Genomic DNA, 55087 nt, shown 5'->3' with positions numbered 1-55087 from the left:
GACGGTCGCGGCGAGGGCTACGGCGACGACGAACGAGGCGGTCTGGCGGGACATGGCGGACTCCTGGGGGGTCGGCGCGGGGTGGTTCGCGGGGTGGATCTCCGTGTGCACCAGCCTAGATCGTCACACGGACAGCCCAGGGGGTGACGGTCCGCCGCGATGCCGTCCTGGTGCTGCGGCGCCGCGGTGCGCCATACGGCCCCTCCCTCCCCCGCCCCCTCCGCTCCCCTACCCCCGATCGTGGTCCGTTTGTGCTCTCAGGCGACCAAAAGGGTCCACGATCGCGGGGAGCGGGGAGGGGGGTGGGGAGGGCGATAGCTCAGGCTGCGGCGGCCCGGTCGAGCGCGGCCTGCACGTCCGCGACCAGGTCCTCGGTGGCCTCGATGCCGATCGACAGGCGCAGCAGGTTGTCCTTGATGCCGGCCACGACCCGCGCCTCGGGGGTCATCGACGCGTGCGTCATGGTCGGCGGGTGGACGACGAGCGACTCGACCCCGCCGAGGGACTCCGCCAGCGAGAAGCACTGCAGGCCGTCCAGGAAGGCCCGCACCGCCGGCTCACCGCCCGCGAGCTCCAGCGACACGATCGCCCCGAACCCGTCCTGCTGCGAGGCCGCGAGCTCGTGCCCCGGGTGGTCCGGCAGGCCCGGGTAGTAGGTGGCGGACGCGGCCGGGTGGGCGGCGATCAGCTCGGCCACGGCGCGGGCGTTGTCCTCGTGGGCCTTCATGCGGGTGTGCAGGGTCCGCAGCCCCCGCAGCGTCTGGTAGCTGTCGAACGGGCTCCCGGTCAGGCCGAGCACGTTGGCCCACCAGGCGAGCTGCTCGTGCAGCTCCTCGGTCCCGCCGATCACGGCTCCGCCGACGACGTCGGAGTGGCCGTTGACGTACTTCGTGGTGGAGTGCACGACGACGTCGCAGCCCAGCTCCAGCGGCCGGCACAGCAGCGGCGACAGGAAGGTGTTGTCGGCGACCACGACCGCCCCCACCTCGTGCGCCCGCCGGGCGACGGCGCGGACGTCGGTGATGCGCAGCAGCGGGTTGGACGGCGTCTCGATCCACACCACCGTCGGCGCCTGGTCGGCGCCCAGCGCGGCCTCGACCTGCGCCGCGTCGGTGTAGTCGACCGTCACCAGCTCGAAGGCGCCCTTGCGCGACAGGGTGTCGAAGAGCCGCCACGACCCGCCGTAGCAGTCGTGGGGGATGACGATCCGCTGCCCCGGCGACAGCAGCGCCGACACGACGACGGTGATCGCACCCATGCCGGTCGCGGTGATGACGCCGCCAGCGCCGCCCTCGAGGGTGGCCAGCGCGTCGCCGAGCTGGTCGCGCGTCGGGTTGCCGGACCGGGTGTAGTCGTAGCGGCGCGGCGTGCCGAAGCTCTCGAAGGTGTAGTTGCTCGACAGGTAGATCGGAGGGACCACGGCACCGTGCGCCGGGTCGGACTCCAGCCCGGCACGGATGGCCCGGGTCAGCCGGGAGAGCTCGGTCATGGTGTCGCCTTTCGCAGTCGTCTCGAGCGGACCAGACCTGCGGTGGACGATTCATCGAGCGTATGGCGAGCGCGCCGGCGTCTCGACCCATCTTCCGGTGGGCCGCGAGGCCCCCGCAGGACGTGGCACCATCCCCACGGGTTGCCCCGCGGGAGGTTGCCCCGGCGTCGTCGGGCCTGTCCCTCAGCCGGTCGTGATGGATGAGTGCACCCTAGGGCGGGCCGAGGGCTAGACCTCTAGTCGTCCACATGGCGGGCAGGCCCCGTCTCGGCGAGCGATCAGGGGCCTGCGTCCGACTTCGACGGCTCGCTCGTCAGGAGACGAGGGTCTCCACGGCGGTGCCCAGGCGCGGGAGCGCGGCCACGACGTGCTGCTTGGCCTTGGGCCGGACCCCGTTGTAGATCCGGGCGACCGCGGCGTGGCGGGGGTTGGCGGCGCGGGCGTCCGCGACGGCGAGGAGGGCGTCGGCGGCCTGGTCGTCGTGGGCAGCGAGGTGCGCGCCGAAGCTCGTGGTGCCCCGCCCGTCCCAGAGCGGCTGCAGCGAGTGCGCCATGTCGGGGAGCATGCCGTTGACCGCCCGCCGGACAATGCCGTCGTTGACCTTCTTGACGGCCGAGTAGGCGGTCTTGATCACAGTCCCACCGATCCCCTTCTTGCCGGCGACCTCGGCGTCGATGACCCCGACGAGGGTGTCGACGGCCAGGTCGCGGCGGGACGGATCGACGAGGGACTCGGTCAGGGTGGTGGACATGGCAGACCTTTCGACGGCAGAGGGGGTGAGCGCCACCAATCTAGGCACTGGCGCCGGGCGCTGCGACCCGCGCGGCCCACCGCAGCAGCGGCCCGCACGACGGCCACGCCGACAACGGCCCGGAGGGCAGCACCACCCCGTCGACGACGCGTCCCTCGGCGTCCGTGCGGGCGTGGAGCAGGGCGACCGGCCGGACCCCTCGCGGCAGCCGCAGCTCGACCAGCAGCCCACCCGGCGACTGCTCGGAGACCGTGGCGAGGGTGTCCAGCCGGGCGAGCCAGTCCGGCAGCGGGTCGAGGCGCACGCGCAGCTCGCGGCGCACCCGCGCCCGCAGCACGTCGTCCTCGACCAGGGCCGCGAGCACGGCGAGGCACTGCGTCGTCGCCGCGGTCTCCTGGTCGACCAGCACCTGCACCAGCCATCGCACGTCCAGCTCTCCCGGGCCGTGCGCCACCTCGTCGAGCAGCGCCGACAGCTCGAGCAGCAGGTCGAGCGGCCCCCCGGTCGCGACGACGTCCTCCAGCCGCCCCAGCACCGGCGGCGGCACCTGGCCCGGCAGCTCCCGCCCGACCGGGTGACCCCGGCGGGAGCGCTCCACGGCACGACGGTGGGCGCGTCGGCGGCGCTCGGCGTCGTCGGTGGGGACCATGGTGCGACGGTATCGACCGGCGCCGCCGCTCGCCTGTCGAGACGGCTGCCCACCGACCTGCGGGGCCGGAGCGAGCCTGCCGTCAGCGGTCGGGCCGGGAGCGCCAGTCGGGCAGCGCGTCCCGACGCAGCGGCGGCAACCGGCGCGACGGGGCCGTGGCGTGCCAGCGCTCCCGCTCGCGGCGGCGCACCCCGACCGCCAGCAGGGCCAGGATCTGCTCCACCCCGGCGAGGATGCTGCCCCGCAGCATCCAGCGGCCGGTCTGGGTGGCGGGGTCGACCATCATCAGCTCGGTCAGCACCGCCCGGGTCTCTCCGAGCGCCTCGAGCGCCTGCTCGAGCGTCTCCTCCATCTCGGCCACCTCGCCGCGCGCCTCGGCGGCCACCAGGTCCCCGAACGCCCGCACGCTCGTCGCCACGTCGGACATGACGACGCTGAAGACGATCCGCACCTCCTCGCCGTAGCCGTCGTCCGGCGTCGGGCTGGACGGCGCGCTCTCCGCCATGAGCAGCAGGAGGCTGCGCAGCGCCAGCTGGCACTGCTCGAGGCGGTCCAGACCGGTCCGCAGCGGCGGCTCGATGGTGCGGCTCGTCAACGCGCGGGGGTTGAGCTTGCGGGCGTCCTTGACCGACTGGACCAGCGAGGACGCCCGAGCCACGCGGCCGCTCACCGCCCGGACCGAGTCCAGCCACTCCTCGACGTCGCCCCTCACGAGCGGCGCCAGCGCGAGGCTCTCCGCGACCCGGTCCAGGCACTCTCCCAGCTCGAGCGCCACCCACCGCACCGACGAGATCGCGGCGCGCGTCGGGATCGTCGGCGGGAAGGCCAGGTTGATCCCGATCCCCACCGCCGCCCCGATGAGGGTCGTGACGAGGCGCGTCTCGACGGCGATCTCCTGGCCACCCGCGGACAGGATGAGCATCGCCGAGATCGGCGTCTCCAGCGCCTGGTCCCCCAGCCGGAAGACCTTGGCCAGCAGCAGCGAGGTGCCGATGGCGATGCCGAGCGACCACCAGTTGAGGCCGACCCAGCTGGACACCGTCACCGCGACGATCACACCGGTGAGCACCGCCCCCACCCGGACCAGGCCCATGCGCACCGATGACAGCGCCGACGCCTGGCACACCAGCAGCGCGGTGAGGGCCCCCGTGAGGTCGACCGGGCCGTCGGTCAGGACCAGCGTCAGGAGGTAGGCGAGCACCCCCGCGACCGTGAGGCGCCCGGTGTGCATGACCGTGGGGCGCAGCCGGCGCGGGACGTCGCGCCACCGGGTGGGCGCGCCGGGCCACGCCCACCGCGACCACCGGGCGGTCCACCGGGACAGCCGGGACGCGAGGCGTCCGTCAGGCGGGGCGGAGGACGGCATACGGCCAGGTTGTCACGCCCGGCCGGCTCGTGGGGGGAGACCCGGCTCCCCCGCGGTCACAGGGCGCTGATCTCGCTGACGATCGTGTCCAGGCGGTCCTGGGGGATCTTGCCGGAGGCCATCTTCATCGCCTTCTCGGCCTTCATGCCCTTGGCCATCCCGATCATCGGGTGGGAGGTCAGGCCCGGGGCGTACTTGTCGAGGATGGCCACCGCCTCCGGATCCTTGAGCAGCTGGCCGATCGTGGTGGTCGAGATGTCGTACCTGCCCATGAGAGCTCTCCCTACTGGTAAGTAACCGTGTGGGTCACAGTGTGCCCGAGGTGCCCGCGCTGTCCAGCGCCGTCCGCACCATCGTGAGCCATGACGCACCCGCCGCGCAGCCCGAACGCCGCAGCTGCACCCACGGATGTGCGGGCCGCGTCGGGGGAGGTGGCCGGCACGGCACAATGGGATCCCGCCCGCCCCACCTCGGAGGAACCATGGTCAACGACCTGCTCACCAGCTATGTCGAGTCGCGCACCGTCGACGCGACGCTGTCCCTGCACCAGGGCGAGGCCACCCTGACGATGGTGCACGACCTGCCCGTCGACCGCGCCCGCGCCTGGGATCTGATCTGCGACCCCGAGCTCAGCGCCGGCTGGTCCCCGATCGTGGCCGACCGCCGCCTGGACCAGGTCGGTCCGGCCACCTCCCGCGAGACGCCCGACGCCGAGCCCGTCGACGCCGAGGTGCTCCTCGCCGAGCCCCCGCGCGAGCTGATGCACCGGTGGGGCCAGGACGTCCTGTCGTGGAGCCTCACCGGCACCGCCGACGGCACCCGGGTCACGCTGCGGCAGGTGCTCTCCGACGCCACCGAGGCCAGCTCGCTGGCGGCGGGCTGGCACCTGTGCCTGGCCGGGCTCGAGGCCCGCGCCGCCGGCCACGACGTGCACCGGCCGGTGGGCAGCGAGGCGGGTCGCTACGGCTGGGAGCAGCTGCGCGACGGCTACGACGTCCTCTTCGCCCAGCAGCAGCACTGACGCCAGGCGGCGTATGGCGGGCCGCCGCTGCCTCGGCCCTGGCTCAGAGCTGGACCTCGCGCTCGATCACCGCGAGCCGGGACCGCGCGGCGTCCAGGTCGGCCTCGGTCTTGTCGAGCACGAGGTAGAGGAAGAGCCCCCGCCCCTCGCGGCTCGAGATGGGCCGGATCATGTGGTACTGCCGGCCCAGGGTGATCAGGATGTCCTCGATCTCGTCGTCCAGGCCCAGGTCCGTCATGGTGCGGAGCTTGGCCTGGACGACGGCGGAGTTGCCCGCCGCCGCCACGTCGAGGTTGACCGTGGCCGGCTCCCCCGCCGTCTCCAGGGCCATGCCGCTGTGCACGTCCACCAGCGCGGCTCCCAGGGCACCCTCGATCTCGAGGCACTCCCGCACGGCCCGGGCGAGGTCGGTCATGCTCACAGCCTAGCCAGATCCACCCAAACCGCCCGCCCGTGGCGCGACCCGCCCAGGGTCTTGTCGCCGGTTGCTCCCCCAACCGGGAACCTTCGGCCCTACGCTGTTCGCTCGTGACTGCGACCCGGGCTCGATCAGCCTTCCGGCGATGGTTCCTCGACGCCGAGAAGGCTGACCCGGGGGGCTTCTACGAGCGCGAGAACGACGCCATCCGCCAGGACGACGTCCACCCCTGGTGGAAGGTCATGTGCCTCACCGGCGTGGACTACTTCTCGACGCTCGGCTACCAGCCGGGCATCGCGGCGCTCGCCGCGGGCGCCATCGCCCCGGTCGCCACCCTGGTGCTGGTCCTCATCACGCTCTTCGGCGCCCTGCCGATGTATCGCAAGGTGGCCGAGGAGAGTCCGCACGGCGACGGCTCCCTGTCCATGCTGCAGAAGCTGCTGGCCTACTGGCCGAGCAAGCTGCTCGTGCTCACCCTGCTCGGCTTCGTGGCGACCGGCTTCATCATCACGATCACGCTGTCCGCCGCCGACGCCAGCGCCCACCTCATCGAGAACCCCTTCCTGCACCAGACGCTGAAGGGGCACGAGGTCGCCGTCACGCTGCTGCTGCTGCTCTTCCTCGGCGCGGTGTTCCTCAAGGGGTTCTCGGAGGCCATCGGCGTCGCGGTCGGTCTGGTCGGCGTCTACCTCGCGCTGAGCGCCGTGGTCATCGTCGACGGCCTCCGCGCGATCATCGCCAACCCGCAGCTCGTCAGCGACTGGGGCGCCGCCATGACGTCCACCCACGCGGCGCCGTTCGGCATCCTCGGGGCTGCGCTGCTGGTCTTCCCGGCGCTGGCGCTCGGCCTGTCCGGCTTCGAGACCGGCGTGGTGGTGATGCCGCTGATCCAGGGCGAGCCGGGTGACACCCGCGCCAAGCCGCGCGGCCGCATCCGCAACGCCAAGAAGCTCCTGACCGTCGCCGCGAGCATCATGAGCGTGGCGCTGCTCGGCTCCTCCTTCGTCACCACCGTGCTCATCCCCGCGACCGAGTTCAAACCCGGCGGCGCCGCCAACGGGCGCGCCCTCGCCTACCTGGCCCACCAGCGCCTCGGGGACGGTTTCGGCACGGCCTACGACGCCATCACCGTCGGCATCCTGTGGTTCGCCGGCGCCTCGGCCATGGCCGGGCTGCTCAACATCGTGCCCCGCTACCTGCCGCGCTACGGCATGGCGCCGGACTGGGCCCGGTCCACGCGGCCCCTGGTCTGCGTCTTCACGGCCGTCGCGGCCCTGGTGACGGTGCTCTTCGAGGCCGACGTGGACGGCCAGGCCGGCGCCTACGCCACCGGTGTCCTCGCGCTGATGACCTCCGCCGCGGTGGCGGTCTTCCTGACCGAGCTGCGCCGCCGGCACACGGGGCTCGCGGCGTTCTTCGCGGTGATCAGCGCGATCTTCGTCTACACCTTCGCGGTCACCATCACCAAGCACCTGGGCGGACTCATCATCGCGCTGGTCTTCGTCGCCATGGTGATGATCGTCAGCCTGGTCTCGCGGATCTGGCGCAGCACGGAGCTGCGGGTGGCGGGCGTGGAGATCGACGACGCGGCCGACGTCGTGCTGGCCCGCGCCGCCATCGGCCGCCAGCCGATCCGCTTCATCGCCAACAAGATGCAGGCCGGCGACGTCGAGGAGTATGACGAGAAGGAGCGCATCGTCCGGGACCGCAACCACATCGCCCCCGACGAGCAGGTGGTCTTCCTCGAGGTGCGGATCAGCGACGCCAGCGACTTCGCGTCGCCCGTGCAGGTTACCGCGGGCCGGGCCGGCGACCACCAGATCCTGCGCTGCTCCGGCACGTCGGTCTCCAACGTGCTGGCCGCCTTCCTGCTCTACGTGCGCGACCTGATGCCCGAGCCGCCCCACGCCTACTTCGAGTGGAGCGAGCGGGACCCCATGGACAACGTCATGAGGTTCCTGTCGGGCGGCGAGGGAGACATCCCGCCGCTGACCCACGAGATCCTGCGGCTCGCCGAGCCCGACCCGGACCGGCGTCCCCGCATCCACGTCGGAGGCTGAGCCACCCGATCGTGGGGTCGGCCCTGCTCAGGCCGGGTCGAGCCACCACCCGTCGACCAGGCCCGGAGGCCGCCCCGGCTCGAGGTACCACTCCTGCCCGAAGCCGGCCGCGAAGACCTCGACCGGCATCGCCAGGAACATCTCGATGTCGGTCGCCTGGGAGCGGTGGCACGCGAGCGCGGCGCGCTTGGTCTCGACCAGGTCCGAGACGTCCACCCGCCAGTGGATCTCGGCCTCGGGCGTCCCGAAGGGGTTGCCGTCGTCCATCGGCTGGTCGGGGTCCCAGTCCATCGGCATGCCCGCCTCCCGCGCGGCGGCGAACTGCCGACGCATGTGGTCACGGTTCATCGTGGACTCGAGCAGCCGGGGCCGGCGCGCGGCGAGCTCCGCCGCACGGTGCGCCACGTGGTGGACCTTGACGTGGTCGGGGTGGCCGTAGCCACCGTGCCAGTCGTAGCCGACGAGCACGGCGGCGTCCTCCTCGTCGAGGATCGCCGCGAGCCGCCCGGCCGCCTCGTCGAGGTCGGCGAGCGCGAACGCGTCGGCCGCGGAGTTCTGCTCCCACCCGCTCATGCCGGAGTCGGCATAGCCGAGCCACGCGACCCGCGCGGTCCCCGTGACCTGCGCGGACGCCTCCGCCTCACGCCGCCGGTAGGTCACGACCGTGTCCCCCGGCGCAAGGTCCGCCGGCACCTCCCCGTGGTCGCCGTTGGTGCCGTAGACGACCACCACCCGGTGCCCCTCGCGCGAGGCCCGCGCCATCGATCCGGACGTCTGGGATGCCTCGTCGTCGGGGTGGGCATGCAGGTACACGACGGTTGCCATGGGATCCAGTGTGACGGACGGCACGGCAGCCGGTGACGACGTAGCGACCGAGGAGCGAGGCATGAGCACACCGACCACACCGACGACACCCACCGCACCGACCTGCACGCTCAACGACGGGACCGAGCTGCCCCTGATCGGCTTCGGCACCTACCCGCTGCGGGGGGTGGAGGGGGTCGAGGCCGTCACCAGCGCCCTCCAGGTGGGCTACCGGATCGTGGACTCGGCGGTCAACTACGACAACGAGACCGAGGTCGGCGAGGCGGTCCGGCGGGCGGGGGTGCCCCGGGACGAGATCGTGGTCACGACCAAGGTGCCGGGGAGGTTCCACGAGCACGACCTGTGCGTGCGGTCCGTCGAGGACTCCCTGCACCGCCTCGGCCTGGACCACCTCGACCTGGTCCTGATCCATTGGCCCAACCCCTCGGTCGACAGGTTTGTCGACGCCTGGCAGGCGCTCGTCGAGGTGCAGGAGCGCGGGCTGACGCGCTCGATCGGGGTCTCCAACTTCACCGAGGCCCACCTGCAACGGGTCATCGAGCTGACGGGCATCACGCCCGCCGTCAACCAGATCGAGCTGCACCCGGCCTTCCCCCAGACCGAGATGCTGGCGGTGCACGAGCGGCTGGGCATCCGCACCGAGTCCTGGAGCCCGCTCGGCCGGGCCGACGCCGACGGCCCCATCGGGTCGCCCGCGGTCACCGGCGCCGCCGAGGCCCACGGCGTCACCCCGGCGCAGGTGATCCTGCGCTGGCACGTGCAGCTCGGGGCGGTGCCGCTGCCCAAGTCGGCGGCCCCGGAGCGGCAGCGCAGCAACCTCGACATCTTCGGCTTCGAGCTGAGCGAGCAGGAGATGGCGGCGATCACGGCTCTCGGCCGCCCCGACGGCCGCCTCTTCGGCGCCGACCCGGACAGCCACGAGGAGATGTGACCTGACCTCGGCCCGTCCCGCGCCAGAGTGGTCGCGCCCACGACGCCTGGATGCCGCTGGCGCGGGATGTGTGACCACTCTGCGGCCACGCCGGGCGCCGGGACGCGACGCCGCGAGGCGCCGACCCGTCACCGGGGAGGCGCCTCGCGGCATACGTGCTGGGACGGCGGTCAGGCCTGCTTGATCGCGGAGACCTCGAGCTCGAGCTGGATCTTGTCCGAGACCAGCACTCCGCCGGTCTCCAGGGCGGCGTTGAAGGTGATGCCGAAGTCCTGGCGGTTGATCGTGGTCGCGCCCTCGAAGCCGATGCGCTCGTTGCCGAAGGGGTCCTTGGCGGCGCCCTGGTACTCGAAGTCGATGGTGACCGGCTTGGTGACGCCCTTGATGGTCAGGTCGCCGGTGACGCGCAGCGAGTCCTCGTCCGCGGCCTCGACGGAGGTGGAGCGGAAGGTCAGGGTCGGGTGCTCCTCGACGGCGAAGAAGTCGCCGGTCTTGAGGTGGCCGTCGCGGTCGGCGTTGCGGGTGTCGATGCTGGCCATCTGGGCCGTGAGCTCGATCTGCGCGTCGTCGAGGCCGGGGCGCGTGGAGGCCTGGCCCTGCCACTCGGTGAAGGAGCCGCGAACCTTGGTGACCATGGCGTGGCGGGCGACGAAGCCGAGCTGGCTGTGGACGGGGTCGATGACGTAGGTGCCGTCGAGCTGGGTGAGCGTGGTCATGGCGACTCTCCTGGATCGTGTTGGTTGAATGTTCAACTACAACGATACTCCGATCATTCCCGTTGTCAACCAGCACCTCGCCCGCCGGGGCGCGGCGGAGCGCTCAGCCGTGCTTGACGACGCGGTGCGCCAGCAGCGGCACCAGCCCCCACAGGAGCGCGAGGACGACCATTGCGAGGCCACCGCCGACCATGCCGCCCACCGACCCCGTCACCACCCACGCGATGAGCACCCCCGTGCCCACCAGCGTCAGCCCCAGCGCCACGAAACCCGCCGCCGTCAGCCGCGACCCCAGCTGGACCACCGTGTCCTTCACCCCGTGCCGGAAGAGCGCCCGGTGCACCACGACCGGGGTCAGCAGCAGCACCACCGCGAGCAGCGCGAGCGACACCACCACCAGGTAGAGGTGCCGCTGGGCGTCCTCGAGCGTCGCGAACCGCTGCTGGAAGGGCAGCGTGATCAAGAAGCCCGCCAGCACCTGGATGCCCGTCTGGATCACCCGCAGCTCCTGCAGCAGCTCGTTCCAGTTGCGATCCATCCGCTCGGCGGCCGTCTCGTCGCGCTTCCTGTCCATGCCTTCCCCTCTCCCGTCGACCCACCTGTCGGTCGACCCGACCAGCACATACCGTGAACCCATGGTCGCCACACCCTGGATCACCACGACGGACCGCACCGGGCTCGCGGTGCACACCTGGGCGGGCGACGCCCCGCCGGGCTCGTCTCGCCTGCTGCTCCTGCACGGCCTCACCGACAGCGGCCCCTCCTGGGAGGACGCCGCGCGCCGGTGGGGGTCGCGCCACGTCGTGATCGCGCCCGACCAGCTGGGGCACGGCCGGTCCCGTCGCTTCACCGCGGCCGAGCTCGCCTCCCCCGATCCCATGGAGTGCGCGTATGACGCGCTGCGCGGCCTGCTGTCCCACCTCGTCGACGTCGACGGCACCCCGCTGCTGCTCGCTGGCCACTCCATGGGCGGTGGCATGGCGGCCGCTCTCGCGGCGCGGATGCCGGACGCGGTGCGGGGGGTGGTGCTGGAGGACCCGGTGTGGTTCGACGGAGGCCCCGACCAGGACACCCCGCGAGCCCGCAAGGCCGCCCAGGGGCGGATCGTCGAGACCCGCCGGGCCCGCGAGGACCTCGCCGGGCTCGTCGCCGAGGGGCGCACCCGCAACCCGACGTGGCCGGAGTGCGAGCTCGTGCCGTGGGCGCAGGCCAAGGCCGACTGCGACGTCGACTACCTCGCGACCACGCGGGCCGTCCTCACCGAGCCGTGGCAGCGCATCGCCGCGTCGCTCCAGGTGCCCACCCTCGTCGTGACCGGCACCCGCGACGTCATCATCGACGCCGCCGTGCAGGCCGAGATCGCGAGCCTCGGCAACCGCCACCTGCAGGTCGCCGTCGTCGACGACGCCGACCACTGCGTGCGGCGGACGCGGGGCGAGGCCTTCCACGCCCTGGTCGATCCCTGGCTCGCCGCCCACTGACCACGGCGGTCGGGGCGCCCCGACGTGGCGATCGTCACAGCCGCCGGGCGCGGCATACGGCCGCTGCGCGCAGCGCACCTGCGCACCACTGCAGCCATCCGCCAACGCTCGTAGAGTGATCGTGGATAGCGCAGTCACCGCGAAGAAGGGGTCCCGCATGAGCCACACCGCCCGCCTGGAGCTCGACGGCAAGTCCTACGACCTGCCCGTCGTGGAGGGCACCGAGCACGAGCTCGGCATCGACATCAGCAAGCTCCGCTCTGACACGGGCTTCATCACGCTGGACGACGGCTACGGCAACACCGGTTCGTGCAGGTCCGCCATCACCTACATCGACGGGGAGCAGGGGATCCTGCGCTACCGCGGCATCCCGATCGAGGAGCTCGCGGAGAAGTCCAGCTTCATCGAGGCCGCGTGGCTGGTGATCTTCGGCAAGCTGCCGACGACCGCCGACCGCGACCGGTTCGCCGGGATGCTCACCGAGCACTCGATGCTCGACGAGAACATGAAGAAGCACTTCGACGGCTACCCCACCAACGCCCACCCTATGGCGATCCTGTCCGCCATGATCAACACCCTGTCGGCGCACGACCCGGAGGTTTGGGAGGCCGACGACGACGAGTCCATCGAGAAGGCCGCCGCCGTCCTCATGTCCAAGGTCCGCACCATCGCGGCCGCCGCCTACAAGTCCAGCGTCGGCGAGCCCATCGTCTACCCCCGCTACGACCTGCGGTACGCCGAGAACTTCCTCCACATGATGTTCTCCAAGCCCTACAAGGACTACGAGCCGACGCCGGCGGTGTCGCGGGCGCTCAACCTCTTCCTGCTGCTGCACGCCGACCACGAGCAGAACTGCTCCACCTCGACGGTCCGCATGGTCGCGTCGTCCGAGGCCAACATGTTCGCCTCCTGCTCGGCCGGCGTCTGCGCGCTGTGGGGCCCGCTGCACGGCGGCGCCAACGTCGCGGTCATCGACATGCTGCAGCAGATCAAGGACCAGCAGATCCCGGTCTCGGAGTACGTCAAGAAGGTCAAGAACAAGGAAGACGGCGTGAAGCTCATGGGCTTCGGGCACCGCGTCTACCGCAACTTCGACCCGCGCTCCAAGATCCTGCGCGCCGCCGCCGAAGACATGCTCAAGGAGCTGCAGATCGAGGACCCGCTGCTCGACATCGCGGGCGAGCTGGCCGAGGCGGCACTGTCCGACGACTACTTCGTGGAGCGCAAGCTCTACCCCAACGTCGACTTCTACAGCGGCATCATCCTGCGTGCGATGGGCCTGCCGACCAACATGTTCACGGTGATGTTCGCGATCGGTCGCATGCCCGGCTGGATCGCCAACTGGAAGGAGATCCACGACGACCCCAAGGGTCGGATCTACCGGCCGCGGCAGATCTACGTCGGCCCGACCGACCAGCACTGGGTGCCGCGCGACCAGCGCAGCTGACGCCCCTTCCTCCTTCCCCCGCTTCTCCCGCGATCGTGGTCCCTTTTGGTCGCCTGAGCGCCAAAAGGGACCACGATCGCGGGGGCGTCAGGTCGGCGGGGGCGGCACCGTCGTGTCGGGGCTGGTCCACGGGGTGTCGGCGGGGCGGGTGGCACGCGCCGTCAGGTTGCGCACGACCATGATCGCGAGCACCGCGGCGAGGCCGGTGAGCAGGGCGGCCCCCAGGTCGAGCGCGAGGGAGGACCGCAGCAGCGAGACGGCGTCCTCGGCGTGACCGCCCTCGGCGAGGCCGTCGGCGCGGTTGCTCAGGACGTTGGAGACCCAGCCCAGGACGGAGCCACCGATCCACGCGAGCCACCACGGCAGCAGCGGCGGCCGCTGCTCCCGCGAGGAGAACGCCCCCAGCCCGCGGTGCAGGTCGGCGACGTTCTGGTAGGGCAACCACAGGCTCACGACGGGGATGAACCACGAGCCCACGTGCCAGCCGGGAGAGCGCCGCAGCTCGCGCCGGTCGACACGGGAGCTGCTCGCCAGGCGGTGCTGCCACACCAGCCACACGATGCCGGCCGCGAGGAGGAGGAGCATCGACAGCAGCAGCAGCGGCGTGGCCAGGCGGTCGGCGGTGGCGAGGTCGTCCTCGAGCCCGGCCCGCCCCGACCCCACCTCGCCGAGCAGGGCGAAGCTGCGCATCCCCGCGGCAGCGGTCGCGAGCTCGGCCAGCGCGCTCACGGCGATCAGTGCGGACAGGGCCTTGGCCAGCGTGGCGAAGCCCTGGGGCAGCGGCGGCCCCTGCGGGGGCGCGGCGAACCATCCCTGAGGACTGGATCGCAGCGGCTGGTCGGGGGACGATGGCGACGTCGACATGCACACAGTGTGATCGGTGGACGCCCCTGCGGTGCCCATTTGACGAGACCCGCGAGGACGGCGTGGCGTGGACCCTCACCCTGACCTCGAGCCCGGCACCCATACCAGGCCGTAGGCCGCGACCCCGGCCCCCGCGGACCATGCCGAGGCACGTCCACGCCACGCCGACCGGGCGGAGGCGGAGCGCATCGCCGAGGCCGTCCGGGCCCTGGCGCACCCCGACCGGGCTGCCGGCAAGGCGGTGTTCTTCCAGGCGGTGCCGGGCGGCTACGCGGAGGGCGACCGGTTCCTCGGGGTGAGCGTCCCGGAGGCGCGCCAGGTGGTGCGCCGGCACCGCGACGCGACGCTCGGCACGGTCGAGGCGCTGCTCGACGACCCGTGGCACGAGGTTCGCCTGGTGGCGGCCCTGCTGCTGGTCGAGCGCTACCGGCGGGCCCGCAGCGACGACGAACGCCGGACGGCCGTCGACCTGCTCGTCCGTAGCGGCCCGCGGCTGGACAACTGGGACCTCGTCGACTCCGTGGCGCCATACGTGCTGGGGGCGTGGCTGGTGGACCACCCGCAGGACCGTCCGGTGCTGCAGCGGCTCGCCGCGTCGGCGGTGGTGTGGGAGAGGCGGCTGGCGGTCGTCGGCAGCTTTGGCCTGATCCGCGCCGGGGTCGTGACGGACACGCTGCAGCTGTGCGCCCTGCTGGCCGACGACCCGCACGAGCTGGTCCACAAGGCCTGTGGCTGGATGATGCGGGAGGTCGGCGGACGCGACCGGGCGCGGCTCGACGCCTTCCTCGAGGAGCACGCCCACCGGCTGCCGCGCGTCACCCTGCGCACGGCCGTCGAGAAGCACGATCCCGAGCAGCGCCGCCGCTGGCTCGCAGTCCCCTCCTCGCACAGTCCCCGCCCCCGTCCCCGGTAGACGAGCGGGCCGCGTCGCCCGAGGGTGGGCTCAGCCCAGGAGACCCCGGATGTCGTCCGCGGTCACGGCGCCCGACAACGCCTCGCCGTCGTCGACGACCTGCGCGAAGAGCTCACGCTTGCGCTGCTGCAGCGCCACGACCTTGTCCTCGATCGTGTCCTGCGACACCAGCCGGTAGACGTTGACCGGCTGGTCCTGCCCGATGCGGTGGGTGCGGTCGATGGCCTGGGCCTCGGCGGCGGGGTTCCACCACGGGTCGAGGACGTAGACGTAGTCGGCCTCGGTCAGCGTCAGCCCGAACCCGCCGGCCTTGAGCGAGATCAGGAAGGCGGTCTGCTCCCCTGCCCGGAACTCCTCGATCCGCCGGGTCCGGTCACGGGTGCGGCCGTCGAGGTAGCTGTGCTCGATCCCCTCGCGCGCCAACCGCTCCCGGACCAGCCGCAGGAACCCCGTGAACTGGCTGAACACCAGCGCCCGGTGTCCCTCCGAGGCGAGCTCGCGCAGGTGCTCGACCAGCAGGTCCACCTTGGCGCTCTCGGCGGTGCCGGCGTGCTCGGGGTCGACCAGGGCGGGGTGCAGCGCCAGCTGGCGCAGCGCCGTGAGGGCGCGCAGGATCGCGATGCGGTGCCGGGTGAAGTCCTCGTCGAGCAGCCCGAGCAGCCGCTGCCGCTCGCGCTGCAGGTGCCGGTCGTAGATGGCCCGGTGGCGCGGGTGCAGCGGCACGGCCACGACCTGCTCCTGCTTGGGGGGCAGCTCGCGGGCGACCTGCTCCTTGGTGCGCCGCATCATCAGCGGGCGGATCCGGCGGCGCAGCGTCGCGAGCAGCTCGGCGCCCTCGCCCGCCTCGATGGGCTTGACGTAGTCGTCGCGGAAGTCCTTGGGCCGCGGGTAGAGACCGGGCGCCGTCACGGACAGCAGCGACCACAGGTCCATCAGGGAGTTCTCGAGCGGGGTGCCGGTGATCGCGAGCTTCGTCCCCGCGTCGAGCCGCCGCACCACCTGGTAGGTCTTGGCCTGGTGGTTCTTGACGAACTGCGCCTCGTCCAGCACCACCCCGCCCCAGCGGCGCCCCAGGTAGGCCGCCTCGTCGAGCCGGGCCAGGGCGTATGACGTCACGACCACGTCGGCGTCCCCCACCACCGCCTCGAGCGTGTCGCCGCTGCGCCGCAAGGTGCTGCCGACGGTGACGACCCGCAGGTCGGGGGTGAAGCGTGCGGCCTCGGCGGCCCAGGTGCCGACGACGCTGGTGGGCGCCACGATCAGCAGCGGGTCGCTCAGGTCCCCGACCTCCTTGGCGCGCAGTGCCATCGCGAGGGTCTGCAGGGTCTTGCCGAGGCCCATGTCGTCGGCGAGGATCCCGCCGAGCCGGGCCTCCCAGAGCAGCGACAGCCACTGGTAGCCGTCGTGCTGGTAGGGCCGCAGCGTCGCCCGCAGCCCCATGGGCACCGGGCGCGCCTCGCCGGACAGGCCGCGGAGCGCGTCGACGGTCCGCTGCCAGCGCGCGCTCTGCCGATCGACCACCCCGAGCTCGACGAGCTCGTCCCACAGCCCGGCGTGCACGGCGCTGAGGCGCAGCGTGCCGTCGTCGCCCTCCCGCAGGTCGGCAGCCTCGCGCAGCAGCGCCGCGAGCGCGCCGAGGCGCTCGTCGTCGAGCCGCAGCCAGGTGCCGGACGGGAGGACGAGGACCTCCTGGTGGGTGGCGAGCGCGACGATCAGCTCGCGCAGCGGCACCTCCTCCTCGCCGACGGTCACGGACACGTCCAGGTCGAACCAGTCGGTGCCCCGCCGGCCCTCGACGGAGCCGGCGCCGCCCGCGACGTCAGCCGACATGCCAGCCGGTATGCCGCCTCGCGCCCCCGCCTCGTCCCGGCCCGCGGCTCGGCGACCTGCGGCATCACGATCGGCGCCATCACGGTCGGCGGCATCACGGCCCGCGGCGCGGCGGTCGGAGCCTGCGTCGTCCAGACCGAGCCGCACCACCGGTGCCTCGGTGGCCTCGACGTAGTCCGGCAGGGCCGAGGCCTGCACGACCACCACGTCGGGGTCGTCGTCCAGCGTCGGCAGGACGCCGGCGAGGGCGATCGTGCCGGCCGGGTCGAGGGTCACGCGGCGCGCCTGCTCCCAGGGCCAGCCCGGGGGTGCCGCCGGCGCCACGACGGGCCGCAGCAGCGGCGCGAGGCGCTGCAGGATCAGCTGCTCGGCGTCGACGTCGCGCACCCGGTCTGCGCCGGCGCGGCCGCCCGAGACCCGGTCGCCACGCTCGATGCCCGTGGACCGGTCGTCACGCCCCACGCCCGCGACCCGCTGCAGCGGGTGCACGTCCACGTGCTGACCCGCGACGTCGTAGCGCCAGCCCAGGTCCAGCTCGGTCCGGTGGTGCGCGTGGGGGGTGACGGTGACGAGCAGCCGTGGCACCGCCCGGGTCTCGACCTGCAGGGAGGGGTCGACCACGACGCGCAGTCGACGCCGGAGCCCGGGGAGCTGCTCGAGCACGAAGTCGGCCCACTCCGCCTCGGGAACCCGCACGGTGCCCTCGCGCAGCAGCGACTCCTCGACCCGGCCGAGCGGGGGGTCGATGGCGGCGACGAGCAGCGGGCTCCCGGGGTGCTCGGGGTCGGGGACGCTGAAGAGCCCGGCCGCGGGCAGCCCGATCGGCTCGGTGCTCCGCTCGTGCAGCGCCTCGGGCAGCATGAGCCGGGGGCGCAGCAGGACGTCGCCACCCTCGGGGGCGGGCTCCACGCTCAGCTCGAACCTCGCCGGCTCGTCCAGCAGCTCGACCGGGTCGTGCCGCTCGTCGACCAGTGTGATCCCGGCGGACCGGGCGTCGTGCAGCAGCGCGACGGCCTTGCCCCCGAGGTCGGCGAGCCCCACCCGCTCGACGGCGGCGTAGCCGTAGGCGCTGCGCGCGCGCACCGCCGCCACCATCTCCTGCAGCACCTGCTCCTGCAGCGGGTCGACGGCAGCCTTGACGGACCCGAAGTGGCGCGGGTCGATGCCGGTCCAGCTGATGCCGGTGCGGATCCACCCCCGCACGCCCTGCACCATCGGGGTCAGCGTGATCGTGGGGGCGGCCTGCGGCTGCCGGCGGCTCGGGGCCGTGACGGTCAGCTGCAGCGCGACCGGGGTCAGGGCGTCGTCGGCCACCTCGCCGAGCGCGGCCCGCCAGCCCTGGCGCCCCATCGGGGGCATCCCTCGCCACCAGTGGCCGTCGTGCTGCTCCACGGCCCCGGAGCGGGCGAGGTCCTCGGCGTCGCGCCGGCGCGCCTCGAGCACGAGGGCCACGACGTGCTTGCAGTCGCCGCCCACCGGGCAGGTGCACGACGAGGACCACGTGGAGTGGCCGGGCCGCGAGGGGTGGTCGCGCAGCTCGGCCCAGGCGGCATACGGCTTGGCGCGGGAGCCCTCGACGGTGCCGTGCAGGCGCCGGCGGTCGCCGGACGGGACGATGTCGAGCACCCGGTCGCGGCGCACGTAGGCCTCGCCACGCTCGACGGTGCCGGCGCCGACCAGCCGCCGCAGCATGGGCACGTCGAGGTCGGTCAGGCGCGCCGCCTGCACCAGCTGGACCACCCCGACCACCTCTTCCGCTCGGACGGGTCCACTTTAGGGCCGTGGTCCGACAGACCCTCGCCCTCGCTCAGCCCGCGCCGGCCAGGCCGTCGGTGTCGCTCAGCCTGGTGCCGCCCGGTCCCGGGCGCCGGATCATCCCGGTGACGACGTCCACCGCCGGGACGGGGTCGTTGGGCAGCAGCACCGCCCCCAGCTCGCGGGCGACGCGGACGTCCGCGCCGCTGCCGGCGATGGCCGTCGGGACGCTGCCGGCCAGCCGCCGCAGGCTGGCGAAGCGCGACGTGAAGACCGAGGGGCGGGTCCCGGCCAGCACCAGCAGGTCGGCGTCGGTCTGCCGGCAGGTCAGCGCGATCGCGGCCGTGGGGGTGTCCGCGCCGAGGTTGTAGACCCGCCACCCCTCCCGCTGCAGCAGCAGCGCGAAGCACCCGAGCACCAGGTCGTGACGCTCCCCCGGCGGGCAGGCGAGCACGGCGCTCGGGCCCGACCCCTCCTCGAGCCCCACCCCGAGGGACCCGATGCGGCGGTTGATCACGCCGCTGGCGAGGTGCTCGTGGGCGACGCCGAGCGCACCGGACTCCCACCGGTCGCCGATCTCGCGCAGCAGCGGCATCAGCACCAGCTGGACGACGTGCTCGACGGAGCCGGCGGCCAGGGCGACGTCCAGCGCGCGCTCGACCCGCGCGGGCGACAGGGACTCCACGGCGCGCAGCAGCGCCTCGACGTGGACGCGGGCGTCCTCGAGCACGGGGCGGCCGCGCTGCGGGCCACGGCGGGCCACGTCGGCGAGCGGGATGGGTCGGTCCTGGTGCGGGGGCACCGGGTCACGGTACGTCCCCGAGGCCGTCGGTGTCTGGGCGTTCACCCGCACGGGTGAGCCTCGGTCGGCCGCGAGGAGCGCGCGGCCCCCGCCGGCTCAGGCACTCTCGAAGGCCTCCTTGGTCTTGGCGATCGCGAAACCCCACCCCTGGGAGACCGTGGGCTTGGGCGGCACCGCGACCTCGTCGGGGTTGGTGACCACGTCGAGCAGCACCGGCCGGTCGGTCGCGAGCGCCCACGCCACGGCCTCGTCGAGCTCGGTGGGGTCCTCCACGCGCCGCGCCTCCAGGCCCATCGCGGTGGCCACGGCGGCGAGGTCCGGGTTGTCCAGCTCGGTCCCGAACTCCGGCAGCCCGCCCTGCTCCTGCTCGAGCTTGACCATCCCCAGGCGGCCGTTGTCGAAGACCACGAGGGTCACCGGGAGACCATAGGTGACGGCCGTGCGCAGGTCGCCGAGCAGCATCATCAGCCCGCCGTCGCCGCAGCAGGCCACGACCTGGCGGCCCCGGTCGAGCGCCTGCGCCCCCAGCGCCTGGGGCATGGCGTTGGCCATCGACCCGAGGTTGTAGGAGCCGAGCAGCTGGCGCCGACCCCGCATCGTGATGAACCTCGCCAGCCACGCCGTCGACATCCCCGTGTCGCTCGTGAAGATCGCGTCGTCGGCGGCCAGCCGGTCGAGCGTGGCGGCGAGCGCCTCGGGCCGGATCCGGCGGTCCGGGTTGTCGAAGACGCTGCGGATCCGCCCCAGCAGCTTGGTGTCGTGCTTGGGGTCGAGCAGCGAGTCCTGCCTCTCCCGCCACGAGTCGTATGCCGCCCGCGCCCGCTCCAGGTGGTCGCCGTCCCGGCGCGCCGCCAGCCGTGGCAGCAGCGCCTGCAGCGTCAGGGCACTGTCCCCCACGAGCGCGTGCTGCACGCTGACGCGCCGGCCCACGTGGGCCTGGGTGGCGTCGAGCTGCACGACGGTCTTGCCGGTGGGGTACCAGTCGCGGTAGGGGAAGTCGGTGCCGACGAGGAAGAGGACGTCGCAGTCGTCCATGGCGTGGGCCGCGGCGGGGTTGCCGATGAGCCCGGACTGGCCGACCTGGTAGGGGTTGTCGTGCTCGAGCCCCTCCTTGCCCTTGAGGGTCAGCACCATCGGAGCCTGCAGCGTCTCGGCGAGCTGCAGCACCTCGGTGCGGGCGTGTCGCGCGCCGCGCCCCACGAGGAGCGTGACCCGGCCCTCGGCGAGGGCCTGCGCCGCCGCCTCGACCTGCGCCTCGGGGGCCGCCGCGAGCACCCCGCCCGGGGCGAGCCGGGCCGCGGGGGTGTCGTCGGGCAGCTCGAGCGAGCCCACGTCGCCGGGCAGGGTGATGACGGCGACCCCGGACTCGGCATACGCGGCGTTGACGGCCTGCTCGAGGATCTGGGGCATCTGGGCGGGAGAGGTGACCGTGCGGGAGTAGACCGCGACGTCCTTGAAGAGGCTGTCGTTGTCGACCTCCTGGAAGAAGTCCGAGCCGATCTCCTCCTGCGGCACCTGGCCGCAGATGGCGAGGACGGGCGCGTGCGACTTCTTGGCGTCGTAGAGGCCGTTGAGCAGGTGGATGGAGCCGGGGCCGACGGTGCCCATGCAGACGCCGATGCGCCCCGTGAGCTGGGACTGCGCGCCCGCGGCGAAGGCGGCGACCTCCTCGTGCCGCACCCCGACCCACTGCAGGCGGTCGTCGGTGCGGATGGCGTCGGTGACGGGGTTGAGGGCGTCGCCGACGACGCCCCACACCTGGGTGACGCCGTGCTCGGCGAGCGCCTGCACGAGGGCGGTGGCGATGGTGCTCATCTCAGGACCTCCGGATGGTGGGGCGGACGGGGTGGAAGGTGTCGGCCGAGGCGAGCTCCCAGTCGGCGCGCCAGGTCTGCGGCACCTCGTCGAGCAGCTGGCCGGGCGCGAGCCACTCGTGGATCTCGGCATAGGAACGGGTCTCGGTCTCGCTGACGACGCGGCGCAGCATGTGCGGCTGCAGCTGGCCGGGGTCGGTGACGCCCATCGCGGCCATGAGCTGCAGCGCGCCCTGCACCGTCGCCTCCTGGTAGCGCTGGACCCGCTCGCTCTTGTCCCCGACGTCGAGGGCGCGTCCGCGACGGCGGTCCTGCGTGGCGACGCCCACGGGGCACTTGTCGGTGTGGCACAGCTGGGCCTGGATGCAGCCGGCGGCCATCATCATGGCGCGGGCGGCGTTGGTGTAGTCGGCGCCCTGGATGATGCGCTTGACGATGTCGTTGCTCGCGGCCACCTTGCCGCTCGCGCCGATCTTGATGCGGTCGCGCAACCCGACGCCGACGAGGGCGTTGTGCACCGTCATGAGGCCGTCGGTCAGGGGCATCCCCACGTGGTCCTCGAACTCCAGCATCGCGGCGCCGGTCCCACCCTCGGAGCCGTCCACCACGATGAAGTCCGGGGTGGTGCCGACCTGCAGCATCGCCTTGCAGATGGCGAGCACGTCGGCGCGCGAGCCGACGCACAGCTTGAAGCCGGTGGGCTTGCCGCCGCTCAGCTCGCGCAGCCGCGCGACGAACTCGATGAGCTTGACCGGGGTGCGGAAGACCTTGTGCGAGGACGGGCTGACGCACTTCTGGCCCTGCGGGACCTCCCGGATCTCGGCGATCTCCTTGGTCACCTTGGCGGCGGGCAGCACGCCGCCCACCCCCGGCTTGGCGCCCTGGCTCAGCTTGAGCGAGACGCACTTGATCTGGTCGTGTGCCACCTTGTCCGCGAACTGGTCCGGGTCGAAGTCCCCGTCCTTGGTGCGGGTCGAGAAGTAGCCGGTCCCGATCTCCCAGATCAGGTCGCCGCCGTGCTCGAGGTGGTAGGGCGACAGGCCCCCCTCCCCCGTGTCGTGGGCGAAGCCGCCCATCTTGGCCCCCTTGTTGAGGGCGCGGATCGCGTTGGGGCTGAGCGCGCCGAAGCTCATCGACGACACCTTGAGCGTGTCATCGGGTAGGGCCGCGAGCAGTCCGAGCCCCCGACCATCACGTATGGCGCCCGCTCGGGCTGCTGGGCGGGGACGGTCGAGTGGACCAGCCACTCGTAGCCGATCTCGTTGACGTCCCGCTCGGTCCCGAAGGCCTGCTCGCCGTGGATCCCCTTGGCCCGCTCGTAGATGATCGACCGGACGTCGCGGTCGAAGGGCCGCCCGTCCCAGTTGCGCTCGACGAAGTACTGCTGCAGCTCGGGACGGATCCCCTCGAGCAGGAACCTCAGGTGCCCCAGGACGGGGTAGTTGCGAAGGACGGCGTGCTTCTTCTGCAGGAGGTCGTGGGCAGCCAGGCCGGCCAGGGCGGCTCCGGCGGCGGCCATCGGGGTCTGCGGCTTCATGGTTGGCGGCATACCCCGTGACCACCCGGTCACCCCCTCAGACGCGGACCAGTCCGGTGATCACGCTCTCCACGACCCGCTCGGCGAGCGGGTCGACCGCCTCGGCCGGCAGCCCCCGCAGCGGTCCCTGCACCACGAGCATCGCGAAGCCGTGCACCGCCGACCATGCCGGCACCTCGGCGTGCGGTCGCCGCTCGGCGGGGAGCTCGCCGTCGGTCACCATCTGGTCGAGGGCGTCGCCGAGCAGCTGGTACGGCGTCCGCCCGCCCGGTCCCGCCGTCGCCGCGTCGGCGGAGAGCCGCAGGTCCGTCGGTTCGAGGAAGGCGGCCTGGAAGAGGCCGGGCTCGGCCCGGGCGAAGTCGACGTAGCCCAGCCCGACGGCGCGCAGCCGGTCATGGCCGCTCGGGGAGGCGAGCGCGTCGAGGCGGCGCTCCATCGCGGCGGCGGACTGCTGCTGGCCGTGGGCCGCGACCGCCAGCATCAGCGCCTCCCGGTCGGCGAAGTGGCGGTAGGGCGCGTTGACGGACACCCCGACCCGGCGGGTGATGGTGCGCAGCGTGACGGCGTGCGGGCCCTCGGCCTGAGCCACGTCGATCGCCTCGCGGAGCAGGGTCGCCTTGAGGTCACCGTGGTGATAGCTGGCCCGGCGAGGGGTTGTGGGCATCGCACCTCCATGTATACGCTGCTCACATCCTACATGTGGACACCGTCCACATCGCGACTGGACGGAGCGCACGATGACTGCACGGACCACCCCGCAGGCCCCCGGCACCCCCACCTGGCTCGACTTCTGGTGCTCGGACATCGACGAGGCCGGCGCCTTCTGGCGCGACCTGCTCGGCCACGAGGTCCCGCCCGGCTCCCCGGAGTTCGGCGGCTACACGATCGCCCTGCAGGACGGGCGCTACGTCTTCGGGCTCGGCCCGGCCATGCCCGACCAGCGGCACGACGTGGCCGCGCTCTACCTCGCCACCGACGACCTCGACGCCACCCTCGCCCGGGCGCAGGAGCTCGGCGCCACCGTGACCCGCCCGGCGATGGACATCCCCGACACCGGCCGCTGCGCCACGATCGTCGACCCCGCGGGCGTCCAGACCGACCTGTGGCAGGCCACCGGGGTGGTGGGGTATGCCGCCGTCGACGAGATCGGCTTCCCGTGCTGGCAGGACTGCATCACCCGCGACGTGGAGCGGTCGGCGGGGTTCCTGCGCGACCTGTTCGGCTACACCACCGAGCCGATGGGCGACGGGGTGCTGCTCGCCAAGCTGGGCGACGACGGCCACTTCACCATCGGCGGGTGCGGCGAGGACGACGAGCCCCACTGGGTGTCCTACCTGCTCGTGGACGACCTCGACGCGATGGCGGCCAGGGCCGAGAGCCTGGGCGCGCGCACGACGATGGGGCCGATGGACATCGAGTTCGGCCGGTTCGTGCACCTGACGACGCCGGGCGGCGCGCCGTTCGGGCTCTTCTCCGGCACCCCGACGACGGACTAGGGATCACCATGGCTGCCATGCAGATCCACGAGCTCATCGCCACCGTCTTCGTGGACGACAAGCCCCGCGCCTGGGAGTGGTACTCCCGGCTGCTCGGGCGGCCGTGGGACGCCGAGCCCGACCAGGCGGGGTGCCGCGCCTGGGAGATCCGGCCCGGGAGCTGGCTGCAGGTCGTGGGCCGTGGCGAGGACGACGCGTCGACGAGCGTCGCGCTCGCGGTGCCGTCCGCGACGGCGGCGCGTCACGAGCTGCGGTCGCGCGGCATCGACGCGGCCGAGCCCTGGACCATCGACGGGTTCGCGACCTTCGTGGAGGTGCGCGACCCGGAGGGCAACACGATCACCCTGGTCGAGCACCTCGCAGGCGGGACCCGCGACCTGCACGCCTGAGACGCGCGAGGGCCGGTCAGGGCCGGTCAGGGCCGGTCAGGCCGGGTCAGGCCGGGTCAGGCCGGGTGGCGCCGGGACACGAGGCGGCCGATCAGGGTTGCGGGGACCTCGCGGCCGGTCGCGACATACTCCACGACCGTCTCCTGCAGCAGTGCCGGGGTCATGGCCGCCAGCCCCCCGGCGCGGCCGGCCACCAGCACCTGGTCACCGGGCTCCAGCAGCATGTCGTCGTCCGGCAGGTGGTGCGCGACGCCGTCGCGCAGGACCACGAGGGGCACCACGGGCAGGAGGCGCTCGCGGTCCTCGGGGTCGCGCACGAGGTCCCGCAGCGTGAAGTCGTGGTGGCGCACCCAGCGGGTCAGCGCCGGCGCGTTGTGCCGGTCCACGCTGACCAGGTCACGCTCGGGGGCCTTGCGGCCGCACCGACCCGTGAGCCGGTCCAGCGCCACCTGGGCCCACTCCTCGTCCTGCCCCAGCGCATGCTCGACGAAGGTCCAGAAGGTCGGGGTCACCACCCGCGCCAGCACCTCCGAGGCCACGAGGTCGCTGGGCGTGTAGACGGAGTCGACGTCCAGGGCACGCACCAGCGCGCGCCGCTCGACGCTGTGCTGGCGCACGACCACGAAGATCTCCGGGTCGACGAGCCGCGCGTGCTCGGCCATCGCCAGGTTGAGGGTGTCGCTGTCGGACCCCGCGATGAAGCCGGTCGCCCCGGTCAGGTCCGGGTAGCCCTCGTGCGGGTCGACCCACTCGACCTCCTGCCCCGCCCGGGACAGGTCGTGGCAGATCTCCTCCCGGAAGTGGCCCTCGGCCGCGACGACCCAGCGGCCGTCGTGCTTGTCCTCACGGCGAGCCTGCAGCGGCATCCCCGCGGAGCTCATCAGCCACGACACGAGGTGGAAGGTCGTCGGCCGCTGCATCGCCAGCAGCAGGTAGCCGCCGAACCGGTCGCTGGGGTTGATCACCGCCGCGGCACTGAAGTCGTGCATCCGCTCCTCCATGTGCCGGCTGTGGCAGCGCGCCAGCACCGGCAGCTCGGGGCGGAGCAGGTCGACGGCCATGACGACGGCCAGGTTGACCGTGTCGTCGTCGGTGAGGGCGATCGCCCCCTCGCAGTTGGGCAGCCCGAGCCCGGCCAGGCCGAGGACCCCCGGCAGCGACGCGTCGGCGTCGATGCCGGGCACGTCGGCGGTGAGCTGGTCCGAGGAGAGCTTGTCGACGCGGTCCTTGGCGCTGTCGATGACGACCATCCGGCGACCGGCCTCGTCGAGCTCGGCGCACACGGCCCGCCCCGACTGGCCGTAGCCCGCCACGATGAAGAACGGCTCCTTGATCCGCAGCACCCGGCGGCGGAAACGCTGCGTCGCCACCGCCTCCCGGAACGCCGCGTCCTGGAAGAGCGCGAGCAGGGTGCCGATGGCGTAGGCCCAGCCCACGACGGTGCTGTAGATGGAGAAGGTCACCCACAGCCGCTGCACCGAGGTGAAGGGCACGATCTCGCCGAAGCCGATGGTGGTGGCGGTGTAGCTGATGAAGTAGAACGCGTCGAAGGGCGACATCCGCTGGCCATCCCTGCCCGGGATCACCGACAGCCCGAGCACCGACAGCGAGAAGATCCCCACCAGCACGACGAGCGGCGTGCGCATCCGCCGCAGCACCAGGAAGATCGCGTCGGTCGACGGCACCTCGGTCGGGACGCGCACCCGCTCCCGCGGCCGCCGCACCCCCTGCTGGCGGGTCGACGGGCGCGCGAAGAAGAGGAGCAGCGGGTTGGTCATGCCCGCGGCTCCCGGGAGCGCGCACCTGTGTCGGTCATGGCCAGGGCCGTATGCCGCTGCTCGGGGTCACCGGCGCCGGAACGAGACCGTCTCGGCCACCAGCAGCACCAGCGACACGAGGTTGGCCAGGGCCGCGCCGCACGCGAGCGACACGACGCTGGAGATCTCGCCGCCGCTGATCGTCTCGGTGTGCGAGGACGTGTAGTAGATGTAGAGCGACGCCGCCGCCAGCAGCTGCAGGACCGCCACGAGGCTCGTCGCCAGGTGGGTGGCCCCGATCTGGGTGCGGTCGCCGAACTTCAGCACCAGCGCGACGACGTTGACCACGATGGCGGCATACAGCTCCCAGATGTTGTGCATCGCGGGGTCGCCCAGGTCGCCGACGACGAAACCGAAGTTGACGGTCGCGGCGAGCAGGACGAAGAACCCGAAGATCACCTTCTCGAGATTCACCCTGCCGAGGCTACCCGGGCGGGTGCGGCTGCCGGCGGCGGTCCGCGCCGTCGGTCAGATAACGATCCGTGACCCCGGGGCCGGCGTCGTCAGTCCTGACCCCCGCCGGTGCCGACGTTGACCATCCACTGGATCCCGAACTTGTCGACGAGCATGCCGAACTCGTCGCCCCACACCTGCTTCTCCAGCGGCATCGTGATCTGGCCGCCCTCGGCGAGGCCGGTGAAGTAGCGGCGGAGCGCCTCGGCGTCGTCGCCGGACAGAGACACCGAGATCTGGGAGCCCTGGGACAGCGGCATGTCGGCGGGGGCGTCGCTCGCCATCAGCGTGAAGCCGTCGGGGGTCTCCAGCTGGGCGTGCATGACCTTGGTGGCGTCGGGCCCCTCGGTGCCCATGTCGCCGAAGGTCATGATGCGGGGCTCGCCGCCGAGGACGGAGGCGTAGAACTGGATGGCCTCGCGGGCCTGGTCGGAGAAGCCGAGGTAGGGGTTGAGCGTCGCGGTCATGAGGTGCTCCCCGTGCTCGAGAGGTCGTCGCCGGGTCGTCCCGGCGGCGGTGGCGGCTGCCGTTCAGCAACCTAGCGGTGAGCGCCGACAGACCCTCCGGGGTGGCGCGGACCGACCCTCCGGACGCGCTCGCCCCACCCCGCCGTCGACCCCCGTCCGCCGTGGGTGCACGATGGGTCCGAGGCCGCCCGCGGCAGGCTGCCGCGCGGCCGTGCGCACGAGGAGGTGCGGGCGATGAAGGTTGCCGTCAAGCTGGACCTGGCCCAGGGGGGCCCGCAGATCGACGAGCAGGGTCGGCTGGTCACCGACTCCGCCGGGACCACGCTGGCGGCCCGGCTGCTCCGGCTCTATCCCGACGCCGTCCTGGTGGGCCCGGCCCCCCGCTCCGGCCCGGGCATCCAGGTCGTGCGGCTGACCGACCTCGCGCCGGCGGAGACGCTGCTCGTCAACATGGACCCGCTCGACTCCGTGGCCTGCTTCCAGGTGCTGCACCGGCACCGGGACGAGCCGCGGATCATGAACTTCGCGTGGACCAACCCGAGCTCCTACCACCACCCCATCAACTTCGCGGCGCTCGGCCTGTCCTTCGCCGCGTTCCCGACCTTCTGCAACAGCGAGCGCACCGCGGGCGAGGTCCACGAGGTGCTCCAGCACTGGGCGGTCCCGCACCTCGCGGCGTCGGCGCGGATCGACTGGGCAAACCTGGGCGTGCGCCTGGAGCGGGTGCGATCGCGCACCGAGCCCGAGGTCCCGGTCGTCCTCTACCCCGCGATCACGCTGGAGGATCGCAAGCAGCCGGCGGTGTTCATGGACGTCGTGCGGCGGGTGGCCAAACGGGTGCCGCTGCGTGCGGAGGCGCGGCTGCAGGAGCGGCACCTGACGTCCACGGTCGCCATGGACATGACCCGCGACAAGTGGATGTGGGTCGGCCCGCTGACCTCCCGGGAGGGCTACTGGGAGGCCCTGTCTCGCACCACGGCCTTCCTCGCCACGGCCACCCAGGAGTCCTACGGGCTGGAGTATGTCGAGGCCATGATCGAGGGAGTCATCGGGATCCTGCCCGACGTGGGCTGGGCCAGGGCGCTGGTGCCGGCGAGCTACCCCTACCTCTACGACTCGCCGGCCGTGGCCGAGGAGATGCTCGCGCAGGCCCTCACGCAGCCGCAGGAGTGCCGCCGGGCGCTCGACGCGTGCGCGGGCGGCAGCTTCGCCGACTGGCTCCGGGCGCGCCACGACGACGACGACTTCGAGCGGGCCTTCACCACCCGGGTGAGGCAGTGGTTCGGGGCGGAGGCGGCGACCACGGAGCCCATCGTCGAGCACCGTCACCGCCTCGCCTAGGCACCACCTCGCCCAGGCGCCATACGGCCTCATAGAGCTGGTCGCCCGCAGCCGGCGTCAGCCGAAGTACGCCCCGCCGTTGACGTGCAGCACCTGGCCCGTGTTGCTGCTGGAGGCGTCCGTCAGCAGGTGGACCGCGGACGCAGCGACCTCCTCGATGGCCGTCCCGACCAGGCTGGCGATCGCGATGCGGTTGCGCAGCCGGGTGTCCGGGACGGCGGTGGCGGTGGCAGCAGGCACGGGTGCTCCTCGCGGCGGGGTCGGCGGTGACCGGCCGATCATCCGGGTGTCGTCTCACCCTGCAAAAGCCATGTCCGTATGACGGGACAATGCTCGGGCGGCTCGGCGTGTCCCGGTCCGACCTGCGCAACGGCACGCGCGGGGGTCTGGCTCCGGGAACCCTCGGGCATGCGGGATCGTTGTCACGAATCCCCGCACCCGTCCTAGCGAAGGACCATGACCCCCCTCGTCTCTCTGCTGCTCGGCGTCGTCGTGGTCCTCGTGATCACCGCCGCGACCGGATACTTCGTGGCCCAGGAGTTCGCCTTCATGGCGGTGGACCGGCCGCGGCTGGCCGCCCGCCACCGGGACGGCGACGAGCGCGCCGGCCAGACCCTGGAGATCACCCGACGCACCTCCTTCATGCTGTCCGGCGCGCAGCTGGGCATCACCGTCACCGGGCTGCTCGTCGGGTATGTCGCCGAGCCGCTCATCGGCCTGGCCATCACCACCCTGATCGGGGGCGCCGGCATCCCGACGGCGGTCTCGATCACGGTCGGCGCCGTGGCCGCGCTGGTCTTCTCGACGGTGGTCCAGATGCTCTTCGGCGAGCTCTTCCCCAAGAACTACGCGATCGCCCGGCCCGACCAGGTCTCCGGCTGGCTGACGCGCTCCACGTCCATCTACCTGACCGTCCTCGGACCGGTCATCTGGGTCTTCGACACCTCCGCCGAGCTGCTGCTGCGCGCGCTGCGCATCGAGCCGGTGCACGACGTGCAGCACGCCGCCACGGCCCGCGACCTGCAGCACGTCGTCGAGCTGTCGCGCGAGAGCGGCGACCTGCCGGACGAGCTGTCGATGATGGTGGACCGGATCCTCGACTTCCCCGGCGAGGACGTCTCGCACGCCATGGTCCCGCGCGCGCAGGTGTCCTCGCTGCGCTCGGAGACCACGATCGCCGAGGCCCGGGAGCAGATGCGCACCGGGCACACCAGGTACCCCGTCATCGGGGACCTCGACGACGTGGTCGGCGTCGTGCACCTGGTCGACGTGCTCTCCCACGAGGGCGACGACGACGTGCCGTGCTCGCAGATCATGCGGCCACCGCTCGTGCTGCCGGAGCTGATGAGCCTGCCCGACGCCCTGCGCGAGCTCGACGAGCGCCGCGAGCAGCTGGCCTGCGTCGTCGACGAGTACGGCGGCTTCACCGGCATCCTCACCATGGAGGACCTGGCCGAGGAGATCGTCGGCGAGATCACCGACGAGCACGACCCGGAGGAGCCCGACGACGCCCCCGTGCCCGACGACGGGGTCTGGGTCATGGACGGTGACGTCCACATCGACGAGGTCGAGCGCTCCCTCGGCATCGACCTGCCGCAGGGGGACTACGAGACGATCGGCGGGCTGGTCATCGACCACGTCGGCGGCCTGCCCGAGGACGGCACGGTGGTCGAGGTGCTGCTGCCCCGCGACCACGCCCACCTCGACGACGTCGACCCGCGGGTGCTGACCGTCGAGGTCCTCGCCGTCGAGCGGTACGTCCCCGCCCGGGTCCGGCTGACCCTCACCGACACCGAGCACGTCGTCCCCCCGCGAGCGGCCGCAGACAGACCGACCGAAGACCCAGGGACCGACGAACGGTCCGGGTCCACCAACGTCACCGAGGAGGGCGCCCGATGAGCTGGTTGGTCACGACGCTGGTCACGGTCGCGATCATCGCGCTCAGCGCGTTCTTCGTCGCCGTGGAGTTCTCGCTCATCAACGCCCGCCGCCACCGGCTGGAGGACGCCGCCGCGACCTCTCCGTCGGCCCGCGCCGCGCTGCGCAGCTCCTCCGAGCTCACGCTGCTCCTCGCCGGGTCCCAGCTCGGCATCACCGTGTGCACCCTGGCGCTGGGCGCCATCACCAAGCCGGCCGTGCACCACGCGCTCATGGGGCCGCTGGAGGCGACCGGGCTCCCCGAGGGCGGGGCGGACGTGCTCGCCTTCGTGCTCGCCCTGGTCATCGTCACCTTCCTGCACCTCGTCGTCGGCGAGATGGCCCCGAAGTCCTGGGCCATCGCCCACCCCGAGCGCTCGGCGATCCTGCTGGCCCTGCCGATGCGCGGCTTCCTGTGGCTGACGCGCCCGGCGCTGCGCGCGCTCAACGAGGCCGCCAACGCCCTGGTGCGGCGCACCGGCGTCGAGCCGGTCGACGAGGTGGAGGAGGTCCAGGACGCCCACGGCCTGCGCGAGCTGGTCGAGCACTCGGCGGGCGTGGGCACCCTCGAGGCGGCATACGGCTCCTCGATCACCAACGCGATCGACATGGGCCGGATCACCATGGACGAGCTGGTGCTGCACCGCCGCCGCCCCACCGCAGTCCCCGTCGACGCCACCGTCGCCGACGTGCAGGCCGCCACCGTGGAGCACGGCCACCTGCGGGTGCTGCTGCTCGACGGCGACTGGGTCGCCGGCCTCGTGCACGTGCGGGACACGCTCGGCGAGCCGGCCGACCGGCCCGTGCGCGAGCTGGCGCGGGAGGCGTTCGCGGTGCCGGCGCAGACGCCGCTGCACGAGGCCTTCACGCTGATGCGGGAGACGCAGACGCAGCTGGCCGTGGTGCACCGGGACGGCGCCTTCGCGGGCGTGGTGACGATGAGCGACATCCTGCCGAGGTTCTTCCCCCGCGCCGACGGCGCAACCCGGACGACCTAGCAGCTCAGCGGCTCAGCGGCGAGCGCGGTCCTCGACGTCCAGGAAGGGGTGCGGCCGCGCCACCGCGGTCGCCCCCGCCTGCGCCTGCACGGCCTGTGCCTGCGCGGCCTGCGCCGGCTGGGACTGGGCGCGGCGCGGAAACTCCGACAGCTGGGCGGCGACCCGCTCGTAGGCGTCGGCCCGCTCGGCGGGGGTCGTCGTGTTGGCGCGCATGAACTCCAGCGTGGTCGCCGCCTCGTCGAGCACGCGCCGCTCGTCCTCGCTGAAGGTGCTCGCGACGAGCCGCTGCGCGTTGGCCTCCGCCGCCTCCAGCGCGACCGCGAAGTCCGCCACCGCGCGGGCGTAGTCGGTGTCGCGCACGTCCCGGGTCCCGGCGGGCGGCGTGGCTGCACGCAGCGCCCGGCAGCGCAGCATCGCGTCGAGCGCACCCTTGGTCAGCGGCTCGGCGTAGTCGAGCATCACCGGGAAGTTCACCGCCGCCTCGAGGTCACGCTCGTAGCGCAGGAAACGGTGCGTCAGCTCGGTGTCGAGCGCGATCAACCCGGCCCACTCACGCGGGAAGTCGGCGGGGGTGCCCCGCCGGCGCGCCCGGTGCCGGGACAGGAGCGGTATGCCGTCCGCCACCGCCTCGACGCCCGCCACCACCCGGCGGGTGACGCGTCGACTCGTGAGCCACATGCCGACGGCGACCACCGAGAGGCCGGCGAGGGCGAGCACGGTGTAGAGCGCCAGCAGCAGCCCACCGACCCCGTCGACCGCGAGGTGACCGGTGGCGGCCAGCACGTCGGGAGCGAGCACCAGGCCGCCGCCCGCCGCCGTCATCGGCACGCCGCGCTCGACCCGGCGCGGCGCCTCACCGGCCCCGGGGCGCCGCAGCCGGGCGGCGGCATACCGCAGCACGCCGCCGGTCACCAGCACCAGGCCCACGGCCACGAGCAGTCCGGCAAGGATCATGGTCCATCTCCTCCAGGCAGGGTCGTCCTTGGGGACAACGATGCCGGTGGGACGGGCGTTCCCGCCTCGGGGATCCCCCCGAGGCGCCCCGGGGCCGCGGTGGCCGCGGTGGCCGCCGTCAGCCCTTGAGCCTGGCGAGCTGCTGGTCCATCGCCTCGCGGGTGAGGATCCCCACGTGCTGGGCGCGCAGCACACCCTCCTTGTCGATGAAGAAGTGCGACGGCAGCCCCATCACCCGGTAGCGGGACGCGAGGGCGGTCTCGGGGTCGGCGACCTGCGGGTAGGTCAGCCCGAGCTTGTCCGCGAAGCTCGCCACGTCGGCCGGCATCTCCTGCATGTTGACCGCGACGACCTCCACGCCGGAGCCCTTGGCGGCGGTGTAGGCGGACTGGATGTCCGGCGCCTCGGCGCGGCAGGCCGTGCACCAGGACGCCCCGAAGGTCAGCCACACCGGCCGTCCCTTGAGCGCGGCCAGCGAGATGGGCTTGCCGGCGACGGTGCGTGCCGTGAAGCCCTGGGCGGGCTTGCCGACCTCCGGAGGCGGCCCCGACCGGTCGCCGGTCACCTGCACGGCCTGGGCCCCGTTGAGGGAGGTCTGGTCCGTCTGGGTGCCGGCGGTGCGTCCGTCGAGGAGCCAGGCCCCGAGGGCGACCAGCGCGGCCGTGAGCAGCAGCACCAGCAGCTGGCGAGCCTTGCTGGACCGGACGCCCGCGCGCCAGTCCTTCCCCTCTTGACCGGTGCCGGGACCGGTGCGGCCACTCACGTCAGGGGTCGTGCCGGGGGTCGTGCCGGGGCCCACGCCGGGACTCGTGCCGGGGCCGGACGTCGTCGAGGTGCTCACATCGACCCCCCGTAGGAGTGCATGCCACCGAAGAAGTAGTTGCCGAAGAAGGTGAAGAGGATGGCGACGAAGCCGAGGATCAGCAGCCAGGCCGCGCGGTCGCCGCGCCAGCCGCGGGCGACCCGGGCGTGCAGGTAGGCGCCGTAGATCAGCCAGGTCACGAGGGCCGCGGTCTCCTTGGGGTCCCAGCTCCAGTAGTGGCCCCAGGCGACGTCGGCCCAGATCGCGCCGAGGATGATCATGACCGTCAGCAGCGGGTAGGCGATCATGACGGCGCGGTAGCCCATCTCGTCCAGGAAGGACCGCTTGGGCATCCCCTTCCAGCGCAGGTGGGGGGACAGCAGGTAGAAGATTCCGGCGGCGCAGGCGACGGCCGCTGCGCCGTAGCCGAGGACCGCGGTGAAGACGTGGGCGGTCAGCAGCAGCGAGTTCTGCAGGGCCGGGACCAGCGGGCCGGGCTTGGCGTCGATGAGGACGGCGTAGGTCACCATGGCCGCCGCGATCGGCAGCACGCCGACGGCGAGCGCCTTGACGTCGTACTTCCACTCGAAGAACACGTAGGCCGCGAGGATGCCCCAGGCGAAGGACACCGCGAACTCGTGCTGGTTGGAGAAGGGGCCGTGACCGGTCACGGTCGCGCTGGCCGCGAGGGCGACGGTCAGGCAGACCAGCGCGACCCGGGTCACGAGGGTGGCGTACCACGCCGGGCCGCGGCCGCCGGTGCGGCCCAGCTCGGGGCCGGCCAGGGCGGGCCCGGGGTCGGTGAGGACCGCGGCGCCCCCGCCGACGGCGACCTTGGCGGGGACGACGGCCTCGCGCTGCGCGGGGCGGCGGGTCAGGTTGACGACCGAGGCGGCGAGACCGACCCACACGAGGATCGTGCCGGCGATCAGGGCGTACTGGGACAGGGCAAGCATCGTCAGGCTCCTACCGTGCTGGTGGTGCGGGTGCTGGAGGTGCGCGCGCCGGCGCGCGTGGTGGGGGTGGCGCCGAGGTCGGTGGACAGGTCCTCGACGAATCCGGTCACCCAGTCGTCGTAGGCGGTGTCGTGCCGCTCGGAGGAGGCCAGCCGGACCCGGGTCCCGGCCTCACCGGGCTGGACGCGCACCCAGATGCGGCGGTGACGGAAGAACATCGTCAGGCACATGCCGGTGACGATCATGGTCGAGCCGATCCAGACCCACAGGGCGCCGGGGTCGTCGGAGACCATGAGGCCGGTGTACTGCTGCTCCCGCAGGAAGGTGTAGGTGAGGCCGCCGATCGTGGCGGACCTCCCCTGGGCCACGACCTCCTGCCCGATCGTGGTGTCCTGCCCGGTCGGCTGCACCTTGACGGCGGCCTCGCCGGGCTTGAACGGCGAGTCGGTGCGTCCGGAGGCCGCGGTCACGACATACGCGTCCACGCCCTTGTCGGCGAGCGGCACCTTGCCGACGGTGTTCTTCTCGTCGACCGACGGCATGAGCGGGACCCCGCCCTCGTAGACGACGGCGCCGGCGGCGTCGGTCACCCGCATCCGGGCGGCGAAGCCGAAGCTCGCCTGGAAGAACTTCACGCCGTCGTGGCGCAGCGGCTCGTTGACCCGGGTGTCCTGCTCCTTGACCTTGACGCCGTCCTGGTAGAGCACGAGGTGGCTGACGTAGTCCTTGGGCCGGCCGTCGGCGTAGTAGGTGTCGGAGAAGGAGGTGGCCTCGATCTGCATCCCCGTGCCGTGGCCGATGGCGACCTTGTCGCCGACGGAGACGTTGACGCTGTCCTCGGAGAAGCCGGTGTTGGCGGTGACCAGGCAGCCGAGCAGGATGATCACGAAGGCGACGTGGGCGAAGATCGTGCCGAAGGGCGGCCACCGGAACCGGTCCGCGTAGGTGTTGCGGCCCGGTCCGCGCGGGTCGTCCAGGACCCGGTAGCCCTTGGCCCGCAGCCCGGAGCGCACCCGCTCCAGGACGGTGTCGGCCGGCAGCGGGGTGGTGATGTCGTGGTGGATGCCGGCGTGGGCGAAGAAGCCCTCGGTGACGTGCAGCTGTGGCCGGGTGGCGCGCTTCCACAGCAGCGGGATGCGGTGGGCCACGCAGCACAGGATCGAGATGCACAGCAGGACGTTGACGGCCTTGAACCACCAGGACCCGAAGACGTCGAACATCCCGAGCGCGTCGAGCACCCCGGTCCAGCCGCCGTAGCGCCCCCGGACGCCGTCCAGCCAGTCCGCGTAGGCGGTGGCGTCGGCGCGGGCGGTGTCGGTGGACTGGCTGATCATGGTGCCGAGGAAGGTGAACGCCCCCATGGCGAGGATCAGGCCGATGCCGGTGCGCTTGGAGATGAAAAACCGGTAGACGCGGTGGAGCGGCCCGGGCAGCCGGATGGTGTCGGCGGACTCGATGGTGTCGTCCGGGAGGACCCCGGCGCTGGCCGGGCTCTCGCGGGTCTGCAGGTCGTTGCTCATGTCAGTGCCTCGCTCACACGCCGACGGCCGGGACGAGGCCGGACAGCTTGCCGAAGATGTCGGTGACCATGGCGAACCCGATGAGCACGAGCATCGCGCCGGAGACCAGGGACAGGGCCATCTCGTGCCGGCGCAGCCAGCCGAGACGGGTGGTGATCTCGGTGGCGCCCATCGCGACGAGCACGAAGGGGATGCCGAGGCCGAGGGAGAACGCGACGAGGAGCAGGGCGCCGCGGCCGACCGAGTCGCTGGCCGTGGCGAGGCCGAGGACGCCGCCGAGGACCGGGCCGATGCACGGGGTCCAGCCGGCCCCGAAGGCCAGCCCCATGAGGAGCGACCGCCGGTATGTCGGGGCCTGCTGCCCCGGCAGGCCCTGCTGGGCGCCGATGGGGGCGTGGACCTCGCGGTAGAGCAGCGGGATCTCGACGAGCCGGGCGACGTGCAGCCCCATGACGATCAGCAGGATCCCGCCGAGGACCCGCAGCGTGCCGCGGTGGTCACCGATGGCGTAGCCGACGAGCCCGATGGAGCACCACAGGACGATGAAGACGACACCGAAGCCGAACACGAACGCCAGCGCCTGGGTGGCGGCGGTGCGCCGGGCCCGGTGCCCGTCGACCGGGGCGGTCCCGGCGACGTAGCTGACGAACACCGGCACCACCGGGAGGAAGCAGGGGGAGGCGAAGGCGACGATCCCAGCCAGCAGCGCGAGCGGGAGGGTGATCCCGTCCATGACTACTTGCTGCTGGTCGTGGGGGCTGCGGTGGGGGCGGGCGTCACGAGGGCGCTCATGTGGTTCTGGACCTTCTGCGCGAGCGCGCTGGTGGGGTCCAGCTCGACGACCTTGTCCCACATCGCCTTGGCCTTCGCGGCGTCCGGCGGGGTCTTGCTGATCGCGAGGAAGCCGAGGTCGTAGTAGGCCTCGACCTTCTTCGGGTCGAGCGAGACGGCCTTGTTCCACATCCGCTCGGCGCCGGCGAGGTCCTTGTTGTTGAACATCGCCACGCCGACCGAGAGCAGCACGTCGGTGTTGTCCGGCTTGAGGGTCAGCAGCTTGGTGCGGTACTCCGTGGCCTTGGCGAAGTTGTCGGCGGCGAAGTACAGGTCCCCGAGCTGGGCGAGGGAGCTCTCGTCCTTGGGGTTGGCGGCGATCTTGCCCTCCAGAGCCTTGACCTTGGCCGGGTCGACGGGGGTGGGCGTGGCCTGCGGCTTCTGCTCGCCCTGGCCGCTCGCCGACTGGTCACCCATGGCCACCGCCGGCTTGGTCTGCTGGGCGGTCCGGCCCGGGCCCCACAGGTAGACCCCCACCACGATCGCGGCGATGAGGGCGACCGAGCCGAGCACGGTGACGATCCGGGGCAGCTCGCGGCGGGGGCGCGGGGCCGGCGCGGCGCGGCGGCCGAGCACGTCCCCCGCGCGTCCGGTGAGGACGGCGTGAGCGGCGTCGGCGGCGGCCGCCTGCTGCCCTGCCCAGCCGGACAGCTCGGCGGGCGCGGCCGTGAGGTAGGACGCGACGCGCTGGTGGGCGGCCTCGACGGCCTCGGGCGTCGCGTCGGCGGGCAGCCCCAGCGAGGCGAGCAACGCCTGGCGCAGGTCGCCCGACTCCGTCGGTGGTGTGGTGGTGGCCGTGCGCTGCGTCATACGTCTGTCCTGTGCTCGGGCGGCCGGTGGGCCGCGGGGAGTCCGATAGGACAACCCTCCCGCCGCGCCTGCGGCCCGACCATCCGCCGAGGGGCACGTCTTGGGTAGAACCTGGGCTTTTGGAGGATAGAGAGGGATACAGGTGGGGCATAGGTCGCGGCGGTCCACCCCCAGGCACGGGCAGACCGCCTCGTCCCCACGAGGCGGTCTGGTCCGGTGCCGTCGGTCAGTGCGACGGGGTGGGCGTCGGCGTCGGCGTCGCGGTGGGCGTCGCCGCGGCGGCCTTGGCGTCGGCGGCCTTCTTCTCCTTCCAGAGCTGGAAGGCCTTCACCGCGGAGGGGTCCATCTTCTCCTTGCCGACCAGGGCCAGCTGGCCCTTGCGGACCGCGTCGGTGGCCTCCTGCAGGTAGCGGATCGACTCCTCGGGGGCGTGGAAGCCGGTGGAGTTCTCCGACACCACGTAGTCGATGTAGAAGGACGCCTTGCGGTGCCAGCTCTGGGCCGCCTCCAGACGATCCGGCGCGACGTTGGTCTTGCGGGCCGCCTCGATGTCCGCGATGAGCTGGGTGAGCCCGTCGAAGGCCGAGTCGCGGGTCTTCTGCACGCGGGTCTGGATGGTGTCCACGCGGGCCTTCAGCTCGTCCTCGGAGGCGTGGTGGCACACCTGGCAGGACTTGTTGACGTTGAGCATCGGGCTGCGGACCCAGTGGTCGGAGACCTTCTGCGCACCCACCGCGGTGTAGGGCATGTGGCAGTCCGCGCAGGTGACGCCGGCCTTGGAGTGCACGCCCTGGTTCCACATCTCGAACTCCGGGTGCTGGGCCTTCAGCATCGGCGCGCCGGTGATCTTGTGCTCCCAGTCGGTGAAGCCCTGCTCCTGGTAGTAGGCGAACTCGTCGTCGAGGTTGACGCCCTTGGCCCACGGGAAGGTGAGGGTCTTCTCCTTGCCCTTGAAGTAGTACTCCACGTGGCACTGGGCGCAGACGTAGGAGCGCATCTCCTGGGTCGTGGCCTGGGTGTTGACGTCGAAGTCCTTGATGCCCTGGCTGGCCTTGAGCGCCTTGATGCCCTCCTGGAAGGCCGGCCGGGTGATCCGCAGCTGCATCGTCTTGGGGTCGTGGCAGTCGATGCAGGCGACGGGGTGGTCGACGAGCTTGGTGGCCTCGGCGTAGGTCATGTGGTTGATCTTGTCGAAGCCGGCCTTGGCGTCACCGTTGCCGAGGTCCTTGTAGACCTTGGCCATGGAGGCGTGGCAGTTGAGGCAGGTGCCGGGCTGCTTGAAGTCCTGCACGCGCTTGGTGTCGCGCTGGTCGATCAGCATGTAGGCGTGGCCGCGCTTCTCGCGGTAGTCCTTGGAGAAGGCGTAGCCGGCCCACATCTGCACCAGCCGGGGGTCCTTCTCCAGCTTGCTGGCGGCCACCACGCTGCGCGGGTCGGCCTGGCTCGGGGTCTGCGGGAGCGCCTCGGAGCCACCGAACTTCGTGCGCCGCTGGTCCGTGGTGCGCTTGTACATGTCGTACTGCAGCGGGAAGTTCTTGCCCCACACCGCGGGGTCCACCACGGTGTCGTCCAGCTGGACGACCGAGAAGTTGGTGTCCTGGGCCTCCTGCTTGTGCTGGAAGATGTTGACGAGGAGGGCCACGACGCCCACCGTCACCAACGCCGTCGCCAGCACGATCGCCGCCAGCGGCCCGCGGTGCGCCTTCGGCCTGCCCGAGCCGGGGCTGCCCCCTGCGCTCGATGACCCTTGTGTCGCTGTGCTCATCGTCATCACCTTCTGTGCCCGACGTCGGCGTGACACTGCACGCACGTGACCTTCTGATTGGCTGGCCGGCTGTGCTCGATGCCGTCCACCAGCGTCTGGTGGCAGCGCAGGCAGTTCTCCTCGACGGTGGCCAGGCTGCGCGCCTTGATCTGGATGTTCTGCGGGTAGTTGCCGGTCGTGAAGGCGAGCGAGTGGTTCCACCCGTGCTCGGCCTTCGTGAGGTACTTGCCCACCAGGTCATGGGGGGTGTGGCAGTCGTTGCAGGTCGCCACCTTGCCGTGGCTGGACTTGATCCAGGCGTTGTACTCGGTGTTCATCACGTGGCAGTTGACGCAGGCCTTCGGGTCGCTCGAGAGGTACGACGCCCCGTTGGCGTAGCCCATGGTGAAGAACACGACGCCGAGCAGGGTGCCGAAACCCAGCGAGAGGAAGACGGAGAAGAGGCCCCACGGTGACCTGAGCCACGCGAGGCGCGAGCCGGATCTGTCGGCCACCCTCGTCACCATCCTTTGCGTGCGCGTGCGGACCTGTCGGTGCCGACACGTCCATCGCACTCATCCTGCGGCGCGGGCCAGGGTGGCGACCATCCGTCGATGGGTAGAAAAGAGGTATATGCAGGAACGGCGGCGGGTCTACCTCACGGCGGCCCTGCCCTGTCCGGCCCCCCGGCCAGTCCCCTGCCCGTCCCTTCGGGGCGGCTCAGCCCTCGCGGGGCGGGGCGGCATACCCCGCGCGCACCATGTAGGCGGCCGCCTGGATGCGGGTCTCGAGGCCGAGCTTGTGCAGCGCGTTGTGCACGTGGTTCTTGACGGTGCCCTCGGTGATGGACAGGGCGCGCCCGATCTCGCGGTTGGACATGCCGCGCGCCACCAGCTTGAGGGTGTCCATCTCCCGCTGGGACAGCTGCGGCTCGGCCACCTGGGGCGACGGCGACGTATGCCGCAGGCCCCCGCCGCGGAGCTCGGCCAGCAACCGGCCCACCAGCTGCGGTGACACCGGGGTCTCGTCGCGGGCCGCGGAGCGCAGCATGGCGTAGAGGTCCTCCGGGTGCAGGTCCTTGAGCAGGTAGCCGTGCACCCCCATGCGGATCGCGGTGAGGAGCCGCTCGTCGTCGTCGCAGACGGTGAGCATGATGACCTTGACGCCGGGCAGCTGGTCCAGGATGAGCCGGGCCGCCTCCAGCCCCGTCATCACCGGCATCTCCAGGTCCATGACGACCAGGTCGGGCTGCAGCCGGCGGGCCTCCTCGACGCCCTGCAGCCCGTTGTCGGCCTGCCCCACCACCTGCAGGTCCGGCTGGGCGTCCACGAGCGCGGCGATCGCCCGGCGGAAGAGCGGCATGTCGTCGACGAGCAGCACCCGGACCGGCTGCTCCGGGGCCGCCGCTTGGGCAGGGTCGCGCAGGGCGCCGTCGCGGGGGCGGGGTCGCGGGGGGCGGTCGTCATACGGGCATCACCATGGGGAGACGGGAGCCGCGCTGACCGCGCGGCACCATGATCGTGATCGTGGTGCCCAGCCCGGGCGCGGACCGGACGGTGAGGCGACCGCCGACGAGCTCGGTGCGCTCCCGCATCGAGTGCAGGCCGAATCCCTCGCGGCCGCCGGCCGGGTCCGCGACCACGAAGCCCTGGCCGTCGTCCTCGACGACGAAGGTCGCCCAGTCGGCGGTCTCGCTGACCCGGATCCGCGCGCGGCGGGCGCCGGAGTGCTTGCGCGCGTTGGTCAGCGCCTCCTGGATGACGCGGATGACCTGGACCTCGCGGTGCGGCGTCAGCGTCGGCTCGCCGGGGAGGTCGGCCTCCACGGTGGTGTCGATGCCGGACTGGCGGGAGTACTTGTCGGCGTAGGTCTGCAGCCCCTGCAGGAAGGTGTGGTCGGTGCGGGTGCCCTCGCGCAGCCCGAGGATCGCCTCCCGCACGTCGCGGTAGGCGTCCTGGCAGTCCTGGGCGATGTCGCCGAGCTCCTGCTCGAGGTCGGGGTGCTCCCGCACCGCGGGGTGATATGCCGCCGCCTGCAGCCGCAGCTGGGTCGCGCCGAGCACCTGGGGCAGCGAGTCGTGCAGCTCGCGGGCGATGCGGTCCCGCTCGGCCACCGTCGAGCGGTAGCGGTCGTCCTCGACGAGCTGCTCGATCAGGCGGAACATCATGAGGCCGAAGGCGATCGCGGCCAGGGCCGTGAGGACGCTGACGATGGTGTCGCCGTCGCGCGGCCAGTAGCGGTCGAAGACGACCGGCCGCAGCAGCTGGACGAGCACGATGAAGAGGGCGGGCAGCCCGACACCGACGAGGCGCAGCTGGCGCAGGTCGCCGGGGCCCGCGGTGCGGTCGCGCTCCGGCGAGGTGGCATCCACCGCTGGCACGACACCTCCCTCGACCGATCGATCTACCCTCCCCGTATCTTCCACGGGAATTGCAGGACAAATCCTAGATCGCCGGTGTATCGACCGGCACGGCGGGGGGCGCGTCAGTCGCGTCCGGGACCCTCGGACGCCTCCGGCTCCTCTGCCGCATCGGGAGGGGGCTCCGCGCCGTCCCGCTCGTCGCGCTCGGCCCACTCCAGCAGGGGGGCCAGGTCGAAGGCCTCGTCGTCGATCGTGGCGTGCAGGTCCCCGAGCCGCGCGAAGCGTTGCGGCACCGTGGCGATGGTGAGCTCGGCGGGGTCGACGTCGGGGACCTCCCCCCACGTCACCGGGCAGGAGACGGTGGCGCGGGGCGTGCCCCGTAGGGAGTAGGCCGCGGCGATGGTGTGGTCGCGGGCGTTCTGGTTGTAGTCGACGAAGACGGCCGAGGGGTCGCGGTCCTTGCGCCACCACGACGTGGTCACCAGGTCGGGGGCGCGCCGCTCCACCTCGCGGGCGAAGGCCAGGGCGGCCCGGCGCACGTCGGCGTGGTCGTGCTCGGGCCGGACCCGCACGTAGACGTGGAGGCCGTCGCCGCCGGAGGTCTTGGGGTAGCCGGTGATGCCCAGCTCGTCGAGCAGCGCGTGGACCACCTCGGCAACCTGCCGCACCCGGTCGAACCCGACCCCCGGCATGGGGTCGAGGTCGATGCGCCACTCGTCGGGCTTCTCGACGTCGGCGCGGCGGCTGTTCCACGGGTGCAGCTCGACGGTGCTCATCTGCACGGCCCACACGACGTGGGCGAGGTCGGTGACGCACAGCTCGGACACGGTGCGCCGGAACCTCGGGAAGTACACCGGGACCGTCTCGACCCAGTCGGGCGCGCCCTTGGGCAGCTGCTTCTGGTGCACCTTGTCGCCGGCGAGCCCGTCGGGGAAGCGGTGCATCATGCAGGGGCGGTCCCGCAGCGCGCGCACGATCCCGTCGCCGACCGCGACGTAGTAGTCGACGAGGTCCCGCTTGGTCGCGCCGATCTCGGGGAAGTAGACCCGGTCCGGGCTGCTCAGGCGCACGACGCGGCCGGCGACCTCGATCTCCTCGGCAGGGGCCTTCGGGCTCATGACGTGCTCCTCGTCCTCGTCCGGGCCGGCGGCGTGGGTGGTGTGCTCATCACCGGTGCGACTCCTCATGCTGGCACGTCGTGCCCTGCGCCTCCGTCTTGTGCAGCAACATCCACCCGGGCTCGACCCATCAGCCTGGGGTGCCGACCCCGGCGGACGTGACGACCTGAGGCAGGTCGTAGTCGACGACGACGGGCGCGTGGTCGCTCAGCCGCTCCGCCGCCGAGGCCTCCCTGTCCACGCCCCCGCTGACCGCAGCGCGCGCCAGCCGGGGCGAGGCCAGGTGGTAGTCGATCCGCCACCCCGTGTCCCGGTCGAAGGCGCCTCCCATCCAGCTCCACCAGGAGTAGGGGCCGTCCACGTCCGGGTGCAGCCGCCGCACCACGTCGACCAGCGACCGCGGCGACAGGATCGACGCCATCCACTCGCGCTCCTCCGGCAGGAAGCCCTCCGAGCGCTGGCTGGTCCGCCAGTTCTTCACGTCCGCGCGGGTGTGGGCGATGTTGAAGTCGCCCATCACGAGGAACTCCCGGCCGCGCGAGGCGGCGGCGCGGCGGGACGCGGTGAGCTGGCGGGCGAAACCCCTCAGGAACCTCATCTTGCGCTGGTACCTCGCCCCGCCGTCCGGCGCCTCCCGCATCCGCCCGGCCACCTGCAGGTGCTCGGGCAGCCCGCCCTTGGGCAGGTAGAGCGACGCCACGGTCAGCGGCTGGTCGGCGAGGTCGACCTCGACGTACCGGCCCTCCGCGGCGAAGGCCTTGAGCTCTCGTGCGAGCGGCCCCGTCTCGGCGTGCTCCCGCAGCTCGACGTGGCTGTCGCCGGGAGCCCGCACCAGGGCACCCGCCCCCCAGCTCCGCACGGCGACCGGCGCCTCGCGCGTCAGCACGGCCACGCCGTTGCGCCCGGCCAGCTGGCCGGCGTCATACGTCAGGTGGTAGTCGCGGAAGACGCCGTCCGGCAGCAGCGGCACCGGGCACCGCACCTCCTGCAGCGCCACGACGTCGCACCCCCGGGCGGCGAGCCAGTCGTCGAAGCCACGTCGCTGCGTGGCACGGATCCCGTTGACGTTGAAGGTGGCGACGCGCAGCACCCGGCGATCCTAGGCCGTATGCCGGGCAGGCCGCGCCCGCTCCCCCCGACCCACCGCACCCCGCGGTCAGCCGCCCGCCGTGGGACCGCCGATCGACGGGACGGGCAGCGGACGCTTGGGGTCGATCGTGGCCTTGACGTCGAAGAACTGCCGCACCGCGGAGGACTTGCCGTCGAGCGCGCGCTGCATCGACAGGCCGTCGATGTTGATGCGGGCCTGGCGCAGCGTGGACTTCCCGAGCTGCACCCAGTGCGGCGAGGTGCCGTCGACGCCGAAGAAGTAATCGAACTTCTCCGTGCCGTGGAGGTAGCGGACCTTGGGGTTGGCGTCGGTGTAGGGCTTGGCGTCGGACACGTCGGCCCCGAAGGGGTAGATCAGCTCGGCCGTGTCGCCCACGATGGGCCGCACCTCGCGGTCCCACCGCTGGCTGTCGGCCTGGATCAGGCCGACCCCGCTGCGGGTCATGTTGATGTGGCCCCACGAGTGGGACGCGAAGTTCCAGCCCTGGGCCTTCAGCGCGTCGGCCACGACCTTGGCCTTGGCCTGCGCGTCCTTGGTGGCGGGCGTGGCGCCATACTTGCGCTCCGAGGTGCGGTAGCCGAGCACGCCGTTGTAGCCGGTGAGCCCGATGGACCCCTTGTCGCCGCGGTAGGAGAAGTCGGGGTGCTCGCGCACGAAGTCGTCCAGGATCGGGGGGCAGTCGTAGCTGCCCTCCACGGTCGTGCCGGACGCGTCGGTGTAGGTGTTGACGACGCGTCCGTCGTCCTTCTTGACCAGCGCGGTCGCGAAGCCCTTGCCCGTCATGTACTCGTAGTAGCTGACGTCGTCCAGGGACAGCACCACCGGCTTCTTGCCGGGCGGGAGCAGGATCGGCTGGTAGCGCATGACCCCGTCGGGGCCCTTGGTGGCGATGCGCTGCGGGTGCACGAGCACGAAACCACGCTCGTGCATCTGCTTGAGCTGGGCCTTGAACTCCGACACCGTCGCCATGTACTGGCTGAACCCGACGCCCTCCGAGCCCGCGGTGAAAGCCTTCGCCGGGTCGACGGCGAGCGTGTGGTAGAAGAGGTGCGGGATCGTCGCGTTGTCAGGCCATCTCATGGCCTTGCCCTTGGCGGCCTGGATGCCGGCGACCTGACCCTTGGCGGCGTCGCTGCCGTCCTTGGTCAGCGTCGCGATGGCGCCGTCGTAGTCGTACTGGTCCGCCTGCCGGCGGGCGGTCTCCAGCGCCTGCGCGTGCGGGTCGGCGGGCGCCTCACCCCCGCCGGTCGCGTCGGTGCCGGTCGCGCTCGCCCCGGGTCGACCGGTCCGGTCGGCGCCCCCTGCGCCACCCGCCCCGTCGCCCCCGCTGGTGCACGCGGCCAGCAGACCCACGGCGGCCAGCAGCGCCACCGCCGTCGTCCTGGTCCTCGGCCGGATGCCGACAGCCTGGCTCCCGGTCCCCACGATGTCTCAACCCCTCGTCTGGATCATGCGATCGCTGCTACGACGCTACCGGGACGGCCGGGGTTGGTCACGCACCGTGGCCGACGCATCCCGCACCGAACACGCGCGGGGGGACTACCGTTGAAGTCTCAAGCACAGTCCACGACCCCAGGAGCACCCATGAGCATCGCCGCCGCACCCGCCCGCATCGCCGCCGGCCTCTTCCTGATCAACTCCGGCCTCGGCAAGCGCAACCTGCCCGAGGAGGCCGCCCAGGGCCTGCGCGACATGGGCGCCGCCGGCGTCCCCCAGCTGACCAAGATCCCGGCCAAGGACTTCGGCAACTACCTCGCGTATGGCGAGATTGCCCTCGGCGCCGCGCTGCTCGTGCCGGCCGTCCCCGGCTGGCTCGCCGGTGCCGGGCTCGGTGCGTTCAGCGCCGGCCTGCTCAACATGTACCGCAACACCCCGGGCATGACCGTCGACGGCATCCGCCCCACCCAGGACGGCGTGGGCCTCGCCAAGGACGTCTTCCTGCTCGGCATCGCCGGCACGCTGGTCGTCGACTCCGTCGTCAACTGACGCCGGCGGTCGCCCGACCGCGCCACCCGCTCACGATCCCCGCGTCCCCTCGGACGCGGGGATCGTCGCGTCCGTGAACCCCAGGTCCGCCACCCCGAGCGGGTCTCCCACCAGCGGCGCGCGGGGGCCGGTGCTGAGCGCGTCGAGCACGAGCCGGCGCAGCCTGGTGGTGGCGGCCGCACCGACCGCCTCGGGGACGTGCGGCCGACGGCGCAGCGTGGCGAGCAGCAGTGCGACGTCACCCACCCCGACGTCCGGGCGCATGCTGCCCTCGGCCTGAGCCCGCCCGACCAGCTCCTGGAGCACCTCCATCATCTGGCCGCGCAGCGCCCGCAGCCCGGGGTCCGCACGCAGCGCCTCGGGGACGCCCGGCGGCATCGGGGCAGACGGGCGCAGCACGAGCCGCAGCTGGGAGGGGTTGTCCATGATCCGCACCAGCGCGTCCCACCCCGTCGCCTCGTCCTGCAGCGCCGTCCTGGCGACGGCCACGAGGCGCTCCAGGTTGTCGCGGGTCACCTCGAGGATGAGCGCGGTCCGGTCCGGGAACCGGCGGTAGAGGGTCCCCACGCCCACCCCCGCGGCGCGCGCGATCCGCTCCATGGGGACGTCGGCACCCTCCTCGGCCAGCACCTGGGCGGCGGCGTCGAGGATGCGTCGCCGGCGCAGGGCGGCGTCGACGCGCAGCGGCGGGTGCTCGGGGCGCAGCGGCGGGTGCTCGGGGCGCAGCGGCGGGTGCTCGGGCTCCATCGCCCCAGGCTAGCAAGTGGACGAAATTCTTCCACTTGCCCTATCGTGGTTGCCCTCCCCCCTTCTCGAAAGCCCAGGTGACCTGTGACCGCAACCCCCCGCCACGCGGCGGAACGTGCTCGACCCGCCGACGACGCTGCGCGGCTGTCTTCCGGCATGACCCACCGCGAGGTGCTGGAGACCCTCTCCGGGCTGCTGCTCGGCATGTTCGTGGCGATCCTGTCCTCCACGGTCGTCTCCAACGCCCTCCCCACGATCGTGTCCGAGCTGGGCGGGACCGAGTCCGGCTACACCTGGGTGGTCACCGCGACGCTGCTCGCCACCACGATCTCCACCCCGATCTGGGGCAAGCTGGCCGACCTCTTCTCCAAGAAGGTGCTGGTCCAGTGCGCGCTGGTGATCTTCGTGCTGGCGTCCATGGCGGCCGGGCTGTCGCAGAACATGGGTGTCCTGATCACCACCCGCGTCTTCCAGGGCCTCGGTGCCGGCGGCCTCACCGCCCTGTCGCAGGTCATCCTGGCCACGATCGTCTCCCCCCGCGAGCGCGGCCGGTACTCCGGCTACCTCGGCGCCACCTTCGCCCTCGGCACGGTCGCCGGCCCGCTCATCGGCGGCGCCCTCACCGAGCACCTCTCGTGGCGCTGGTGCTTCTACGTCGGGGTCCCCTTCGCGCTGCTCGCCATCGTGGTGCTGCAGAAGACGCTGCACCTGACGACCCGCCGCCGGGACGACGCGCACATCGACTACCTCGGCGCCATACTGCTCGCGGCCGGCGTCTCCTCGCTGCTGGTGTGGGTGTCCCTCGCGGGCGAGAGCTTCGACTGGTGGTCCTGGCAGACCGGGGCCATGGTCGGTGGTGGCCTGGTGCTGCTCGCCCTGACCGTGATGGCCGAGCAGATCGCGCCGGAGCCGATGCTCCCGCTGCGACTCTTCCGCAACCCGACCATCGTGCTCGCCTCGCTGGCCAGCCTCTTCGTCGGTGTCGGCATGTTCGCGGGCACCGTCTTCCTGGGGCAGTACTTCCAGCTCGCCCGCGGCGAGAGCCCCACCCTGGCCGGGGTCATGACCATCCCGATGATCCTGGGTCTGTTCCTGTCGTCGACCCTCTCGGGCCAGATCATCACCCGCACTGGGCGGTGGAAGGCGTGGCTCGTCAGCGGCGGCCTGCTCCTGACCGCCGGCCTGGCGCTGCTCGGCACCATCCGGTTCGACACCGGCTACTGGGTCGTCGCGGCCTGGATGGTCCTGCTCGGCGCCGGCATCGGCATGATGATGCAGAACCTCGTCGTCGCCGTGCAGAACGAGGTGCCCGTGCGCGAGCTCGGTGTCGCCAGCTCCTTCGTGGCCTTCACCCGCTCCATGGGTGGCGCGATCGGCGTCTCGGCGCTCGGCGCCCTGCTCGGCCAGCGCGTCAAGGACCACCTCGTCGACGGGTTCACCGAGGCCCACATCAAGCCGGGCGCCATGGGCGGGCGGGCCACGATCCCCAACATCCACCAGCTCCACGACCCGGTGCGCACCATCGTGCAGGACTCCTACGGCAAGGGGCTGGCCGAGGTGTTCCTCGCCGCGGCGCCGTTCGCGCTCCTGGCCTTCCTCGTCACGCTCTTCATCCGGGAGACGACCCTGCGCGACCGCAACGTCGACGACACGGTCCCCGTGCCGGGCCCGGCCGACGAGTCGCGCGAGCCGGTCGAGCAGGTCTGGAACACCTCCGCGGACCACGTCACCGCGCACCCCGACCGCCCCGAGCCGTATGCCGCTCCCCCCGTCGGCCGCACCGCCGCCACGGGCCAGGGCAGCGACTCCGCCGCCGAGCCCGCCACCGAGCACGCCACCGTCGAGGCTGCCGGATCGACCGCTCGGACCGCGCTGCTGTCGCCGAGCCTGACGACGCAGGAGAGCAGCTACCGCGAGGAGTCCGGGACCAGCCGGGTCGGGTGGCACGCGTTCTCCGGCACGGTCGCCCGCGCCGACGGGGCGCCCCTGCCGACGGCCCGCGTCACGGTGACCGACGTCGTCGGCCGGCCGCTGGCGCGCACGCTGGCCGGCCCGGACGGGAGATATCAGCTGGAGCTGCCGGCGGCCACGGTGCCGCGCACCCTGACCATCGAGGTGGACGCCCTCCCCGAGGCCTGACCCTCCCTACCCCCTCCATCCCTCCTCCCCCTCCACCCCCCTCGCGATCGTGGTCGGTTTGTGCGCGTCAGCGACACAAACCGACCACGATCGCGAGAAAGGGCGGGTCAGCACCACTTGTCGGCGATCGCCGCGACCACCGTGCGGTTGCGGCTGGTGCCGACGCCGGCGACCTTCTCGATGGCGGCGTTGGTCAGCCGGGACCGGTGGAAGTCGGGCCCGAGCAGCAGGTGCGCGGCCCGGCCCCGCACCACCACCCGCTCCCCCGGCGCCTCGAGGGCCTCCAGCGCACGCCGCACCTGCGCGTCCGGCTCCGCGGCGAGCAGGCACACGTAGTGCGTCCCGTCATGACCGGCCGCCACCTCGTCCAGCTCGTCGGCGAGGGCCCGCACCTCGGCAGGAGTCAGCAGCGCCACCGGCACCTCGAAGCCACGGTCCGCCGCGAACGCCTTCTCCATCGCCGCCGCCACCCGCTCCCGCGACCGCATCCTGGTCGTCAGCCGCACGTTGCCGGTGTTGATGTGCGTCGCCACGTCGGTGAAGCCGGCCTCCTCCAGGCACGCGACGATCTCCCTGGGCGAGAAGGTGCGCCGCCCGGCGAGGTTGATCGCGCGCAGGAAGCCGATCCAGGTGCTCATGGAGCCACTGTCCCATCGGGTGCCGCTGCCGCAAGCCGGGCCGCGACCTCACGCGTCGCCGCGAGGAGCTCCGGGCCGCCCAGCACCCGCCACGGGAAGGGCACCTGGGCGAGGCGCTCGACGACATACATCTGCACGTCGCTGGTGCTGCCGCGCAGCTCGCAGCCACCGTCGACGGGGGTCAGCGTCCCGGACACCGAGCCGATCCAGCGGGACACCTGCTCCAGGGGCGCGTCGAACCGCACGTGGGTGGGGTGCTCCCAGCCGGTCCCGAGGGCGGCCTCGAGCGTGGCCACCGGGTCCAGGTCGGCCGGGGGGTCGAAGCGTTCGGGCTGCCGGTGCACCTGCTCGACCCGGTCGACGCGCAGGGTCCGGACGGCGTCGGCGTGGTGGGCGTGGCACAGGAGGTACCACCGGCCGTAGCGCACCACGAGCGCCCACGGGTCGACCAGCCATTCGTGCTGCCCCCCCGACTCGCTGCGGTAGGTCAGCGCGACCCGGCGCTGGTCGCCGATCGCCCCGACCAGCTCGGCCGTGGCCGCCGGGTGCGGCAGCGGGTCCGGGCGCCCCGCGGAGGTGGCGGTGTCGCGCACCACCGCGGCCTGCTGCCGGGTGCGCGGGGGCAGCGCCCGGATCACCTTGTCCAGCGCGTCACGCCGTATGTCGCCCCCACCCTGCCGCCCCGCCGTCGTGGTGAGGACCGCCGTGACCAGGGCGATCGCCTCCTCCTCGGTGAAGCTCACCGGTGGCAGGCGGGCGCCGCGGCCGAGGCGGTAGCCGCCGTACGGCCCGCGGGAGGACTCGACGGGGACCCCGGCGTCGCGCAGCGTGAGGACGTATCGCCGCACCGCCCGCTCGGTCACCCCGAGCCGCTCGGCGAGCTGGGCCGCGGTGATGCCCGGCCGGTCCTGGATCGCCTCCAGGGCGAGCAGGGTCCGGATCAGGGGCGTCTCGTCCACGGCCACCTCGCCACAGTACGGCGAGGCCGTACACCGTGGGTTCAGCGGGCGCGTCTCCGCTCCGGGTCCTGACTGACGCCCACGACACTGCCGCCCACCACGCCAGGCTGTCGCTCGACGACGCCCAGGCCCTGCTCGAGGAGGTCCAGGCGGACCTGACCCGGCTGGACGAGTTCCTCGCCTGGCTGGAGCCGTCCCGCGACCGGGTCCACCGGCTGGAGCGCTACTACGCCGCTCAGGGGATGACCGACGTCGAGACCGTGCTGTCCGAGGACCCCGAGGCGGTCACCCCGCCGGTGGGCAACGAGGACGCCGCCTGGGAGGCGATCTCCGGGCGCGGCGAGCGGATGATGCGGCTGCTGCGCCTGGTGACCGCGGAGCAGACCGCGCCGCTGGACATGACCGACTGACGCCCGGGCGCGCCTCCCCGTCACCGCACCGGGTCGAGGCGCAGCAGCCGCCCGGACGGGCCGTCCTCCAGGAGCCACAGGGCGCCGTCGGGCCCCTGCTCCACCTCGCGGATCCGCGCGCCCATGTCCCACTGCTCCGCCTTGCGCGCGGACTCCCCGTCGAGGTCCACCCGCACCAGCGCGCGGCCGGACAGGGCGCCGACGAAGGCGTCCCCGCGCCACGGCGCGAAGGCCGAGCCGGTGTAGACGACCAGGCTGCTCGGGGAGATCGAGGGGTTCCACCACACCGCGGGGGCGACGTAGCCGTCGCCCGGGCGGTGGTCCGGGATGTCCTCACTGCTGTAGTGCGACCCGTTGGAGACGTTGGGCCAGCCGTAGTTGCCGCCCTGCCGGACCAGGTTGATCTCGTCGCCGCCGCGCGGCCCCATCTCGGAGGACCACAGCCGCCCGTCCGGCGCGAACGCCAGCCCCAGCGGGTTGCGGTGGCCGAGGCTCCACACCTGCGGCGCGCTGCCGTCAAGACCCATCCGCACCACCTTGCCGAGCGTGACCGACGGGTCCTGGGCGGGCGCGAACTGCATGCGTTCGCCCGAGGTGACGAAGAGGTGCTGCCGGTCCGGGCCGACCGCGAGCCGGTGGCCGTAGTGGCTGCCGCCGGACACGGACGGCTGCTGCCGCCAGATCACCGTCAACCCGTCCAGCCGGGGCGCCCCACCCAGGTCCAGGCGCGCGCGGCCCACCGCGGCGTGGGACCCACCGTCACCGCGCTCCGCCCAGCTCAGGTAGACGGTCCCGTCCTGCGGGAAGCCGGGCCCCAGGATCACATCGCCGAGCCCGCCCTGCCCCTCGTGCACGACGGCCGGTGTCCCCGCGACCGGGGTCGCGGCGCCGGACGCCACGTCGACGAGCAGCAGCCGACCGCCGCGCTCGGTGATCAGGGCCCGGCCGTCCGGCAGGAAGGTCATCGCCCACGGCTCGTCGAAGGTCCCGTGCGCGGACACGGTGAACGGCCGACCGTCCGGGCCGGTCCGCAGCGGCGCGGGAGCAGCCGGCGAGGCCGACGTGCCGGGCGAGGCCGACGTCCCGGGAGAGGTCGGCGCGCCGGACGGGGGCGCGGCAGACGACGTCACGCCGGAGGTCGAGGAGGTCGCGGTCCCCGGACCGGTCGACGTGCCGCCGGCGCACCCCGCCAGCAGCACGCCGACCACGATCAGGGTCGCCCGCCGCATGCTCACACCCGGCCGCCCCCGGTGCGCTTGGCCCGCTCGATGGTCGTGGTGAGCCGCGGCGCGCCGTCCTCTGGGGTGCCCTCGGTGCCCGGGTCGACCCCGCCCGCGGCGATCTGGTCGAGCACCCGCATGCCGGCCTCGCTGACGTGCCCGAAGACGGTGTAGTCGGGCCGCAGCCGGGAGTCGCGGTAGACCAGGAAGAACTGCGAGCCGTTGGTGTCCGGCCCGCCGTTGGCCATGGCGAGGGTGCCGCGCGGGTAGACCTTGCGGCTGCCGTCGGGGAAGCCCGGCCAGCTCGGCAGCGCGCGGGCGGTGGCCAGCTCGTCGCGGAAGGAATAGCCGGGGTCGCCCCAGCCGGTGCCGAGCGGGTCGCCGCACTGCAGCACCGACAGGGCGTAGGGCGGGGTGTGGTACGCGGTGAGCCGGTGGCAGGTGGTGCCGTCGAAGTACTTCTGGCGCACCAGGAAGAGGAAGCTCGCCGACGCGCACGGCGCGCCGGCCTTGTCGAGCACGACCGGTATGTCGCCCCGGTTGGTCTGCAGCACCACGGCGGCGTTGCCGTGGGTCTGCGGCTTGGGCGGGTCCGGCGGCAGGCCCACCGAGGTCGAGTAGGTCTGGTCCTCGAGCGGGGTGAACGCGCACGCCCCGGTGGTCGGGCGGGGCGCCGGGTCGGGACGCGCGGAGGCGGCGGGGGCGGTGGTGACGGCGGCGGTGAGGGTGGCCGCGGCGGCGAGGGTGGCAGCCGCAGCTGCGCGGACTGGCTTCATGAGGGGAGGGTAGGCGGTGCGGCGGCCCGCAGCATCTCCTGGAGCGTCTGGGCGTTGAAGGCGGCATACCCGTGGTTGTCGTTGTTGAAGTAGCACCACACCGACCGGCCCTCGGCCGCGAGGTCCTGCACCGCCGGCACCCACGCCGCGAGGTCGTCATCGTCGAAGGACCCGCCGTAGCGCCACTGCGGGTCGGAGTTGTGGAACCTCAGGTAGGCCAGCCGCCCGACGGCACGCAGCACCGGCTCCCGTTCGGCTACCACCGACACCACGAAGCCGGCGTCGTGACGGTCCAGCAGCGCGAAGACGTCGTCGTCGAGCCAGGACTCGTGCTGCGGCTCGACCGCGACGAGCACCCGCTCGGGCAGCAGCCCGAGGAAGCCGGACAGTCGCGCGTCGTCGCGGTGCAGGTCCGCGGGCAGCTGCACCACGAGGGGCCCGGCCTTGTCGCCCAGCAGGTCCAGGGTGTGGGTGATGCGCTCGCACCAGTCGGCCGGGTCCCGCAGCTTGCGGTAGTGGGTCAGGTAGCGGGACGCCTTGACGGCCATGCGGAACCCGTCAGGCAGCGCGTCGCGCCACCTCTCGACGGTGGTGTCGGCGGGCCAGCGGTAGTGGGAGCCGTTGAGCTCGACGGTGCCGAACCGCTCGGCGTAGTACCCGAGCCGGTCCGCCGCCTTCAGGCCCGCGGGGTAGAAGGTGCCCTTCCAGTGGTCGTAGGTCCAGCCCGAGGTGCCAACCCGGATCGGGCCGAGGCCGGGTGCGTCGTCCATCGCCCGCCCCACCTCAGGTGCCGCAGAAGGTCACGTGGCGGGGGGCGTCGGCGGGCGCGGGGCGCGCCAGGTCGTCGAGCCCCGGGCGCTCGGCATACGGGCTGGTGAGGGCGTCGACGAGCCGCTGGTAGGGCCCGAGGTCGCCGGCCGTCGCGGCGGTGAGGGCCTGCTCGACGACGTGGTTGCGGGGGACGTAGACCGGGTTGACCTGCTCCAGCTGCGCGGCCACGGCCGCGCGACCGCCGGGCAGCGCCGCCTCCCACCGGGCCGCCCACGCGTCGAACCGCGCTGTGTCCGTGACGAGCTCGCGCGCCCCGCCCGAGCCCAGGGCGCGGAAGAAGCGGGTCTGGTCGACGCGGTCCGCCTGCAGGATCGCGAGCGCCTCGGCGACCAGCTCGCGGTCGGGGGACGGCAGCCCGAGCTTGCGGGAGAAGCCCCCGACCAGGGCGCGCTCGTAGTGGTCCGGGAAGGTCTCGAGCACCTCGGTGACCGCGGCGACGGCCCGGTCGGTGTCGTCGTCGACGAGGGTGAGCAGCGCCTCGGCGAGGCGGGCGAGGTTCCATTGCGCGACCGCCGGCTGGTTGCCGAAGGCGTAGCGGCCGCCGGTGTCGATCGAGCTGAAGACCGCCGCCGGGTCGAAGCCGTCGAGGAAGGCGCACGGCCCGTAGTCGATGGTCTGCCCGGAGATGGTCATGTTGTCGGTGTTCATGACCCCGTGCACGAAGCCCACCTGCAGCCAGCGCGCGACGAGCTCGGCCTGCGCCTCGGTCACCGCGGCGAGCAGCGCGAGCGCCGGCTGGTCGCCCCGGCTCGCCTGCGGGTGGTGCCGCTCCAGCGCGTATGCCGTGAGCCTCGTGAGGAGGTCGCGGTCCGTGGTGGCCGCGGCGTACTGGAAGGTGCCGACGCGCAGGTGGGACGCGGCGACCCGGCACAGCACCGCACCCGGCAGCACCTCCTCGCGCAGCACGTCCTCGCCGGTGGCGACGACGGCCAGGGCGCGGGTGGTGGGGATGCCGAGGGCGTGCATGGCGACGCCCATGAGGTGCTCGCGCAGCATCGGGCCGACGGCCGCCTTGCCGTCGCCGCCGCGGGCGAAGGGGGTGCGGCCGGAGCCCTTGAGGTGCAGGTCGCGCCGTCGGCCGGCGGGGTCGACGAGCTCGCCGAGCAGCAGCGCCCGCCCGTCGCCCAGCCGCGGGGAGTAGCCGCCGAACTGGTGGCCGGCATACGCCTGGGCATGGGTCGGGGTGCTCTCAGGGACCTGGCCCACGAGGAAGGCGACCCCCTCGGGGCTGCGCAGCCAGTCGGGGTCGAGGCCGAGCTCCTCGGCGAGCGCCTCGTCGAGGACCAGCAGCCGAGGCTGCGGGAAGGGCGCCGCCCGCCACGGCAGCGACAGCTCGGGCACGGCCTCGGCATAGGTCTGCTCGAGGCGGGGCGGTCCGGCAGTCGTCGTCACCCACCGAGCCTAAGGGCCCCGGGCGGGGTCGTGGCGGCTAGCCTCGACGGCACCGGGATGCCACCGGCCCGGCCCGCACCAGCCCGCAGACCCGACAGCCGAGGAGCGCAGCCATGAGCGACACCGTCCAGCACGGTCACGAGCACCACCGGCGCGATGCCGTGATCACCTTGAGCTCCCCGATGCTCGCGGAGCTCGACCGGCACCAGCGGACCGCCTTCGTGGCCGCCCTCG

56 protein-coding genes and 1 riboswitch (2 of these 57 running past the window's edge) are annotated in these 55087 nt (G+C 72.7%); of the genes, 15 read left to right on the top strand and 41 right to left on the bottom strand.

What is annotated here, in order from left to right; genetic code table 11:
• From ADJ73_RS06350 to ADJ73_RS06325, 6 genes are all read right to left on the bottom strand, one after another.
• Positions 1 to 54, bottom strand: partial view of a DUF305 domain-containing protein gene (locus tag ADJ73_RS06350; protein ID WP_050349284.1) — the beginning only. It extends 654 nt beyond the left edge of the window; only the first 54 of its 708 coding nucleotides appear in the window; it begins with the start codon at positions 52 to 54; its stop codon lies beyond the left edge, outside the window.
• A gap of 265 nt (positions 55 to 319) precedes the next feature.
• Positions 320 to 1489 (bottom strand): cystathionine gamma-synthase, encoded by a 1170-nt coding sequence (gene metB / locus ADJ73_RS06345; protein ID WP_050347568.1) that lies wholly within the window; start codon positions 1487 to 1489, stop codon positions 320 to 322.
• 84 nt (positions 1490 to 1573) lie between these two features.
• A riboswitch (SAM riboswitch) is annotated at positions 1574 to 1692 on the bottom strand.
• Between the two features lie 110 nt (positions 1693 to 1802).
• Positions 1803 to 2240 (bottom strand): DUF6918 family protein, encoded by a 438-nt coding sequence (locus ADJ73_RS06340; RefSeq protein ID WP_050347567.1) that lies wholly within the window; start codon positions 2238 to 2240, stop codon positions 1803 to 1805.
• Positions 2241 to 2280: 40 nt separating this feature from the next.
• Positions 2281 to 2889: a hypothetical protein gene (locus ADJ73_RS06335; RefSeq protein WP_050347566.1), complete on the bottom strand. Its 609-nt coding sequence runs from the start codon at positions 2887 to 2889 to the stop codon at positions 2281 to 2283.
• Between the two features lie 82 nt (positions 2890 to 2971).
• Entirely contained in the window at positions 2972 to 4255 is a 1284-nt protein-coding gene (locus ADJ73_RS06330) for an FUSC family protein (RefSeq protein ID WP_050347565.1), read from the bottom strand.
• Positions 4256 to 4311: 56 nt separating this feature from the next.
• Positions 4312 to 4527, bottom strand: a complete 216-nt coding sequence (locus tag ADJ73_RS06325) for a hypothetical protein (RefSeq protein WP_050347564.1) — start codon at positions 4525 to 4527, stop codon at positions 4312 to 4314.
• 209 nt (positions 4528 to 4736) lie between these two features.
• Here ADJ73_RS06325 and ADJ73_RS06320 point away from each other — a divergent pair, with 209 nt between their 5' ends.
• On the top strand, positions 4737 to 5276 hold the full coding sequence (locus tag ADJ73_RS06320) for an SRPBCC domain-containing protein (RefSeq protein WP_050347563.1): 540 nt from the start codon (positions 4737 to 4739) through the stop codon (positions 5274 to 5276).
• A gap of 43 nt (positions 5277 to 5319) precedes the next feature.
• Here ADJ73_RS06320 and ADJ73_RS06315 read toward each other — a convergent pair whose 3' ends face one another.
• Complete coding sequence (locus ADJ73_RS06315) at positions 5320 to 5691, bottom strand: hypothetical protein (RefSeq protein WP_050347562.1); 372 nt, start codon at positions 5689 to 5691, stop codon at positions 5320 to 5322.
• 113 nt (positions 5692 to 5804) lie between these two features.
• Here ADJ73_RS06315 and ADJ73_RS06310 point away from each other — a divergent pair, with 113 nt between their 5' ends.
• Complete coding sequence (locus ADJ73_RS06310; RefSeq protein WP_050347561.1) at positions 5805 to 7754, top strand: hypothetical protein; 1950 nt, start codon at positions 5805 to 5807, stop codon at positions 7752 to 7754.
• 27 nt (positions 7755 to 7781) lie between these two features.
• Here ADJ73_RS06310 and ADJ73_RS06305 read toward each other — a convergent pair whose 3' ends face one another.
• A complete protein-coding gene (locus ADJ73_RS06305; protein ID WP_050347560.1) occupies positions 7782 to 8579 on the bottom strand; it encodes a PIG-L deacetylase family protein in 798 nt (265 codons plus the stop codon).
• Positions 8580 to 8640: 61 nt separating this feature from the next.
• Here ADJ73_RS06305 and ADJ73_RS06300 point away from each other — a divergent pair, with 61 nt between their 5' ends.
• On the top strand, positions 8641 to 9510 hold the full coding sequence (locus tag ADJ73_RS06300; protein WP_050347559.1) for an aldo/keto reductase: 870 nt from the start codon (positions 8641 to 8643) through the stop codon (positions 9508 to 9510).
• Positions 9511 to 9680: 170 nt separating this feature from the next.
• On the opposite strand, the gene ADJ73_RS06295 is transcribed toward ADJ73_RS06300, so the two are convergent.
• On the bottom strand, positions 9681 to 10226 hold the full coding sequence (locus ADJ73_RS06295; RefSeq protein ID WP_050347558.1) for a YceI family protein: 546 nt from the start codon (positions 10224 to 10226) through the stop codon (positions 9681 to 9683).
• A gap of 103 nt (positions 10227 to 10329) precedes the next feature.
• Positions 10330 to 10800 carry a DUF6328 family protein gene (locus tag ADJ73_RS06290; protein WP_050347557.1) on the bottom strand — a complete coding sequence of 157 codons (471 nt, stop codon included), beginning with the start codon at positions 10798 to 10800 and terminating at the stop codon, positions 10330 to 10332.
• A gap of 61 nt (positions 10801 to 10861) precedes the next feature.
• Here ADJ73_RS06290 and ADJ73_RS06285 point away from each other — a divergent pair, with 61 nt between their 5' ends.
• A complete protein-coding gene (locus ADJ73_RS06285) occupies positions 10862 to 11707 on the top strand; it encodes an alpha/beta fold hydrolase (RefSeq protein ID WP_050347556.1) in 846 nt (281 codons plus the stop codon).
• Positions 11708 to 11864: 157 nt separating this feature from the next.
• On the top strand, positions 11865 to 13154 hold the full coding sequence (locus ADJ73_RS06280) for a citrate synthase (RefSeq protein WP_050347555.1): 1290 nt from the start codon (positions 11865 to 11867) through the stop codon (positions 13152 to 13154).
• An 87-nt stretch (positions 13155 to 13241) separates the two neighbouring features.
• Here the strand turns inward: ADJ73_RS06280 and ADJ73_RS06275 are convergent, their stop codons facing one another.
• Entirely contained in the window at positions 13242 to 14018 is a 777-nt protein-coding gene (locus tag ADJ73_RS06275; protein ID WP_050347554.1) for a DUF4328 domain-containing protein, read from the bottom strand.
• Between the two features lie 241 nt (positions 14019 to 14259).
• Between ADJ73_RS06275 and ADJ73_RS06270 the strand changes: the two genes are divergently transcribed.
• A complete protein-coding gene (locus tag ADJ73_RS06270; protein WP_253272681.1) occupies positions 14260 to 14931 on the top strand; it encodes a DNA alkylation repair protein in 672 nt (223 codons plus the stop codon).
• 30 nt (positions 14932 to 14961) lie between these two features.
• On the opposite strand, the gene ADJ73_RS06265 is transcribed toward ADJ73_RS06270, so the two are convergent.
• From ADJ73_RS06265 to ADJ73_RS06245, 6 genes are all read right to left on the bottom strand, one after another.
• A complete protein-coding gene (locus ADJ73_RS06265; protein WP_156188142.1) occupies positions 14962 to 18501 on the bottom strand; it encodes a DEAD/DEAH box helicase in 3540 nt (1179 codons plus the stop codon).
• Positions 18502 to 18568: 67 nt separating this feature from the next.
• A complete protein-coding gene (locus tag ADJ73_RS06260; protein WP_050347552.1) occupies positions 18569 to 19318 on the bottom strand; it encodes a cobalamin B12-binding domain-containing protein in 750 nt (249 codons plus the stop codon).
• Between the two features lie 96 nt (positions 19319 to 19414).
• Positions 19415 to 21133 carry a thiamine pyrophosphate-dependent enzyme gene (locus tag ADJ73_RS06255; protein WP_050347551.1) on the bottom strand — a complete coding sequence of 573 codons (1719 nt, stop codon included), beginning with the start codon at positions 21131 to 21133 and terminating at the stop codon, positions 19415 to 19417.
• Between the two features lies 1 nt (position 21134).
• Positions 21135 to 22265: a glutamate synthase-related protein gene (locus ADJ73_RS06250; RefSeq protein ID WP_441293943.1), complete on the bottom strand. Its 1131-nt coding sequence runs from the start codon at positions 22263 to 22265 to the stop codon at positions 21135 to 21137.
• Entirely contained in the window at positions 22262 to 22669 is a 408-nt protein-coding gene (locus ADJ73_RS17895; protein ID WP_441293942.1) for a hypothetical protein, read from the bottom strand. Before ADJ73_RS17895 ends, ADJ73_RS06250 begins: the two co-directional genes overlap by 4 nt.
• 37 nt (positions 22670 to 22706) lie before the next feature.
• Positions 22707 to 23333, bottom strand: coding sequence for a TetR/AcrR family transcriptional regulator (locus ADJ73_RS06245; RefSeq protein WP_050347550.1), 627 nt, complete (start codon positions 23331 to 23333; stop codon positions 22707 to 22709).
• A gap of 73 nt (positions 23334 to 23406) precedes the next feature.
• Between ADJ73_RS06245 and ADJ73_RS06240 the strand changes: the two genes are divergently transcribed.
• Positions 23407 to 24165, top strand: a complete 759-nt coding sequence (locus tag ADJ73_RS06240; RefSeq protein WP_050347549.1) for a VOC family protein — start codon at positions 23407 to 23409, stop codon at positions 24163 to 24165.
• A gap of 17 nt (positions 24166 to 24182) precedes the next feature.
• On the top strand, positions 24183 to 24554 hold the full coding sequence (locus ADJ73_RS06235) for a VOC family protein (RefSeq protein ID WP_156188141.1): 372 nt from the start codon (positions 24183 to 24185) through the stop codon (positions 24552 to 24554).
• 56 nt (positions 24555 to 24610) lie between these two features.
• Here the strand turns inward: ADJ73_RS06235 and ADJ73_RS06230 are convergent, their stop codons facing one another.
• The 3 genes from ADJ73_RS06230 to ADJ73_RS06220 all read right to left on the bottom strand — a co-directional run bounded on the left by ADJ73_RS06230 (position 24611) and on the right by ADJ73_RS06220 (position 27291).
• Entirely contained in the window at positions 24611 to 26332 is a 1722-nt protein-coding gene (locus ADJ73_RS06230; RefSeq protein ID WP_050347547.1) for an NAD-binding protein, read from the bottom strand.
• A 66-nt stretch (positions 26333 to 26398) separates the two neighbouring features.
• The gene (locus ADJ73_RS06225) at positions 26399 to 26785 is read right to left on the bottom strand and encodes a DUF6394 family protein (protein WP_050347546.1); all 387 of its coding nucleotides are present in this window, start codon (positions 26783 to 26785) and stop codon (positions 26399 to 26401) included.
• An 89-nt stretch (positions 26786 to 26874) separates the two neighbouring features.
• Positions 26875 to 27291 carry a VOC family protein gene (locus ADJ73_RS06220; RefSeq protein ID WP_050347545.1) on the bottom strand — a complete coding sequence of 139 codons (417 nt, stop codon included), beginning with the start codon at positions 27289 to 27291 and terminating at the stop codon, positions 26875 to 26877.
• Between the two features lie 234 nt (positions 27292 to 27525).
• On the opposite strand from ADJ73_RS06220, the gene ADJ73_RS06215 reads away from it, so the two are divergent.
• Complete coding sequence (locus tag ADJ73_RS06215; protein ID WP_050347544.1) at positions 27526 to 28632, top strand: glycosyltransferase; 1107 nt, start codon at positions 27526 to 27528, stop codon at positions 28630 to 28632.
• 57 nt (positions 28633 to 28689) lie between these two features.
• Here ADJ73_RS06215 and ADJ73_RS06210 read toward each other — a convergent pair whose 3' ends face one another.
• Positions 28690 to 28872, bottom strand: coding sequence for a hypothetical protein (locus ADJ73_RS06210; RefSeq protein ID WP_050347543.1), 183 nt, complete (start codon positions 28870 to 28872; stop codon positions 28690 to 28692).
• 216 nt (positions 28873 to 29088) lie between these two features.
• On the opposite strand from ADJ73_RS06210, the gene ADJ73_RS06205 reads away from it, so the two are divergent.
• On the top strand, positions 29089 to 30531 hold the full coding sequence (locus ADJ73_RS06205; RefSeq protein WP_050347542.1) for a hemolysin family protein: 1443 nt from the start codon (positions 29089 to 29091) through the stop codon (positions 30529 to 30531).
• A complete protein-coding gene (locus ADJ73_RS06200; RefSeq protein WP_050347541.1) occupies positions 30528 to 31547 on the top strand; it encodes a hemolysin family protein in 1020 nt (339 codons plus the stop codon). The genes ADJ73_RS06205 and ADJ73_RS06200 overlap by 4 nt, the downstream gene beginning before the upstream one ends.
• A 12-nt stretch (positions 31548 to 31559) precedes the next feature.
• On the opposite strand, the gene ADJ73_RS06195 is transcribed toward ADJ73_RS06200, so the two are convergent.
• From ADJ73_RS06195 to ADJ73_RS06135, 13 genes are all read right to left on the bottom strand, one after another.
• On the bottom strand, positions 31560 to 32501 hold the full coding sequence (locus ADJ73_RS06195; RefSeq protein WP_050347540.1) for a hypothetical protein: 942 nt from the start codon (positions 32499 to 32501) through the stop codon (positions 31560 to 31562).
• A 118-nt stretch (positions 32502 to 32619) separates the two neighbouring features.
• Positions 32620 to 33264 (bottom strand): TlpA family protein disulfide reductase, encoded by a 645-nt coding sequence (locus ADJ73_RS06190; RefSeq protein ID WP_172669707.1) that lies wholly within the window; start codon positions 33262 to 33264, stop codon positions 32620 to 32622.
• Between the two features lie 74 nt (positions 33265 to 33338).
• Positions 33339 to 34259, bottom strand: coding sequence for a c-type cytochrome biogenesis protein CcsB (gene ccsB, locus ADJ73_RS06185; protein ID WP_050347538.1), 921 nt, complete (start codon positions 34257 to 34259; stop codon positions 33339 to 33341).
• A 2-nt stretch (positions 34260 to 34261) separates the two neighbouring features.
• A complete protein-coding gene (gene resB / locus ADJ73_RS06180) occupies positions 34262 to 35779 on the bottom strand; it encodes a cytochrome c biogenesis protein ResB (protein ID WP_050347537.1) in 1518 nt (505 codons plus the stop codon).
• Positions 35780 to 35792: 13 nt separating this feature from the next.
• Positions 35793 to 36512, bottom strand: coding sequence for a cytochrome c biogenesis CcdA family protein (locus ADJ73_RS06175; RefSeq protein WP_050347536.1), 720 nt, complete (start codon positions 36510 to 36512; stop codon positions 35793 to 35795).
• Positions 36513 to 36514: 2 nt separating this feature from the next.
• Positions 36515 to 37420: a tetratricopeptide repeat protein gene (locus ADJ73_RS06170; RefSeq protein ID WP_050347535.1), complete on the bottom strand. Its 906-nt coding sequence runs from the start codon at positions 37418 to 37420 to the stop codon at positions 36515 to 36517.
• Positions 37421 to 37646: 226 nt separating this feature from the next.
• A complete protein-coding gene (locus ADJ73_RS06165) occupies positions 37647 to 39185 on the bottom strand; it encodes an ammonia-forming cytochrome c nitrite reductase subunit c552 (RefSeq protein WP_082177119.1) in 1539 nt (512 codons plus the stop codon).
• Between the two features lie 5 nt (positions 39186 to 39190).
• The gene (gene nrfH / locus ADJ73_RS06160; protein ID WP_253272680.1) at positions 39191 to 39679 is read right to left on the bottom strand and encodes a cytochrome c nitrite reductase small subunit; all 489 of its coding nucleotides are present in this window, start codon (positions 39677 to 39679) and stop codon (positions 39191 to 39193) included.
• Positions 39680 to 39884: 205 nt separating this feature from the next.
• Positions 39885 to 40544: a response regulator gene (locus ADJ73_RS06155; protein ID WP_253272679.1), complete on the bottom strand. Its 660-nt coding sequence runs from the start codon at positions 40542 to 40544 to the stop codon at positions 39885 to 39887.
• An 82-nt stretch (positions 40545 to 40626) separates the two neighbouring features.
• Complete coding sequence (locus ADJ73_RS06150; RefSeq protein WP_050347533.1) at positions 40627 to 41535, bottom strand: sensor histidine kinase; 909 nt, start codon at positions 41533 to 41535, stop codon at positions 40627 to 40629.
• A gap of 113 nt (positions 41536 to 41648) precedes the next feature.
• Entirely contained in the window at positions 41649 to 42644 is a 996-nt protein-coding gene (ligD, locus tag ADJ73_RS06145) for a non-homologous end-joining DNA ligase (protein ID WP_050349281.1), read from the bottom strand.
• A gap of 130 nt (positions 42645 to 42774) precedes the next feature.
• A complete protein-coding gene (locus ADJ73_RS06140; protein ID WP_216593680.1) occupies positions 42775 to 43734 on the bottom strand; it encodes an exodeoxyribonuclease III in 960 nt (319 codons plus the stop codon).
• A 66-nt stretch (positions 43735 to 43800) separates the two neighbouring features.
• The gene (locus ADJ73_RS06135; RefSeq protein WP_050347532.1) at positions 43801 to 45126 is read right to left on the bottom strand and encodes a hypothetical protein; all 1326 of its coding nucleotides are present in this window, start codon (positions 45124 to 45126) and stop codon (positions 43801 to 43803) included.
• Between the two features lie 213 nt (positions 45127 to 45339).
• Here ADJ73_RS06135 and ADJ73_RS06130 point away from each other — a divergent pair, with 213 nt between their 5' ends.
• Positions 45340 to 45741: a hypothetical protein gene (locus ADJ73_RS06130; RefSeq protein WP_050347531.1), complete on the top strand. Its 402-nt coding sequence runs from the start codon at positions 45340 to 45342 to the stop codon at positions 45739 to 45741.
• A gap of 30 nt (positions 45742 to 45771) precedes the next feature.
• On the opposite strand, the gene ADJ73_RS06125 is transcribed toward ADJ73_RS06130, so the two are convergent.
• Complete coding sequence (locus ADJ73_RS06125) at positions 45772 to 46488, bottom strand: TetR/AcrR family transcriptional regulator (RefSeq protein ID WP_050347530.1); 717 nt, start codon at positions 46486 to 46488, stop codon at positions 45772 to 45774.
• 156 nt (positions 46489 to 46644) lie between these two features.
• Here ADJ73_RS06125 and ADJ73_RS06120 point away from each other — a divergent pair, with 156 nt between their 5' ends.
• The gene (locus ADJ73_RS06120) at positions 46645 to 48627 is read left to right on the top strand and encodes an MFS transporter (RefSeq protein ID WP_050347529.1); all 1983 of its coding nucleotides are present in this window, start codon (positions 46645 to 46647) and stop codon (positions 48625 to 48627) included.
• 107 nt (positions 48628 to 48734) lie between these two features.
• On the opposite strand, the gene ADJ73_RS06115 is transcribed toward ADJ73_RS06120, so the two are convergent.
• Together ADJ73_RS06115 and ADJ73_RS06110 are read right to left on the bottom strand one after the other, a co-directional pair.
• Entirely contained in the window at positions 48735 to 49265 is a 531-nt protein-coding gene (locus tag ADJ73_RS06115; protein ID WP_050347528.1) for a DUF1697 domain-containing protein, read from the bottom strand.
• Positions 49262 to 50230 (bottom strand): helix-turn-helix transcriptional regulator, encoded by a 969-nt coding sequence (locus ADJ73_RS06110; protein WP_050347527.1) that lies wholly within the window; start codon positions 50228 to 50230, stop codon positions 49262 to 49264. The genes ADJ73_RS06115 and ADJ73_RS06110 overlap by 4 nt, the downstream gene beginning before the upstream one ends.
• Positions 50231 to 50259: 29 nt before the next feature.
• Here ADJ73_RS06110 and ADJ73_RS06105 point away from each other — a divergent pair, with 29 nt between their 5' ends.
• Positions 50260 to 50634 (top strand): hypothetical protein, encoded by a 375-nt coding sequence (locus ADJ73_RS06105; RefSeq protein WP_050347526.1) that lies wholly within the window; start codon positions 50260 to 50262, stop codon positions 50632 to 50634.
• Between the two features lie 20 nt (positions 50635 to 50654).
• Here ADJ73_RS06105 and ADJ73_RS06100 read toward each other — a convergent pair whose 3' ends face one another.
• Genes ADJ73_RS06100 through ADJ73_RS06085 form a run of 4 tightly spaced genes read right to left on the bottom strand, consistent with a single transcriptional unit; the run spans position 50655 to position 54853 of the window.
• Positions 50655 to 51863, bottom strand: a complete 1209-nt coding sequence (locus ADJ73_RS06100) for a PQQ-dependent sugar dehydrogenase (protein WP_050347525.1) — start codon at positions 51861 to 51863, stop codon at positions 50655 to 50657.
• A 2-nt stretch (positions 51864 to 51865) separates the two neighbouring features.
• Positions 51866 to 52630, bottom strand: a complete 765-nt coding sequence (locus ADJ73_RS06095; protein ID WP_050347524.1) for a peptidylprolyl isomerase — start codon at positions 52628 to 52630, stop codon at positions 51866 to 51868.
• On the bottom strand, positions 52627 to 53400 hold the full coding sequence (locus ADJ73_RS06090; RefSeq protein ID WP_050347523.1) for a DUF72 domain-containing protein: 774 nt from the start codon (positions 53398 to 53400) through the stop codon (positions 52627 to 52629). The genes ADJ73_RS06095 and ADJ73_RS06090 overlap by 4 nt, the downstream gene beginning before the upstream one ends.
• Positions 53401 to 53413: 13 nt before the next feature.
• The gene (locus tag ADJ73_RS06085; protein WP_050347522.1) at positions 53414 to 54853 is read right to left on the bottom strand and encodes a protein adenylyltransferase SelO; all 1440 of its coding nucleotides are present in this window, start codon (positions 54851 to 54853) and stop codon (positions 53414 to 53416) included.
• Between the two features lie 113 nt (positions 54854 to 54966).
• Here ADJ73_RS06085 and ADJ73_RS06080 point away from each other — a divergent pair, with 113 nt between their 5' ends.
• Positions 54967 to 55087, top strand: partial view of a hypothetical protein gene (locus tag ADJ73_RS06080; protein ID WP_050347521.1) — the beginning only. Its footprint extends 260 nt past the window's final position; 121 of the gene's 381 nt are visible here — the first part of the coding sequence; its start codon is at positions 54967 to 54969; its stop codon lies beyond the right edge, outside the window.

Origin of the sequence: Arsenicicoccus sp. oral taxon 190 (assembly GCF_001189535.1) — a bacterium.
Classification (GTDB): Bacteria; Actinomycetota; Actinomycetes; order Actinomycetales; family Dermatophilaceae; genus Arsenicicoccus.
The sequence above is the reverse complement of the archived record's forward strand: the minus strand, read 5'-3'. Positions and strand labels throughout refer to the sequence as shown.

Bases quoted from the DNA above. Each gene is read 5' to 3' on its own strand.
- metB (WP_050347568.1), bottom strand. From the start codon at position 1,489: ATGACCGAGCTCTCCCGGCTGACCCGGGCCATCCGTGCCGGGCTGGAG.
- ADJ73_RS06340 (WP_050347567.1), bottom strand. From the start codon at position 2,240: ATGTCCACCACCCTGACCGAGTCCCTCGTCGATCCGTCCCGCCGCGAC.
- ADJ73_RS06335 (WP_050347566.1), bottom strand. From the start codon at position 2,889: ATGGTCCCCACCGACGACGCCGAGCGCCGCCGACGCGCCCACCGTCGT.
- ADJ73_RS06330 (WP_050347565.1), bottom strand. From the start codon at position 4,255: ATGCCGTCCTCCGCCCCGCCTGACGGACGCCTCGCGTCCCGGCTGTCC.
- ADJ73_RS06325 (WP_050347564.1), bottom strand. From the start codon at position 4,527: ATGGGCAGGTACGACATCTCGACCACCACGATCGGCCAGCTGCTCAAG.
- ADJ73_RS06320 (WP_050347563.1), top strand. From the start codon at position 4,737: ATGGTCAACGACCTGCTCACCAGCTATGTCGAGTCGCGCACCGTCGAC.
- ADJ73_RS06315 (WP_050347562.1), bottom strand. From the start codon at position 5,691: ATGACCGACCTCGCCCGGGCCGTGCGGGAGTGCCTCGAGATCGAGGGT.
- ADJ73_RS06305 (WP_050347560.1), bottom strand. From the start codon at position 8,579: ATGGCAACCGTCGTGTACCTGCATGCCCACCCCGACGACGAGGCATCC.
- ADJ73_RS06300 (WP_050347559.1), top strand. From the start codon at position 8,641: ATGAGCACACCGACCACACCGACGACACCCACCGCACCGACCTGCACG.
- ADJ73_RS06295 (WP_050347558.1), bottom strand. From the start codon at position 10,226: ATGACCACGCTCACCCAGCTCGACGGCACCTACGTCATCGACCCCGTC.
- ADJ73_RS06290 (WP_050347557.1), bottom strand. From the start codon at position 10,800: ATGGACAGGAAGCGCGACGAGACGGCCGCCGAGCGGATGGATCGCAAC.
- ADJ73_RS06285 (WP_050347556.1), top strand. From the start codon at position 10,862: ATGGTCGCCACACCCTGGATCACCACGACGGACCGCACCGGGCTCGCG.
- ADJ73_RS06280 (WP_050347555.1), top strand. From the start codon at position 11,865: ATGAGCCACACCGCCCGCCTGGAGCTCGACGGCAAGTCCTACGACCTG.
- ADJ73_RS06275 (WP_050347554.1), bottom strand. From the start codon at position 14,018: ATGTCGACGTCGCCATCGTCCCCCGACCAGCCGCTGCGATCCAGTCCT.
- ADJ73_RS06255 (WP_050347551.1), bottom strand. From the start codon at position 21,133: ATGAGCACCATCGCCACCGCCCTCGTGCAGGCGCTCGCCGAGCACGGC.
- ADJ73_RS06250 (WP_441293943.1), bottom strand. From the start codon at position 22,265: ATGAGCTTCGGCGCGCTCAGCCCCAACGCGATCCGCGCCCTCAACAAG.
- ADJ73_RS17895 (WP_441293942.1), bottom strand. From the start codon at position 22,669: ATGAAGCCGCAGACCCCGATGGCCGCCGCCGGAGCCGCCCTGGCCGGC.
- ADJ73_RS06245 (WP_050347550.1), bottom strand. From the start codon at position 23,333: ATGCCCACAACCCCTCGCCGGGCCAGCTATCACCACGGTGACCTCAAG.
- ADJ73_RS06240 (WP_050347549.1), top strand. From the start codon at position 23,407: ATGACTGCACGGACCACCCCGCAGGCCCCCGGCACCCCCACCTGGCTC.
- ADJ73_RS06235 (WP_156188141.1), top strand. From the start codon at position 24,183: ATGCAGATCCACGAGCTCATCGCCACCGTCTTCGTGGACGACAAGCCC.
- ADJ73_RS06230 (WP_050347547.1), bottom strand. From the start codon at position 26,332: ATGACCAACCCGCTGCTCCTCTTCTTCGCGCGCCCGTCGACCCGCCAG.
- ADJ73_RS06220 (WP_050347545.1), bottom strand. From the start codon at position 27,291: ATGACCGCGACGCTCAACCCCTACCTCGGCTTCTCCGACCAGGCCCGC.
- ADJ73_RS06215 (WP_050347544.1), top strand. From the start codon at position 27,526: ATGAAGGTTGCCGTCAAGCTGGACCTGGCCCAGGGGGGCCCGCAGATC.
- ADJ73_RS06205 (WP_050347542.1), top strand. From the start codon at position 29,089: ATGACCCCCCTCGTCTCTCTGCTGCTCGGCGTCGTCGTGGTCCTCGTG.
- ADJ73_RS06200 (WP_050347541.1), top strand. From the start codon at position 30,528: ATGAGCTGGTTGGTCACGACGCTGGTCACGGTCGCGATCATCGCGCTC.
- ADJ73_RS06195 (WP_050347540.1), bottom strand. From the start codon at position 32,501: ATGATCCTTGCCGGACTGCTCGTGGCCGTGGGCCTGGTGCTGGTGACC.
- ccsB (WP_050347538.1), bottom strand. From the start codon at position 34,259: ATGCTTGCCCTGTCCCAGTACGCCCTGATCGCCGGCACGATCCTCGTG.
- resB (WP_050347537.1), bottom strand. From the start codon at position 35,779: ATGAGCAACGACCTGCAGACCCGCGAGAGCCCGGCCAGCGCCGGGGTC.
- ADJ73_RS06175 (WP_050347536.1), bottom strand. From the start codon at position 36,512: ATGGACGGGATCACCCTCCCGCTCGCGCTGCTGGCTGGGATCGTCGCC.
- ADJ73_RS06170 (WP_050347535.1), bottom strand. From the start codon at position 37,420: ATGACGCAGCGCACGGCCACCACCACACCACCGACGGAGTCGGGCGAC.
- ADJ73_RS06165 (WP_082177119.1), bottom strand. From the start codon at position 39,185: ATGAGCACAGCGACACAAGGGTCATCGAGCGCAGGGGGCAGCCCCGGC.
- ligD (WP_050349281.1), bottom strand. From the start codon at position 42,644: ATGAGCCCGAAGGCCCCTGCCGAGGAGATCGAGGTCGCCGGCCGCGTC.
- ADJ73_RS06130 (WP_050347531.1), top strand. From the start codon at position 45,340: ATGAGCATCGCCGCCGCACCCGCCCGCATCGCCGCCGGCCTCTTCCTG.
- ADJ73_RS06125 (WP_050347530.1), bottom strand. From the start codon at position 46,488: ATGGAGCCCGAGCACCCGCCGCTGCGCCCCGAGCACCCGCCGCTGCGC.
- ADJ73_RS06120 (WP_050347529.1), top strand. From the start codon at position 46,645: ATGACCCACCGCGAGGTGCTGGAGACCCTCTCCGGGCTGCTGCTCGGC.
- ADJ73_RS06115 (WP_050347528.1), bottom strand. From the start codon at position 49,265: ATGAGCACCTGGATCGGCTTCCTGCGCGCGATCAACCTCGCCGGGCGG.
- ADJ73_RS06100 (WP_050347525.1), bottom strand. From the start codon at position 51,863: ATGCGGCGGGCGACCCTGATCGTGGTCGGCGTGCTGCTGGCGGGGTGC.
- ADJ73_RS06095 (WP_050347524.1), bottom strand. From the start codon at position 52,630: ATGAAGCCAGTCCGCGCAGCTGCGGCTGCCACCCTCGCCGCCGCGGCC.
- ADJ73_RS06090 (WP_050347523.1), bottom strand. From the start codon at position 53,400: ATGGACGACGCACCCGGCCTCGGCCCGATCCGGGTTGGCACCTCGGGC.